We start from the raw sequence: 57,105 nt of genomic DNA on the forward strand, positions 1-57,105 counted from the left end.
AACTTCGTAATGAATTACGCATGTTCACTCAGAGACTTGGTATTCATTTTTCGTCCGAGGACGTTAAGAATCCATGTCACTTTGAGTGCCCACACAGATTGTCTGATAAATTGTTAAAGAGCAGTGCCGCTTCGTTTTCGCTGCGGCGCGGGGTGTGCATATTACGCTTTCCCGCTTCAGAGTCAAGCATTTATTTTCGCTATTCTCTGCTGACCCGGCGGCGTGTGTGCCGTTGTTCCGTGTCAGTGGAGGCGCATTATAGGGAGTAATTCCGAACCTGCAAGGATAAAGTGAAAATTATTTACTGACTGCTCACTTTCCAGGCAAACCTCACTCCAGACCTCAATTTTCGCCTGGTTTTTAAACAAAAACGAGCCGCAAGCGGCTCGTTTTTGCGTTTTGTGACTTACTGCACTGCCACAATGCGATCGTCGTTGGCTTCCAGACGGATAATTTTACCAGGAACCAGTTCCCCGGAGAGGATCTGCTGCGCCAGCGGGTTTTCGATCTGCTGCTGGATAGCACGTTTCAATGGACGCGCACCGTACACCGGATCGTAACCATTCTTACTCAGCAGTTTCAGCGCATCGTCGGAGATGTGAATTTCGTATCCACGCTCTTCCAGACGTTTGTACAGACGCTGCAGCTGAATCTGCGCAATCGACGCGATGTGTTTCTCACCCAGAGGATGGAATACCACCACTTCATCAATACGGTTGATGAACTCCGGACGGAAGTTATGGCTTACCACACCCAGCACCAGATCCTTCATGTGGCTGTAGTCCAGTTCACCGAAACGTTCCTGAATCAAATCGGAACCCAGGTTCGACGTCATAATGACAACCGTATTACGGAAGTCGACCGTTCTCCCCTGCCCGTCGGTCAGACGCCCATCGTCCAGCACCTGAAGCAGAATGTTGAACACATCCGGATGCGCTTTTTCCACCTCATCCAGCAGGATGACGGAATAAGGACGACGACGCACCGCTTCTGTCAGGTACCCACCTTCTTCATAACCCACATATCCAGGGGGCGCCCCGACCAGACGCGAGACGGAGTGTTTCTCCATAAACTCGGACATGTCGATACGCACCATCGCATCGTCGCTGTCGAACATAAAGTTAGCCAGCGCTTTACACAGCTCGGTTTTACCGACACCCGTCGGCCCCAGGAACAGGAATGAACCAATCGGACGGTTCGGATCGGACAGCCCTGCACGACTACGACGAATAGCATTCGAAACCGCTTCAACCGCTTCGTTCTGGCCAATCACACGATTGTGGAGATCGTTCTCCATGCGCAGCAGTTTTTCACGCTCGCCTTCCAGCATGCGCGCCACCGGAATACCGGTCCAGCGGGCAAGCACTTCCGCAATCTCGGCATCCGTCACTTTATTACGTAACAGACGCATCGTTTTTCCTTCTGACTGCGTCGCAATCTCAAGCTGTTTTTCCAGCTCAGGAATTTTGCCGTACTGCAGCTCTGACATTCGCGCCAGGTCGCCCACGCGTCGCGCCTGCTCAATGGCAATTTTTGCCTGTTCGAGTTCAGCTTTGATGGTCTGCGTACCAGAAAGGGAGGCTTTCTCGGCTTTCCACTCTTCTTCCAGCTCAGAATATTGGCGCTCTTTATCGTCCAGCTCTTCATTGAGCATATCGAGGCGTTTCTTACTGGCTTCATCAGACTCTTTCTTCAGCGCCTGCTGTTCCAGCTTGAGCTGAATGATGCGTCGGTCGAGTCGGTCCAGCTCTTCCGGCTTCGAGTCAATCTGCATACGAATGCTCGACGCCGCTTCATCAATCAGGTCGATGGCTTTATCCGGCAGCTGACGGTCAGCAATATAACGATGCGAAAGCGTCGCCGCCGCAACGATGGCCGGGTCAGTGATCTGCACATGGTGGTGCAGTTCATAGCGCTCTTTCAGACCACGCAGGATCGCGATGGTATCTTCAACGCTTGGCTCGGCAACAAACACTTTCTGGAAACGACGTTCCAGCGCAGCATCTTTCTCAATGTACTGACGGTACTCATCCAGTGTAGTGGCACCGACGCAGTGAAGTTCACCGCGCGCCAGCGCAGGTTTCAGCATGTTCCCGGCATCCATTGCGCCGTCTGCCTTACCGGCACCGACCATGGTGTGCAGCTCGTCGATAAACAGGATAACGTTGCCTTCCTGCTTCGCCAGATCGTTCAGCACGCCTTTCAGACGCTCTTCAAACTCACCGCGGTATTTCGCACCGGCCACCAGCGCGCCCATATCCAGCGCCAGTACGCGGCGGCCTTTCAGACCTTCCGGCACTTCACCGTTCACAATACGCTGCGCCAGCCCTTCAACAATCGCGGTTTTACCGACACCCGGTTCACCTATCAGTACCGGGTTGTTCTTGGTACGACGTTGCAGTACCTGAATCGTACGGCGAATTTCTTCATCACGGCCGATCACCGGGTCAAGTTTGCCCTGTTCAGCACGCTCGGTCAGATCGACCGTAAATTTCTTCAAAGCCTGACGTTGGTCTTCGGCTCCCTGATCGTTCACGCTTTCACCTCCGCGCATGTTCTCAATCGCCTGAGTCACATTGGCGGTGGTCGCACCGGCGGATTTCAGCAGGTCGGTCAAGGTACCGCGTGATTCAAGCGCCGCCAGAACAAACAGCTCTGACGAAATAAAATTGTCCCCACGTTTTTGCGCCAGCTTGTCGCAAAGGTTCAGGACGCGCACCAGATCCTGCGACGGCTGAACGTCGCCGCCGGTCCCTTCGACCTGCGGTAAACGGCTCAGCGCCTGATCGATAGCGGTGCGTAACTGGCCAGCATTAATGCCAGCGGACGTTAATAACGGACGTACCGATCCCCCTTCCTGATTCAGCAAGGCGCTCATTAGATGAAGAGGTTCGATAAATTGGTTGTCGTGCCCCAGTGCGAGGGACTGGGCATCGGCGAGAGCAAGCTGGAATTTATTAGTAAGACGATCCAGACGCATAACTCCTCCCATAACAGGTCAAATTTGCTACTGGAGATTAAATGAGGTCATCCCTCAATTATTCAAGGTTAATGACCTGAATTATGTGAAAAGAAAACGGCACGTGCCGGATCGTCTTGATTCTTTAGGTTATATCAGCCAAATGAAACTTGCCATACGCCCCGTCGTCTTGTCGCGGCGATAAGAGAAAAAATCACCCTTTTCGGTGAATGTACAGCGATCGCCGCCGAAGATCTGCGTTATGCCGACGCTGTTCAGGCGCTGACGAGCAAGCTGATAAATATCGGCCAGATATTTATCTCCAGAAGGCAGGAAGGCGTCCACCGCTTGCGGATCTTTATCCATAAAGGCTTCGCGAACCTCCGGCCCCACTTCAAAAGCGCGAGGACCAATGGCCGGGCCAAGCCAGGCCATAATATTGGCGGGCTCATCCTTAAAGCAGGCAACGGTTTCTTCCAGCACGCCTTCACACAGTCCACGCCAGCCCGCGTGCGCTGCAGCCACCTCGGTGCCTGCACGGTTGCAGAACAGCACTGGCAGACAATCGGCGGTCATTACGGCACAAACGGTTCCCGGCGTATTGCTGTAAGAGGCATCAGCGCGTTTGGAAGCATAGGGTTCTCCCGTCAACTTCAGCACCGCCTTGCCATGAACCTGTTCCAGCCAGACTGGTTTTGAAGGCAGGTTCCCCGCTGCAAACAGACGCCTGCGGTTCTCTTCCACGTGTTCCAGGTTATCGCCACAGTGTGCGCCGAGGTTCAACGACGCCCACGCGCCCTGGCTAACACCGCCAGTGCGGGTTGAACTGCAGGCAGCCACGCCGGCAGGCAATGGCCACTCCGGGACAATCAGTTTGGTCATAACCAGTCCACTTGATCCTTATGTTCTTCGAAATCAGCACGCATGGCGTCAATAAGGTCCACCATATCCTGCGGGATAGGCGCATGCCACTCCATCTGAATACCGGTGATAGGGTGATAAAGACGCAGCATGGTCGCGTGCAGCGCCTGACGATCGAATTTACGCAACACGCTGATGAACTCATCCGACGCGCCTTTAGGCGGACGCGGACGACCACCGTAGACCTGATCCCCCACCAGCGGATGGGTAATGTGGGCCATATGCACGCGGATCTGGTGAGTACGTCCGGTCTCCAGACGCAGACGCAGGCGCGTATGAATACGGAAGTGCTCCATAATGCGGTAATGCGTCACCGCCGGTTTACCCATCGGATGCACCGACATATGGGTACGCTTGGTTGGGTGACGGCTAATGGGCTCTTCCACCGTCCCGCCAGAAGTCATATGCCCAATGGCTACCGCTTCATACTCACGGGTGATTTCGCGCAGCTGCAGCGACTCCACCAGACGTGTCTGAGCAGGAACGGTCTTCGCCACCACCATCAGACCGGTAGTGTCTTTATCCAGACGGTGCACGATGCCCGCGCGCGGGACATCCGCGATCGGCGGATAGTAATGGAGAAGTGCGTTAAGTACCGTACCGTCAGGGTTTCCTGCGCCCGGATGAACTACCAGGTCGCGCGGCTTGTTGATCACCAGAATGTCATCATCTTCATAGACGATGTCCAGTGGGATATCCTGCGGCTCGAAGCGGATTTCCTCTTCGATTTCAGCATTGATGGCGACAGCTTCCCCACCTAACACTTTCTCTTTTGGTTTGTCCCAGATCTTGCCGTTTACCATCACGCGCTGGTCAAGGATCCATTCTTTTATGCGTGAACGCGAATAATCAGGGAACAATTCGGCCAAAGCCTGATCTAAGCGTTGACCGAGCTGATTTTCGGAGACTGTTGCGGTGAGTTCTACTCGTTGTGCCATAAACTGCTTCTTCGTTTAACGTTGGGTTTTACGGCTTTGCCGTTTAATATAGTGTGCTATTGTAGCTGGTCTTAATCGGGAGCAGGAACAGAGTTTCTCCCGGACAAACATTTGAGGAAAGTCAAAACGTCATGACGCGCATGAAATATCTGGTGGCAGCGGCCACGTTGAGCCTGGCTTTGGTGGGCTGCTCCGGTTCAAATGAACAGGTCCCTGACAATCCGCCGAATGAAATCTATGCGACTGCACAACAAAAGTTGCAGGACGGTAACTGGAAACAGGCGATAACGCAACTGGAAGCGTTGGATAATCGCTATCCATTTGGTCCGTATTCGCAGCAGGTACAGTTAGATCTCATCTACGCATACTATAAAAATGCCGATCTGCCGCTGGCTCAGGCAACCATCGATCGTTTCATGCGTCTGAACCCGACTCATCCTAACATCGACTACGTGATGTACATGCGCGGCCTCACCAACATGGCGCTGGATGACAGTGCGCTGCAGGGCTTCTTCGGTGTGGATCGTTCCGACCGTGACCCGCAGCATGCGCGTGACGCCTTCAATGACTTCTCTAAACTGGTGCGCGGCTATCCAAACAGCCAGTACGTGACCGACGCCACCAAGCGTCTGGTGTTCCTGAAAGATCGTCTGGCGAAATATGAATACTCCGTTGCGGACTACTATACCCGCCGTGGCGCATGGGTTGCCGTGGTTAACCGCGTAGAAGGTATGCTGCGTGATTACCCGGATACTCAGGCTACGCGCGACGGCCTGAAGCTGATGGAAAATGCTTACCGTCAGATGCAGATGACCGCTCAGGCTGAAAAAGTGGCGAAAATCATCGCCGCGAACAGCAGCAACACCTGATTTTGCCTCAATGCAAAACGGCAGCCCGAAGGCTGCCGTTTTTTTATTCGTTTCTGAGCGTCGCTGAAGCGCGTTAGCCTCAACACATCCAGTCAACTATGGCCTCAATTTTTGCCTTCTACAAGGTAAATCTCACCTCTTCCTGCCCTGCCTCACAAAAAAGATTCCCTGACAAAAACCGACAAAATAACGTGATCTAAATCACACATTTTGACATTAGGTCGGGTATGCTGGAATCACCAAGACGGAAAGACAAGAGGTAAAATTTATGACAATGAACATTACCAGTAAACAAATGGAAATTACTCCGGCAATTCGCCAGCACGTCGCAGACCGTCTCGCCAAACTGGATAAATGGCAAACACATTTGATTAATCCACATATCATCCTGTCCAAGGAGCCGCAGGGTTTCATCGCTGACGCAACTATCAATACTCCAAACGGCCACCTGGTCGCCAGCGCAAAACATGAGGATATGTACACCGCAATTAACGATTTGATCAACAAGCTGGAACGGCAGCTCAATAAAGTGCAACACAAAGGTGAAGCCCGTCGCGCCACAACGTCGGTGAAAGACGCCAGCTTCGCGGAAGAAGTTGAAGAAGAGTAATCCTTTAAATTGAGTGTACCGCCAACGCGCCTTCGGGCGCGTTTTTTGTTTTTTATTGACAGGGTGAAAACAGTACGGGTACTTTAACGGTATCACTCACAGGATGACTTTATGAAACTTACGCCGTTCTTCTTCGCATTCTTTTTTACCTTCCCCTGAACGGGAGGCGTTTCGTCGTGTGATAAAGAATGCGAAGACGAACAACAAGGCCTCCCACACCGGGGGGCCTTTTTTATTGATAACGATAAGATGAGACAGGCAACACTATGACACCGGAAAACCCGTTACTGGATCTGCGCGTAAAAATCAGCGCGCTGGATGAGAAACTGCTGGCGCTGCTGGCCGAACGCCGCGCCCTTGCCGTTGAAGTGGGTAAAGCCAAGCTGGACTCCCATCGTCCGGTCCGTGATATCGACCGCGAGCGGGATCTGCTGGAACGTCTCATTCAGCTCGGCAAAGCGCATCATCTCGATGCCCATTACATCACTCGGTTGTTCCAGCTCATCATCGAAGACTCCGTTCTGACCCAGCAAGCGCTACTCCAGCAGCATCTCAATAAAACCAATCCGCACTCTGCGCGTATCGCTTTCCTCGGGCCAAAGGGCTCCTATTCTCACCTGGCCGCACGTCAGTATGCCGCTCGCCATTTCGAAGAATTTATTGAAAGCGGCTGCGCGAAGTTTGCCGACATTTTTAACCAGGTCGAGACCGGCCAGGCGGATTACGCCGTGGTGCCGATTGAAAACACCAGCTCCGGCGCCATCAACGACGTCTACGATTTGCTGCAGCACACCAGCCTGTCGCTGGTCGGCGAGCTGACGATCCCTATCGATCACTGCGTGCTGGTCTCCGGTTCAACGGACCTGAACACGATCGAAACGGTCTACAGCCACCCGCAGCCGTTCCAGCAGTGCAGCCAGTTCCTGAACCGCTATCCGAACTGGAAAATTGAGTACACCGAAAGCACCTCGGCGGCGATGGAAAAAGTCGCCCAGGCGAACTCCCCCACCGTTGCGGCGCTGGGCAGCGAAGCGGGCGGCGCGCTGTATGGTTTACAGGTGCTGGAACGCAACCTGGCGAACCAGACGCAAAATATTACCCGCTTCGTGGTGCTGGCCCGCAAGGCAATCAATGTGTCTGACCAGGTACCGGCCAAGACCACGCTGCTGATGGCCACCGGCCAACAGGCCGGTGCGCTGGTTGAAGCTCTGCTGGTACTGCGTAATCACAACCTGATCATGACCCGGCTGGAATCGCGCCCAATCCACGGTAACCCGTGGGAAGAGATGTTCTACCTTGATATCCAGGCCAACCTGGAGTCTGCTTCCATGCAGAAAGCCCTGCGCGAGCTGGGCGAGATCACGCGTTCCATGAAGGTGCTGGGCTGTTACCCGAGCGAAAACGTCGTCCCGGTCGATCCAATCTAACGTTCGATAAAACGGCTTTTCTTCATCCCTGCCACGCTCATCGGCAGGGTGAAGATGGCGCCGGAGAGCGGATATTTCGCCACTTCCTCCGCATCCATATTTTCCCGCGTGGTGGTAATAAAAAGCGTTTTCATATCATCGCCGCCAAAGCAGACCATCGTCGGGCAACGCACCGGCATGCGATACTCTTCCAGCTGCTCCCCTTGCGGTGAAAAACGCGCGATGCGCCAGCCGTCAAACAGCGCGCTCCAGTAACAGCCTTCCACATCCATCGCCGCGCCGTCCGGTATCCCCTCGCCCTCTTTAAACTGACGAAACACCTCTCGCTTACCCGGTTCGCCCTGCTCATCAAGCGGGGTACGGTAGATCACACCGTTTGGCGTATCTGAGGTAAACATCCATTGCTTATCCGGGCTAAACGCTAAGCCGTTGTGCCCGTGGATATCGCACTGGATCACCTTCGGCGTCAGGTCGTTGTCGATGCGCATCAGCAGGGCGCCGTTGTAATCTCCCGGCCCCCAGAACGTGCCCGCATAGAAGCGACCCAGGTGATCGGTGCCTCCATCGTTAAAACGCGCCAGCTGCGGGTTAGAGGGGTTATCACACACCTTGCGGCGCAGCAGGCCGTGTTTATCGGTCAGCCAGATACCCGTTCGCATCGCAACGATAAAACCACCCTGCTCACGCAGCGCGAAACACCCCACGTCCTCGTGGAAAGAGAGTACGGTGTGTTCCGCCGTCGGCAGATGGTAGCGGTGGATCTCGCCTTCCAGAATATCGGCCCAGTAGAGCGCCTGCTCTTCGGCGCTCCACGTCGGGCATTCAGGCAAATGCCCGGTGTAATTCAACAGCAGCTGCGGTTCAGCCATGACAGTTCCCCAAAATGAAAAAAGCCAGCATTGCTGGCTTTCAGTATATACATCATCGCATTACTGGCGACTGTCATTTGCCTGGCGCAACAACGTCCGGCTCTCATTCTGGAAACGCTGCGCATAATCGCCAAACCAGTGCTCGACCTTGCGGAAGCTGTCGATAAACGCCTGCTTGTCTCCGTGCTCAAGCAGCGTAATGGCTTCTCCAAAGCGCTGATAGTAGCGCTTGATCAGTGCCAGGTTGTTTTCGGAGGACATAATAATGTCCGCGTACAGCTGCGGATCCTGCGCGAACAGACGCCCAACCATCGCCAGCTCCAGACGATAGATAGGTGAAGAGAGCGCCAGCAGCTGTTCAAGCTGCACGTTCTCTTCCGCCAGATGCAGGCCGTAGGCAAACGTGGCAAAGTGGCGCAGCGCCTGAATGAACGCCATGTTCTGGTCGTGCTCAACCGCGCTGATGCGGTGCAGTCGCGCGCCCCATACCTGAATCTGTTCCAGGAACCACTGATAGGCTTCCGGCTGACGACCGTCGCAGTAAACCACCACCTGCTTAGCCAGGCTGCCGCTGTCCGGACCAAACATCGGGTGCAGGCCCAGCACCGGCCCGGTATGCGCAGCCAGCATTGCCTGCAGCGGACCATTTTTGACGGAGGCCAGATCCACCAGGATACAGTCTTTCGGTAAAGGAGGAAGCTTCCCGACGATCTGCTCCGTCACGTGGATCGGCACGCTGACGATAACCATCCCGGCATCTTTCATGAGTTCCGGCGCCTGCGCCCAGTCCTCTTTTTCCAGAATGCGCACCTGATAGCCAGAAAGCGTCAGCATTTTTTCAAACAGACGCCCCATCTGTCCTGCCCCGCCGACAATCACCACCGGACGCAGGGTCGGGCAAAGGGTTTTGAAGCCCTTGTCGTTTTCGCTGGAATAGGATTCCCGCATCACGCGACGCAGAACATCCTCAATCAAATCCGGCGAAACGCCCAGCGCCTGCGCCTCTTTGCGACGGGAGGCCAGCATTGAGGCTTCGCGCTCCGGGACGTAAATCGGCAGGCCGTATTTGCTTTTCACCTCACCGACTTCGGCAACCAGCGCCATGCGGCGCGCCAGCAGATCCAGCAGCGCCTTATCCACTTCATCAATTTGATCGCGCAGTGCGGTCAATTCAGCAACCATAACTACCCTCTTAAGCCAGACGCGTCGCCAGCTGGCCGCTTAAATCTTTATGGATCTCACGCAGCAGTGCATCGGTGGTTTCCCAGCTGATGCAGGCATCCGTCACGGAGACACCGTGCTTCATGGCACTGCGCGGTTGTTCAGATGATTGATTGCCTTCATGAATATTGCTCTCAATCATTAGACCGATAATCGAACGGTTGCCATCTTTGATCTGGGCGACCACGGATTCCGCAACCGCAGGCTGACGACGGTAATCTTTATTCGAATTACCATGACTGCAATCTACCATCAGTGCCGGGCGCAGTCCCGCCTGCTCCATCTCTTTTTCACACTGCGCCACGTCCGCCGGACTGTAGTTCGGGGCTTTCCCGCCGCGCAGGATCACGTGCCCGTCCGGGTTACCCTGCGTTTGCAGGAGGCAGACCTGGCCCGCCTGGTTGATACCGACGAAACGGTGCGGCATGGCGGCCGCGCGCATGGCGTTGATCGCCGTCGCCAGGCTGCCATCGGTACCGTTTTTAAAACCAACCGGCATCGACAGGCCAGACGCCATCTCGCGGTGGGTTTGTGATTCCGTGGTACGCGCGCCAATCGCGGACCAGCTGAACAGATCGCCAAGGTATTGCGGGCTGTTCGGATCCAGCGCTTCGGTTGCCAGCGGCAGGCCCATGCTGACCAGCTCCACCAGCAGGCGACGCGCAATTTTCAGGCCTGCTTCCACATCAAACGAGCCATCCATGTGCGGATCGTTAATCAACCCTTTCCAGCCAACGGTAGTACGTGGCTTCTCAAAATAGACGCGCATCACGAGGTAGAGGCTATCGCTGACCTCCTCCGCTAATGCTTTAAATCGACGAGCGTACTCAATGGCGGTTTCAGGATCGTGAATAGAGCAAGGACCACACACCACCAGCAGGCGCGGATCGCGGCCGGCGATGATGTCAGAAATGGTCTGGCGCGAGTGCTCAATCTGAGCCTCCTGCGCGACGCTCAGCGGAAATTCTGCTTTCAGCTGATCCGGAGTAATTAAAACCTGTTCGTCAGTGATATGTACGTTGTTCAGCGCGTCTTTTTGCATGATGGCGATCCTGTAAAGCTCGTTTGCGATAGTTGTTTTCCTCAATGAGGTGAAACCACGATACCATAAAAAGTAAACATTTCAATCCAAAATACGTACACATTTCTTTACAGTTGCCAGTTTATTGCAAAAATCAGCCGTCAAAAACGTAAAGTTTAAATTACAGACATACTTTCTTAAGCCAGGCTATGCTGAAGTAAAAAGGAGAATGGCTATGCGTTCAATTGCTCTCACGCTGTTGTCGCTGTTTTTAACGGGCTGCCAGATCAATCCTTATACCTTCCAGCCCGACTGGACCAGTCCATCCTGGTTTGATGCAGGTAAAGAAGACGCCATGAATGGCCTGCCGGTTAAAGATAACCAGATCCTGGCCGATAGTTTTAACGACACCCACGTTGATCGTAGTGAATATCTTCGCGGCTATGCCGATGGTCAGAAGAGAGTCTGCGAAGAAGGGTTTATTCACGCCTGGGGATTAGCGGGCAAATCTTTCCCTGCCAGTTGCGATACTGTCGAAAACGCGACAAAACTGCGTGCGTCATGGCAAAAAGGGATGGATGAAAGTATGCGCTCCAGCAGACTCAATTAAGTCTGTTTTTAATCACCGGAAAATAAACAACAGTAGGATTTAGCTTAGGTTGACCTGAGGCTATTTCTGACATAATGACGGCTCTGACAAACAATGGTATTCTGCCCGCAACTCTTAAGGACATCTATTTCCAGAGCGATGTGGCGGATTCTGGTGAGAAATTTATTCTTGATCTCTTTTTTCCGACTCACTCTGGTGTTAATGCTGTTCATTATGGTGGGCCCAGCGACGGCAGGCATGCTCACGGAAACGGATAAATCGGTACGCTCGATAGTCTCAGGCATTGTGAGCTATACGCGATGGCCGTCACTATCCGGGCAACCTAAACTCTGCATCTATGCCACTTCTCACTATACGCACGCGCTTAGCGGCGACGAAGGGCACAACGAGTTACCCTATACTCCCGCTATTGTACATAACGATCGGGAAGCCCTGGCCGCGACGTGCGATGCGATTTATTTCGGGTCTGAATCACCGGCAAAACAACTTGAATTAATAAGCCAATATCAGGGCAGAGCATTGCTATTAATCTCAGAGCAAAATCCGGAATGTGTAATTGGCAGTGCCTTTTGCCTGATGATCGATCGCGGCCAGGTCCGGTTCTCCGTCAACCTGGATGCATTGACGCGCAGTGGCGTAAGAGTCAATCCGGATGTATTAATGCTGGCACGGAATAAGCAGCATGGATAAAGATTTCACTTCAACGCCACGTCCGACGTTTAAAAGAACGTTGAGGCGAAACAGCATGATAAGCGTCATTATCACGATGACGTTAATATGGCTGTTGCTCTGTTTTGCTTCCGTTGTGACGTTAAAACAATACGCGCAAAAGAATCTCGAATTAACCGGCGCCACAATGAGCCACAGCCTGGAAGCCTCGCTGGTTTTCAACGACTCGCTGGCGGCCAACGAAACGCTTGCAGCCCTGGGCAAACAGGGGCAGTTTGCCGCGGCGGAGGTGATTAATGCGCATGAAAAGCGGTTCGCCTACTGGTCCTGGAACCCGGAAGATAACAACGACACGCTGGGCGCGCTGGTCAGCCGCTGGCTTTTCCCCGTACCGGTTGCGCAGCCCATCATGCATAACGGCTTAACGATCGGCGAAATTCGCCTTACCGCGCGTGACAGTTTGATCAGCCATTTCATCTGGACGTCGTTTGCCGTACTGACCGGCTGCATTCTCTTTGCCGCCGTCGTCGCGCTCGTCATTACCCAGTCTTTGCATCGTGGAATGGTCACGGCGCTGCAGAACATTACCGACGTCGTGCATGACGTGCGCACGAACCGAAATTTCTCCCGCCGGGTGAAAGACGGCCGTATCGAAGAATTTCACCAGTTTGGCGAAGACTTCAATAGTCTTCTGGATGAAATGGAAGAGTGGCAGCTGAAGCTTCAGGCGAAAAATGCCCAGCTGTTGCGGACCGCCATGCACGACCCGCTTACCGGTCTTGCCAACCGCGCGGCGTTTCGTAACAGCATTGCGGCATTAATGAATGACCCTTCAGCCAGAACAAACTCGGCCCTGCTCTTCCTCGACGGTGATAATTTTAAGTTTATTAACGACACCTGGGGACACGCGGCAGGAGACTGCGTGCTGATCGAAGTCGCCAGCAGAATGATGGAGTTTGGCGACAAACGTCATCAGTCCTACCGCCTTGGCGGTGACGAATTTGCCATGGTGCTGTACGGCGTGCACTCTGAGCTTGAGGTTCAACATATTTGTGCTGCGCTTTCGCAGCAGTTTATCCGTCCGTTTGATCTTCATAACGGACAAAAAGCATCGATGTCACTCAGCATTGGCTTTGCTCTGGCGTGGGAAAATACTTCCGTGGAAGCATTACTGGAGAGGGCTGACCGCAACATGTACCAGGTTAAAAACCAGCGTACGAAAACAATAAGTTAGAAAGGATACACTATGTTAAAACGTTACTTCGCGCCCTTAGTCCTGGCCTCACTGGTTCTGGCAGGCTGCCAGTCGCCGCCGGAAGGCAAATTCACTCCTGAGCAAATTGCGGCGATGAAGTCTTACGGTTTTAACGAACTGAACGGTGACTGGTCGCTTGGGATGTCGGACACCATCCTGTTTGATAAAAATGACGCCAGGCTGCGATCGGAGAGTGAAACGCAGATCCAGTCCATGGCCTCTCGCCTGGCGGAAACCGGCCTGACCCACGCGCGAATGGACGGTCACACGGATAACTACGGGGAAGAGAGCTACAACGAAGCGCTCTCGTTAAAACGCGCCAACGCCGTGGCCGATGCCTGGGCGAAGGGGGCAAATATCCCGCGCAGCAATCTCACCACGCGGGGATTAGGTCAAAAATATCCGGTTGCGAGCAACAGTACCTCACAAGGGCGCGCTGAAAACCGCCGCGTCGCAGTGGTGATCAGCACGCCATAAGGCTATTTAGCGGAGGATTCGGCGAGCGTCACCCTGGTTGCCGCTCGCCAGCGCAGCCAGTCCACCAGAACAAACAGCGCCAGACTCACGCCCATGACCGGCAATCCCAGTCCCAACAGTACGCTGATTAACACCGTAACGCCTCTTCCCCACACTGACAAGGCAAGCCAGCTCTGGCAAAGCGTCTGTACCGGACTCACAGCCGATTGCGCCGGACGACGCATCCACCACATCCGGTATCCCCAGATAATGAGCACGCAAAGGGCGAGGCCGAACGCAACCAGCAGCAGCTGATTTGCGAGGCCGAATAAGATCCCCATATGGAAATCCACGCCCCAGCGGGTCAGTTTTGCCATTAGCGGAAAATCCTCGAATCGGGTCCTGTCCAGTACCTGCATCGTATGAGGATCAACCGCCACGGCGTCCACCTGAGTTGGCCAGCTGCGATCGATTTCCGTCACGGTCCAGGCGCGATCCCTCGTTTTCGCCGGGCGGATCTCCAGCTTGCCGGCATCGATACCCGCGTTACGCGCCGCGCTTAACACGCCGTCAAACTGCGTCAAATCCATCGCCATTTCCGGCATCACCATTCCACCGTGATGACCGCGGTGTTCGGCATGTTCATCCACGACCTCATGTTGGCCGGATAGCGTCGTGTTCACCTGCGGGGTGAGCCAGTTCATCTCTGCCCGCAGCTTATCCACGTTCCCGCCAGCCCACTGGGACCAGGTCAGGCCGGTTGCGGAGAACAGCAGCATTCCACCCAACAGGCTCCAGCCCAGCGTCACGTGCACCCGACGCCGGTTCTGGAAGCGATTGTTGATCCGCCGTTTGGGCCGGGTATAACACCACAGGGCAATACCGCCCAGCGCGGCGACCCACATCCACGAGGCCGCAAGCTCGCTGTAAAGGCGCCCAATGTCGCCCAGCATCAGGGACGTATGCAGGTAATCAATGGTCTGACGCAGGGGTAAAATCCCGCTGGTGCCGTATACCGTCAGATCTCCCAGCACCGTCAGGCTTACCGGATCGATAAAGATAGCCCGGTTCTCCGATGGCCCAAGTTTCGGGTCAGCGAACATCACGCGGGTGGTTTCGCCCTCAACCAGCCCCGGACGAACGCCGTGCAAACGTAAATCTGATCCAACGGTTTTTTCCGCCACGGCGATTTGTTCCGCCAGAGGCAGTGGCTCGCCTATAGAATCCGTGTGGAGCGCGTGCCGGTAGAGTGCGTTTTCCAGCTGTGGGGTCGCCACATACAGCGTCCCGGTTAGCGCGGCGAAGAAGATAAACGGGCCGACAAATAGCCCAACGTAGAAATGAAGGCGACGCAGCAGGTTTCCCCATGCCGCGCGCGAGGTGCAGGTAGTCATACTTTTCCTTTTTAAGGCAAAAAGTTATCGATATTTTTTTATTGGGAAAAAGCAGACTGCCGCGGCGGCGCGCGGGTATCAGGGTAAAGCCAGGGGAAGAAGTGCCAGTGCTTGACCGCCTGACGCGGCGGCTTAACGCGAAGCCTCTGTAGCACCACGCTGAGCAGGACGATGAGCGCCAGCATCACGCCAGGGACATGCGCTAACAGCACGCAGTAGCCGCACGCTTCCGCATGGTCGACGGGCATCGTGTGCGGCATATCGCCGTGATGCTCGTCCATCAACATCATGCTCATGTCATGATGCATGCCCGGCATGGCGCTCATGGGATCTTTCTGCAATGAGACGGAGATAAGGGGTGCTACCACGATCAGCAGGATCGCGAACAGCGCGGTCAATGCCGCTGCGCGTTTCCGGTCAGGCTGATGCAGTACGTTATCCACTTCCCCTCCATACAAGAGGCAAGCATTGTAAATGATTTATGACAAAAGGGTTAACGCGAGAGGTGCGATGGGATAAAAAAAGGGCCAGCCTTTCGGCCAGCCCTTTCTAACAGGATGTCGCTTAAGCGAATCTTAGTTCAGACGCTCTTTAATACGAGCAGACTTACCAGTACGCTCACGCAGGTAGTACAGTTTAGCTTTACGTACAGCACCACGACGTTTAACAGCAATGCTGTCAACTACCGGAGAGTGAGTCTGGAAGACACGCTCAACGCCTTCGCCGTTGGAAATTTTACGAACAGTGAATGCAGAGTGCAGACCGCGGTTACGAATAGCGATAACCACGCCCTCGAATGCCTGCAGACGTTTTTTGGAACCTTCAACAACCCATACTTTCACTTCCACGGTGTCACCTGGACGGAAGGAAGGTACGTCCTGCTTCATCTGCTCTTGTTCAAGTTGCTTAATAATGTTGCTCATAATTTAATCTCTTATCCTGGGTAAACTGATATTCGGGAGCGTATTACGCATTCCCATCATGTTCATGCTGCTGTTGCGCGTGTTCAGTTTTGAACTCGGCCAGCAACTTTGCTTGCTCTTCAGTCAGAGCCAGGTTTTCCAGAAGTTCAGGTCTTCTAAGCCAGGTTCGGCCCAGCGACTGCTTCAAACGCCAGCGACGTATCTCGGCATGGTTTCCTGACAGTAACACTGCCGGGACTTCCATCCCTTCTAACACTTCAGGACGGGTATAGTGTGGACAGTCCAGCAACCCATCGGCAAAGGAATCTTCCGTTGCCGAAGCTTCATGGCCCAGAACTCCCGGAATGAACCGGGCGACGGAGTCAATCAGCGTCATTGCCGGTAACTCACCACCGCTGAGAACGTAATCGCCGATAGACCATTCTTCGTCAATCTCGGTTTGAATTACGCGCTCATCTATCCCTTCGTAGCGACCACAGACCAGAATCAGTTTTTGATTCGTCGCCAGTTCGCTGACGCCCGCTTGATCAAGCTTGCGTCCCTGAGGTGACAGATAAATCACCTTTGCGCCTTCACCTGCCGCGGCTTTTGCTGTGTGAATGGCGTCCCGTAAGGGTTGCACCATCATTAGCATCCCCGGTCCGCCGCCGTAAGGACGATCGTCCACGGTACGGTGCCGGTCATGAGTAAAGTCACGCGGACTCCAGCTCTGGATGCTCAGCAGGCCATTCTTTACTGCCCGGCCAGTTACCCCGTAATCGGTAATCGCGCGGAACATTTCAGGAAACAGGCTAATTATGCCAATCCACATAGCGCCGTCTTTTACCGTTTATCCGGAGAATTTAAAAACCAGGATCCCAATCTACTTCAATGGTTTGAGTAGTGAGATCGACTTTCTTGATAACCTGTCCATCGAGGAACGGGACCAACCGCTCCTTGATGCCAAATGCATCTTTCAGGTTTGCCTTAATGACGAGAACGTCATTTGACCCGGTTTCCATCATATCGATGACTTTCCCCAGGCTGTAGCCTTCAGTAGTGACTACCTGGCAACCCATAAGGTCTTTCCAGTAGTAGTCGCCCTCTTCCAGCTGTGGCAACTGCGACGAATCCACGACAATTTCACAATTAGTCAGCGCATTCGCGGCATCACGATCGTCAACGCCTTTCAGCTTGATGATGATGTCCTGATTGTGGTGACGCCAGCTTTCCAGCTCGACCTCTTCCCACTTACCGCCTTTCTGGATAAACCAGGGCTGGTAATTAAAAATGCTATCAGCGTCTTCAGTGGAGGAAAACACTCTGAGCCAACCACGGATACCGTAGCAAGAACCCATTTTTCCCAATACGATCGGTTCAACAGGTGCTTTATTGCTCATCATGACCACCGTGACAGATTAAGCTGCTTTGTTTGCTGCTTTGATCAGCGTAGCAACGCGATCGGAAACAGTAGCGCCCTGGCCAACCCAGTGAGCGATACGATCCAGATCCAGACGAGTTTCTTCTTCTGCGCCAGCGGCCAGTGGGTTGAAGAAACCAACGCGCTCGATGAAGCGACCGTTGCGTGCATTACGGCTGTCAGTCACAACAACCTGGTAGAACGGACGCTTTTTAGCGCCGTGACGTGCTAAACGAATAGTTACCATAACATCCTCTTGTGTGAATAAAACAACCGGGCCCCATCGAGGAACGGAGCCCGGGTGTCATATTAAAAGCCCGAAAATTTTACTCATTTTCGGGCAAAAAGCAATCTCAAAAGCGATTAACGCCCTGGAAAACCGGGAGGCATCATCCCTTTCATGCCGCGCATCATCTTCGCCATGCCGCCTTTCTTCATTTTCTTCATCATGCGCTGCATGTCGTCGAACTGTTTCAGAAGGCGGTTAACGTCCTGCACCTGCATGCCGCAACCGGCTGCGATACGGCGTTTACGGGAACCTTTGATGATGTCCGGGTTAGCGCGTTCTTTAAGGGTCATCGAGTTGATGATCGCCTCCATACGCACCAGCACCTTGTCATCCATCTGCGCTTTCACGTTGTCTGGGATCTGGCCCATGCCCGGCAGTTTGCCCATCAGGCTGGCCATGCCGCCCATGTTTTTCATCTGACGCAGCTGCTCAAGGAAGTCAGTCAGATCGAAACCGTCCCCTTTTTTCAGCTTGCTGGCCAGCTTCTCGGCCTGCGCGCGGTCAACCTTGCTCTCGATATCTTCGATCAGCGACAGCACGTCGCCCATGCCGAGAATACGGGAGGCAATACGATCCGGGTGGAACGGCTCCAGCGCTTCGGTTTTCTCACCCACGCCGAGGAATTTGATCGGCTTACCGGTGATGTGACGAATGGAGAGGGCCGCACCGCCGCGGGCGTCACCGTCCACTTTGGTCAGCACCACGCCGGTTAACGGCAGCGCTTCGTTAAACGCTTTCGCGGTATTCGCCGCATCCTGACCGGTCATGGCGTCGACGACAAACAGGGTCTCTACCGGGTTGATAGAGGCATGCACCTGCTTGATCTCGTCCATCATCGCTTCGTCAACGTGCAGACGACCGGCGGTATCCACCAGCAGCACGTCGTAGAATTTCAGCTTCGCCTCTTTCAGCGCGGCGTTAACGATGTCGACAGGCTTCTGCGCCACGTCGGACGGGAAGAAATCCACGCCGACCTGCTCTGCCAGGGTCTCCAGCTGCTTGATCGCCGCCGGGCGATAGACGTCCGCAGAGACCACCAGCACTTTCTTCTTGTGCTTTTCGCGCAGGAACTTACCCAGCTTACCGACGCTGGTGGTTTTACCCGCACCCTGCAGACCCGCCATCAACACGACGGCCGGAGGCTGAGCCGCCAGGTTCAGAACCTGGTTCTCTTCGCCCATCGCCGAAACCAGTTCGTTACGAACGATTTTGACGAACTCCTGACCCGGGGTCAGGCTCTTGTTAACTTCATGACCAACCGCCTTCTCTTTCACGCGGTTGATAAAATCACGAACAACCGGCAACGCGACGTCTGCTTCCAGCAGCGCCATGCGCACTTCGCGCAGCGTTTCCTTGATGTTGTCTTCAGTAAGGCGTCCGCGGCCGCTGATGTTGCGCAGCGTGCGCGACAAACGATCGGTTAAATTATCAAACATTGTCTCTCGCCTGAGTAGAAACGTTGGGCCGCCATGAGCGACACATACACAGAATTTTGCCGGAGTATAACATGAAGGCGCCTTTGTTGTTATGCAACGGTTGGAGCAGGCGTCACGTAACGTTATACTGCTTCTCTTTCTTATTAAGACAACTGTCGATGCCTATATGCCTGTTTTCGCACTGATCGCCCTTGTTGCCTACTCTGTCAGCCTCGCGCTGATTATTCCCGGACTGCTGCAAAAAAACAGCGGCTGGCGGCGCATGGCTATTCTTTCGGCGGTGATCGCACTGATTAGCCACGCCTTTGCGCTGGAATCACGCATTATCCCCGGCGACGGCAGCGTGCAAAACCTGAGCGTCCTCAACGTCGGCTCGCTGGTCAGCCTGATGATCTGTACGGTAATGACCATCGTCGCGTCTAAAAATCGCGGCTGGCTGCTGCTGCCGATTGTCTATACCTTCGCGCTGATCAATCTGGCCCTCGCCACCTTTATGCCTAATGAGTTCATTACGCATCTGGAGGCGACGCCGGGGATGCTGGTGCATATCGGCCTGTCGCTCTTTGCCTACGCGACGCTGATCATCGCCGCGCTTTATGCCATGCAGCTCGCCTGGATTGACTACCAGCTGAAAAACAAAAAACTGGCGTTTAACCATGAAATGCCGCCGCTGATGGTGATTGAGCGTAAGATGTTTCACATCACCCAGGTGGGCGTGGTGCTGCTGACGCTCACGCTCTGCACCGGGCTGTTTTACATGAAGAACCTGTTCAGCGTGGAGAATATCGATAAAGCGGTGCTCTCCATCATCGCGTGGTTTGTCTATATTGTCCTGTTATGGGGCCATTATCATGAAGGCTGGCGCGGTCGTCGCGTGGTCTGGTTCAACGTCGCGGGTGCGGGCATTCTCACCCTTGCCTATTTTGGCAGCCGCTTCATACAGCAATTTGCTGGCTAAGAAACAAAGGAGTTCCCCCTGGAACACATCTCAACCACCACGCTGATCGTTATCCTGATCGTCATGGTGGTCATCTCCGCCTATTTCTCCGGCTCGGAAACCGGCATGATGACCCTGAACCGCTACCGGTTACGTCATCGTGCTAAACAGGGTAACCGCGCCGCCCGTCGCGTTGAAAAACTGCTCCGCAAGCCGGATCGCCTGATTAGCCTGGTGCTCATCGGCAACAACCTCGTCAACATTCTGGCCTCTGCGCTCGGCACCATCGTCGGGATGCGCCTGTACGGCAACGCCGGGGTCGCAATTGCCACCGGCGTGCTGACGTTCGTGGTGCTGGTGTTTGCCGAAGTGCTGCCAAAAACCATCGCCGCGCTTTACCCTGAAAAGGTCGCCTATCCGAGCAGCTTCCTGCTGGCACCGCTGCAGATCCTGATGATGCCGCTGGTCTGGCTGCTGAACATGGTGACGCGCGTCCTGATGCGGATGGTGGGAATCAAAGCCGACGTCACCATCAGCAGCGCGCTCAGCAAAGAGGAGCTGCGCACCATCGTGAACGAATCCCGCTCGCAGATCTCCCGACGTAATCAGGACATGCTCCTGTCGGTGCTCGATCTGGAAAAGGTGAGCGTGAACGACATCATGGTGCCGCGTAACGAAATCGTCGGTATCGACATCAACGACGACTGGAAAGCCATCGTCCGCCAGCTGACGCACTCCCCGCACGGGCGCATCGTGCTCTATCGCGACTCGCTGGATGACGCCATCAGCATGCTGCGCGTGCGCGAAGCCTATCGTCTGATGACCGAGAAAAAAGAGTTCACCAAAGAGGTGATGCTGCGCGCCGCCGACGAAATTTATTACGTGCCAGAAGGAACACCGCTCAGCACGCAGCTGGTGAAATTCCAGCGCAACAAGAAGAAGGTCGGCCTGGTGGTCAACGAGTACGGCGATATCCAGGGCCTGGTAACGGTCGAAGATATTCTGGAAGAGATTGTCGGGGACTTTACCACCTCAATGTCGCCTTCCCTCGCGGAAGAGGTCACCCCGCAAAACGACGGCTCAGTGCTGATTGACGGAAGCGCGAACATTCGTGAACTCAACAAAGCCTTTAACTGGCATTTGCCGGAAGATGAGGCTCGCACCATTAACGGGATGATTCTGGAAGCGCTGGAAGAGATCCCGGCGGCGGGCACGCGGGTGCGCATTGAGCAGTACGATATTGATATCCTGGACGTGCAGGACAATATGATCAAGCAGGTGAAAGTCCTGCCCGTTAAACCCCTGCGCGAAAGTATCGCGGAGTAAGGTTGCAGGCCGGGTAAGGCGAACGTCGCTACCCGGCACTACGGATAGCGAATTACGCTTTCGCTTTCGCCACGGTCACCATCGCAGCGCGGATGGTACGGCCGTTCAGGGTGTAACCTTTCTGCATCACGCCCAGCACTTTACCAGCTTCAATCTCTTCAGATTCAACCATCGCAATCGCCTGGTGAACGTTTGGATCCAGCGGAACGTCGGTATCGGCAATCACTTCCACACCAAACTTACGCACCACGTCGAGCATGGATTTCAGCGTCAGTTCGATACCTTCGATCATCGCCGCGTTGTCCGGATTCGCTTTGTCAGCCACTTCCAGCGCACGATCGAGGCTATCGATCACCGGCAGCAGTTCGTTGACGAATTTCTCCAGCGCAAATTTATGCGCCTTCTCAACGTCCTGCTCGGTACGACGACGCAGGTTTTCCATTTCCGCCTTGATGCGCAGAACACTGTCGCGTTCGCGATTCTGTGCTTCTACCAGCTGGGCTTCCAGATTCGCAATTTTTTCATCGCGCGGGTCCACCTGCTCAGCAGATGCGTCTGGCTCTACAGCCTCAACTTCATCGTGCTGTTCCGTGATAATTTCTTCAGGGGCTTGCCCCTCAGGCGTTTTCTGTTCTTTACTACTCATGAATTTCTCCGCGTTTTTCTGCATTCATCTCGCTAACTTCGCTTATTATGGGGATCAGTTTCCGGGATTCAAGGGAACAAGACAGATTGTCATCATTCATCAGGCACAAGGACCTCCAGAAAATGAATAATCATTTCAGGTGTATTGGGATCGTCGGGCATCCGCGTCACCCTACCGCACTAACGACACATGAAATGTTGTATCGCTGGTTGTGTAGCAAAGGCTATGAAGTGATGGTCGAGCAGCAGATTGCTCAGGAGCTGCAGCTGAAGAGCGTTAAAACCGGCACGCTGGCAGAGATTGGCCAACAGGCCGATCTCGCCGTGGTGGTGGGCGGCGACGGCAACATGCTCGGCGCGGCCCGCACGCTGGCGCGCTATGACATTAAGGTCATCGGCATCAACCGTGGCAATCTCGGCTTTTTAACCGACCTGGACCCGGACAATGCACAGCAGCAGCTGGCCGACGTGCTGGAAGGCCACTATATCAGTGAAAAACGCTTTTTACTGGAAGCGCAGGTGTGCCAGCAGGACTGCCAGAAGCGCATCAGCACCGCGATTAACGAGGTGGTCCTTCACCCCGGTAAAGTGGCGCACATGATCGAGTTCGAAGTCTATATCGACGAAATCTTTGCCTTCTCCCAGCGTTCTGACGGGCTGATTATCTCCACCCCGACCGGCTCAACCGCCTACTCGCTTTCTGCCGGCGGCCCGATCCTGACGCCCTCGCTGGATGCCATTACCCTGGTGCCGATGTTCCCGCACACGCTCTCCGCACGCCCGCTGGTGATCAACGGCGACAGCACGATCCGTCTGCGCTTCTCGCACCGCCGTAACGACCTGGAGATCAGCTGCGACAGCCAGATAGCGCTGCCTATCCAGGAAGGTGAAGATGTGCTTATTCGCCGGTGTGATTACCACCTGAATTTGATACATCCAAAAGATTACAGCTATTTCAACACATTAAGCTCGAAGCTTGGCTGGTCAAAAAAATTGTTCTGATTTTGCATCCAGGACTTTACTGTATATAAAACCAGTTTATACTGTATGAAAACACAGTTATGGTTTTTCATACAGGAAAACAATTATGCTGGCACAACTGACCATCAGCAACTTTGCCATTGTTCGTGAGCTTGAGATCGATTTCCACAGCGGCATGACGGCGATCACCGGGGAAACCGGTGCGGGTAAATCCATTGCCATTGATGCCCTCGGCTTGTGCCTTGGCGGCCGCGCTGAGGGCGACATGGTGCGCATGGGCGCAAACCGTGCCGACCTGTGCGCCCGTTTCTCCCTGAAAGACACCCCTGCCGCCCAGCGCTGGCTGGAGCAGAATCAGCTTGAAGATGGACGTGAGTGTTTACTTCGCCGCGTTATTAGCAGCGACGGTCGCTCACGCGGCTTTATCAACGGCACAGCGGTCCCGCTCTCCCAGCTCCGTGAACTCGGCCAGTTGCTTATCCAGATCCACGGTCAGCACGCGCATCAGCAACTCGTTAAACCCGAACAGCAGAAAGCGCTGCTGGATGGCTATGCGGGTGAATACGCGCTTACTCATCTTATGGCAGAGCACTATCGCCAGTGGCATCAGAGCTGCCGTGAACTTGCCCAGCACCAGCAGCAAAGCCAGGAGCGCGCCGCCCGTGCGGAGCTGCTGGAATACCAGCTTAAAGAGCTGAACGAATTCAACCCGCAGCCGGGTGAGTTTGAGCAAATCGACGAAGAGTACAAGCGCCTGGCGAACAGCGGTCACTTGCTCTCAACCAGCCAGAATGCGCTCAACCTGCTGGCGGATGGCGAAGACGTGAACCTGCAGAGCCAGCTTTATAACGTCCGTCAGCTGCTTACCGAACTGGTCGGCATGGACAGCAAACTGTCTGGCGTCCTGGATATGCTGGAAGAGGCGGCCATTCAGATCTCTGAAGCCGGTGACGAACTTCGCCACTACTGTGAGCGTCTGGATCTCGACCCGAACCGTCTTTTTGAGCTGGAGCAGCGTATCTCCCGTCAGATCTCGCTGGCGCGCAAGCACCACGTTACGCCGGAAGAGCTGCCGGGCTACTATCAGTCTCTGCTGGACGAGCAGCAGCAGCTTGACGATCAGGCTGACTCGCAGGAGACCCTCTCTCTGGCGGTGAGCCTGCACCATGAACAGGCGCTGGCGACAGCGCAAAAGCTGCATGAAATTCGTCAGCACTATGCTCAGGAGTTAAGCCAGCACATTACCGACAGCATGCACACGCTGGCGATGCCGCACGGCGTCTTCACCATTGACGTTCGCTTTGAAGAGAACCACCTGACGGCGGAAGGTGCGGATCGCATCGAATTCCGCGTCACCACCAACCCGGGGCAGCCGCTGCAGGCGATCTCCAAAGTGGCCTCAGGCGGTGAACTGTCGCGTATTGCGCTGGCGATTCAGGTGATCACCGCGCGTAAAATGGACACCCCAGCGCTGATTTTCGATGAAGTGGATGTCGGCATCAGCGGCCCGACGGCGGCGGTGGTGGGTAAACTGCTGCGCCAGCTCGGCGAATCCACGCAGGTGATGTGTGTCACCCACCTGCCACAGGTCGCGGGCTGCGGTCATCATCACTTTATTGTCAGCAAAGAAACCGACGGCGAAATGACCGAAACGCACATGAAGCCGCTGGATAAACGTGCGCGTCTGCAGGAGCTGGCACGCCTGCTCGGCGGCAGCGAAGTCACGCGCAACACGCTCGCGAACGCGAAAGAACTGCTGGCGGCATAAACTTTTTCGGGATCTCAGGGTCATACAGAACAACAAAAACGCCGCCAGACCGGTTTCAAAGTGGGGCAAGGTCTATTATCATCGGCATATTACATATGAGCCGCGTTCTGCTCGGGCCCGAAAAGGAATCAAATCACTATGCGTTGTAAAATGCTGACCGCTGCCGCAGCGGTTCTTCTGATGTTGACCGCAGGCTGTTCCACTCTGGAGAAAGTGGTTTACCGTCCTGACATCAACCAGGGGAACTACCTTACCCCTAACGATGTGTCCAAAATCCGCGTGGGGATGACACAACAGCAGGTCGCTTATGCACTGGGAACCCCGATGATGTCCGATCCGTTCGGCACTAACACCTGGTTCTATGTATTCCGCCAGAAGCCGGGCCATGAAGATGCGACCCAGCAGACCCTGACGCTGACCTTCAGCAGCGCCGGTGTGTTGACCAACATCGACAACAAGCCTGCCCTGACTAAATAATCCGGTGTCAGAAATGCAAAAAGGTGCTCATTGAGCACCTTTTTTGTATCTGAGTTCTTACGAAGAATCGTAGCCCCGCTAAGCGCTGCGCCACCGGAGAAGAAAGCGCTACTTACTGGCCTTCTCCGCGCGCTGACGACGCAGCTCTTTCGGGTCGGCAATCAGCGGACGATAAATCTCCACCCGTTCGCCCTCTTTCAGCACATCGCCCAGCTTCACCGGACGGCTAAAAATCCCGACCTTGTTCTTCGCCAGGTCGATATCGCTGCGAAGCTCGAGGATGCCGGAAGCACGGATGGCCTCCTCAACGGTCGCCCCCTCCTCCAGCGTCACGCGCTGCAGATACTGCTTCTCCGGCAACGCATAAACCACTTCTACAGCAATCTTATGCGACACTGTAAACCTCTTTGGCGCGGGTGGTGAACGCCTGAACCATATTCGATGCCAGCTCTTTAAAGATGCGGCCAAACGCCAGCTCAATCAGCTTATTGGTGAACTCGAAGTCCAGATGGAACTCAATGCGGCAGGCGTCAGCGCTCAGCGGCGTAAACTTCCAGCCCCCCATCAGGGTCTTAAAGGGACCATCCACCAGATGCATCAAAATACTCTGATTGCTCGTCAGCGTATTACGGGTGGTGAACGTCTTGCTGATCCCCGCTTTGGAGACATCCACCGCCGCGGTCATCTGCGTCGGGCCGGACTCCAGAACGCGGCTCCCGGTGCATCCCGGAATAAATTCTGGATAAGACTGAACATCGTTCACTAACTGATACATTTGTTCCGCGCTGTAAGGCACAAGCGCAGTACGGCTAATCTGAGGCATAGCATTTCCCATGGTCACACAACGGACAAATAATAACATTTATCACCTGTTAAAAAAACGCTAAGCCTCATCTCGTGCTAAGATAGCGCGTTAGACCTCACAGGACGCAATGAGGTGACTTTTTGAAATCAGATTACCGACGGCTTTACGACACTTATGACGAAGAAAAAAGCACATAAACCAGGCTCGGCGACCATTGCGCTCAACAAGCGTGCTCGCCACGAGTATTTCATTGAAGAAGAATTCGAAGCTGGCCTTGCGTTGCAGGGCTGGGAAGTAAAATCGCTGCGCGCCGGGAAAGCCAACATCGGCGATAGCTACGTGATCCTGAAAGATGGCGAAGCCTTCCTGTTCGGCGCGAACTTTACGCCGCTGACCGTCGCCTCTTCACACTATGTGTGTGACCCAACGCGCACGCGTAAATTGCTGCTGAACAAGCGTGAGCTGGAATCCCTCTACGGACGCATCAACCGCGAAGGTTTCACCGTGGTCGCCCTGTCGCTGTACTGGAAAAACGCCTGGTGTAAAGTGAAAATTGGCGTCGCGAAGGGTAAAAAACAGCACGACAAGCGTACTGACCTGAAAGAGCGCGAGTGGCAGCTGGACAAAGCGCGCATTATGAAAAACGCAGGACGTTGATTCTGCACACTTATTGTACTATTCAATAAGTTAGCGTTCCGGGCTGGTATCCAGGAAGTGAAATCTGGTATACTCAGTTCAACACTATTGGGGCTGATTCTGGATTCGACGGGATTTGCGAAACCCAAGGTGCATGCCGAGGGGCGGTTTGCCTCGTTAAAAGCCGCAAAAAAATAGTCGCAAACGACGAAAACTACGCTTTAGCAGCTTAATAACCTGCTCTGAGCCCTCTCTCCCTAGCTTCCGCTCTTAAGACGGGGATCAAAGAGAGGTCAAACCCAAAAGAGATCGCGTGGAAGCCCTGCCTGGGGTTGAAGCGTTAAAACTAATCAGGCTAGTTCGTTAGTGGCGTGTCTGTCCGCAGCTGGCGTGCGAATGTAAAGACAAACTAAGCATGTAGTACCGAGGATGTAGAAATTTCGGACGCGGGTTCAACTCCCGCCAGCTCCACCAAATATAACGGCCTGATTCTCTTAGAGTTTCAGGCCGTTTTTCTTTTGGCGTGTGGCACAACTGTGACTCAGGAGTGTACCATATGCCATCAAACAGCATCCCTCATTACCTCTACAAGCGTAACCACGTCTGGTGGTTCAGGAAGCGTTTCGTCGCTCAGGGCAATGCAATCGAATACAGACTGAGCCTGCAAACAGCAAGCTTTCAGCGTGCTCGTCTTCTTGCCCTGCGTTTACAAACACTTTGCAACCAGATGGTTGCTTCTTTGGGGGCCCCAAAAAAACTGAAGAATGGCGTGATGGAAAAATCAGCACAAGAGCAAATCAGAGCAAAACTTCGAGCAAAAATTGCCGAATGGACAGCCGAGGAAACAGAACATTGGTTCTGCGGCTCTAAACGTAATGAAGGCGATCTTAACGATTATCTTGAGACACTAGATATGGTTGTCTCTGATTTGAAAGAACGCATCGCTTACGATGATAAACCATCTCTGCACCGAGCCGAAGCAAGTACCGTTCTGGACGAACTGCCACACCTTAAAGCTACTCTCAGTGATTACGATTACCAGGTCATTACTCGTATGGTGGCACAAGCCAAGGTCAAATCCTTGCAGAATACGCGAGCAATCATTCTTGGTGGTGATGCTGATTGGCTTACAACTAGCCCTGTTTCCTCTAGAGAGACTTCTCGCTCTGATGTTCATTTTCTCTTAGATATGATCAACAAGTACCAAACCGAGAACGCAAGCAAAGAGCACTCGCAGAAAAGTCAGGACAAATATGCTCACTCGCTCGCTCTGACCTTCAGTTTCTTCGGAAATGTGCCTATTTCGGAGATCTCATAATCCAGCGGTAGAGAGTTACGTGAGTTACTTGCCTCATTATCTGAAAAACTCAAAGCAAAAGAAGTGCTCGAAACTCCACTTCTTGAGCTCATTTCTAAGAAAAAAGCTTCCAAAACTATCGCAACAGCTACTGTAAGCACACCCGTTTTAGTTCCACGCACTTTTTGAGATTTCCGGGGTTTCAGCCATCAGCCGGTACTCTTCCGGTGTCAGGTTATTCAGAGATTCGTGGGGGCGCTCGCCGTTATATTCAGCCAGCCAGCGCTCTGTAATTTCCCGTGCTTCATTCAGTGTTCTGAACAGATAAAAATCCAGTATTTCTGTTCTGTATGTCCGGTTGAACCGTTCGATAAAGGCATTCTCTGTTGGCTTGCCGGGACTGATAAACTCCAGCATCACACCATGCTCTTCTGCCCATTGTGCCAGCGTCAGCGAGACCAGTTCCGGACCGTTATCCCTCCGCATCTTCAGCGGATATCCGCGGTTTGCCACGATCCTGTCCAGCACTCTCACGACCCGCTGCACCGGGATATTCAGGTCAATTTCGATCGCCAGTGCTTCGCGGTTAAAATCATCCACCACGTTGAAGGTCCGGAAGCATCTGCCGCACACCAGCGCATCGTGCATAAAATCGATGGACCAGCTCTGGTTCATCGCCTCTGGCGTCGCCAGCGGAGCCGGATTGCGCACCGGCAGGCGCTGTTTTCCCTTACGGCGAAAATTCAGTTTCAGCAGGCAGTAAATCCGGTGAACGCGCTTATGGTTCCAGCTGTTACCCTGCCTGCACAGCACCTGAAAAAGCTTTTTAAATCCGTATCGCGGATAGCGTTCAGCCGCCACGCTCAGCGCCATAATGACCGGCTCATCACGTCGCGTATCCGACTGATAACGAAATACCGTCCTGCTCAGCGATAATATCCTGCATGCCTGACGTAAGCTCATGGCAAACTGCGCGGTCAGATAGCTGACCAGCTCACGCTTTATCGCTGGTTTTAAAGCTTTTTTTCAATAACGTCTTTCAGTGCGCGGCACTCGAGACTCAGGTCCGCAAACATCTGTTTCAGCCGGCGGTTTTCATCTTCGAGGTCTTTCATCTTTTTGATATCAGAGGCTTCCATACCGCCGAACTTCGCTTTCCAGTTGTAGTACGAGGCCTCAGAAATCCCAGCTTCGCGGCAGACATCTTTGACGGTGCGTCCGGCTTCGACGGACTTCAGAACGGCAATGATCTGGTGTTCGGTGAATCGGGCTTTGCGCATGGCGCTCTCCTCCAGGAACATAATCAGTATGCCGGAAGATCTCTAATGTGAATGGTCCGCTTTACCGGGATGCTTACAATGCCACAGGGTTGTTTTGGCGTTTTGGCAGGTCTTTGCAGCATAGCATGGCCTATTGGCAGGGTAAGGAGCTCATATGGCTACAGTTGGCTACGCCCGTGTGTCTACTACCGGGCAAAGTCTGGATACACAGCTCGAAGCGCTATCCGGCTGCGAAAAGATATTCAGGGAGAAAATCAGCGGGGCAAAAGATGACCGTCCAGAACTACAGGCAATGCTGGAGTTTGTTCGTGAGGGCGATGTGGTACAGGTAACAAAACTGGATCGCCTTGCCCGTAATACCCGCCATCTACTGGAAGTCTCCGAATACCTTCAGGGTAAAGGAGTGGCCCTGAATATCCTCAATATTGGCATCAACACAGCCACACCTACAGGAAAGCTGATGCTGACGATGATCGGGGCTATTGCCACATTCGAGCGTGAAATGATGCTGGAACGGCAGGCCGAGGGTATCGCACTAGCAAAACTCAAAGGCAAGTATAAAGCTCGCAAACCAACAGCTCGCAGCAAGGCTAAAGAAGTTATAGTATTGGTCGAAAATGGAACTAGTAAAGCAGAGATTTCTCATCTGTTGAAAATTGGTATCACTAGCATTTATCGAATCATCCGCACTGAACGCCCAGACCTACTAGACAATCAACAAGGAGTGAAACTATGAAATGGCTACTGGCGGCAGGCTGTTTAGCAGCATTCCCCGCTATGGCTGTGTATCAGCCCACTGAAGACGAGTTGCAGTTAATTCAGGTGAATCGAGAAGGGCTTGAGAAGAACATGAAAAATGCCCTCCCACTGCAATCTAAGGTAGATATCTGCATTGGCTACCTGAAAGGTTCGGGGAAACTCAGGGATGAAGCAGGCCATACGACTGAAACTTTCAAGACTCTCGAATACTGGGAAAAAGTTAAACACTATGTTGACTTGTCAGTTAGATACGCAAATGATCGGTATCCGCGACTTTATTACTATGATCAGAAACTGTACGAGAAATTTGGGCCTTTTCCAAAAGACAATGCAAGCATCAGTAAGCTTCTGGATGTAGCCATTGATAGAAATTATCTTAACGTTAAAAATTATGCCGCAGTTAGTCAGCAATATACCGAATCTTTACGAAAGAAAGACCTAAACAAGATTTGTGTAGACTCAGTGACTAAGAAAATGCGTGGACAACTTTTCCCAGCAACAGCCAGCATGGATAAGCTGTTCTATCCGGGCCTTACAACAGATGATACAGGGGCCAAGTTTAACGAGTATCGTAATCAATTCTATGAACATCTCAGATTCACTCAGCTATTGAACAAAATCGAAGGTTCATACTACTGACACCTGCTTGATTAGTAGTACAAAAGAGTGAGACAACCGGAATCGAAGAGTAAAAGTAACTTACTGTTATTCTTTGATTTCATTGTCGTATCAATGGAACCTTGGTTCGCTTCTATCCCAATTGGCAATCTCTACGAATCAATCCCCAGTCTCATATAAGAATTCAGCTCGGTGAGGGGAGTTGAATTCGCGTCCAGTCTTCCTTCTTATATGATTATGAAAACGAATGCGGAATCATTAGCACATGCTGAAGCAAGCCTTTACTTCATTGCAAAGGCTCGTTTAGATAAATTGGCTACTGCTTATTGTTCGTTGTTTTAGTCGGTGAAGGAACTGTACCTGATGATTGACTGGGGACTGGCTGCATTTTCGGCATCGTTGCACCATGTTTCTCAATATTAGAGTTAGATACTTTAATCATCTTAGGTGATATGGCACCATCGCCAATACGAACTGTTTTGTAATTATTAGAACTCATCATCAAACTCCTTATTTTTTATTTTGGCTGCTAGATGAAGTTGCGGAAGGTTGTTTTGCAGCCCCTTCAGATGATTGTTGCGTAGCTTGAGTGGTAGGAATTGCCTGCATCTGAGGAACATTTGCACCATTTCCTACAAATACACGCTGCATAGAAGGCATCATTGCTCCATCCATTCCCATGCCTGTATGTATTACCTGAGATTTATCGTTCAAATTAGCTCCTAACGTTACCTTAGTTTTTAGCAGGATCAGTTGGTGTTGCAGGCGAAGATGTACCATCAGTAGCTGGTGGAACCGTCTGATTTGTTTGCGTTACCGGTTGCATTAATGGGACCGTAGCACCTTTATCAATAGGCACTCTTTGCATCATTGGTGGCGGCAACCCATCGTTGTTAATTTGCTGCGTTTTTTTAACCATATCGCTTTTGCTAACCTCTATTTTTCTATCAAAGGTGATCACTCCAAATGTTATGACCGAGATTATAGCTAAAACAAAAAAACCACCTGAAAATCTGTTCACCCAGTTCAATATCTTTGATTCTAGGCTTACCTTCCCAAAGACACTTTCATCTTCTTCGATGTAGTATTTATGAGCAATTTCTAACTCAGCCCTCAATGCTGCGTTACTAATCGAGAAACTAAATATTGTTGCTAATATTGCACAACCAAATAATATCCATGCAGAGTAAAGCAGCCACATATATGCAGTTTGGTCATGAGGTGCTATATCTTTAAAGACAGTTAATGAGATAGCAAGGCCAGCAGATGACAATGTAAGAATGTTCTTATCATAGTTGTCAGTATTAGAGAGCTCACGCTTATCAACTTCTGCTTTGTAAGTTGCGAAAATTGATGTTGCCTGAGCTCGCTGCTCTTCAGTCCTTGCCACTTATCGATTCCTTAGTGGTGCTTAACGAGGTTTATTCGATTGCGACAACAGTGAGGCTGCAAAACTTTTGGTTTCCTCGCTGTACTTCGAACTCTTCATAACATCGGAAGCTATCGTCTCCATTTCTGCACCAGTTTGCTTACCTGTACGGGCTTGAGCAACTACAGAAGCAGCAAGCTTCTTCTTAATTTCAGAGGAACTGTCATTTTGTAGGGCCTTCGCGGCTTGAGAAGCAAGCTTAGGTGAGGATTGTTTTTTGTTAATAGCCATAGAACATCTCCAATAGCAATACAATATATTGACAACTGAGAAACAACTACAACTACATATAGTATTGCAGAAAAATTTCATTAACAACATCATTGCAAGAACTATTCGTGATGCAGATCATAGAAAGCACTGTTTTTATAAACAGCACTTTGAGACTTGAAGCAGCGCTAACTTTTGTGACATACTCCTTTGACATTGATTCCCGCTATATTGCTTAAAGAATCAGACAGTTAGTATTTAGTTAGTGTCGCTTTCAGCCAGCTCCACCAAAATTCTCCATCAGCGATCACCAGAGTCGACTGATGAAGTCCTGAAAGCCCGCACGGCACAAGCCCTGCGGGCTTTTTTGTACCCTCAACATGTCCCGCGAAGTCCATAAAATTTCCCGGCGACACAGCAACATCAAGCCATTAAACATTATTTCTCTCATGCTCAATAAGCCATTCTTTGCGTGAAATCCCCCCTCCGTAACCTGTCATCGCACCATCTTTTCCAATTATCCTGTGACAGGGGATCACAATCGCAATCCGGTTGGCACCATTAGCTGCAGCGACGGCGCGCACAGCATTGGGCTTATTAAGCCGTAGTGAAATGGCCTGATAGTGTGAGGTCAGTCCATAGGGAACCGCACGCAACGCATGCCAGACGGATTGTTGAAAATCACTGCCCGGAGCATCTAAAGCCAGATCAAACTGTCGGCGCGTTCCGGCAAAATACTCGCCGATTTCTTTTACTGTCTGCCGGGTATGGCTGTTTTCGCCGGTGACGATTCTGGCGTTAAATAAACGCTGGATATCGCGAAATTCAGTTTCTAACATCCGGCGATCGGTAAACTCCAGCAGACAGACTCCCCGCTCTGTCGCGCAGACAAACATCGGTCCAAGCGTCGTGGTAAACCGGTGAATGACTATCACCTGGGTTGCCTGAGTCGGCGCTGCGCCAGTAAGACGCTTGTAGGTATAACCAAAGCCGCTCAGCGATTCATAGCCATTATCCAGCGCAACGTCAGTCGCCGCTCGTCCACTTTTCAGCTCCTGCAGGGCAACGTTCACCCGCTGCATTCGCTGGAAAGCCTGAAAAGTGATGCCGTGATGTTGCAGGAACCAGCGCCTTACCCGCTCCGGGCTGATGCCATGCTGACGAAGCTCCGCGTCTGCTACACGGGATTTAATATCGCGCCTGACAAGCGCAAGCGCCTGCTCAACGAATAATGGCGCGCTGTGCGCATTTTCCGCAGGTCTGCAGACCTTACAGGGACGAAAGCCGTCCGCCAGGGCAGATTTGGCATCTTTATAAAATTCGACATTTTCGCGCTTGGGCTTTCGCGCCCGGCATACCGAAATGCAGAATACGCCCGTGGTTTTGACGCCAACAAAAAACACGCCAGTGTAGTCTGAAGCACGTTCAAGTAATGCCTGATACCAGATATCACACAGATTTTTATCGGTTATTTTCATCGCCAAAAAGTCCTTCAAACGTCTGACGAGATCGGATCGCATGCATGACATCAGTCAGCGTTGACTGCATCGCTGAATGAACAAAATTGCCCATTGAAATGCGGCTTACCCCTGCCCGTTTCAGACTGTCGAATGACGGAAGATCGGGCATACACATGACATTCAAAGGTAACCCCGTTGCCTCTGCAATGAGGCTGATGTCTTTCTCTGACGTCAGGCAGGGAACAAAAAAGCCGTCAGCACCTGCAGCTTTATAGCGTTGACCCCGTAATATCGTCTCCTGCAACGCGTCTTCATGCCCGAGCAGGTACGTGTCAGTCCGGATGTTCAGAAACAGGCTGTAATTTTCGCTTCTCAGCGTATCGCATACTGTTCTCAGGTTACGGGAAAAATCAGAGGCATCGTCAAGCTGACGAACCCCGTTTATGACTCGGCTGTCTTCGAGGTTAACGCCTGCGACGCCTGTCTGAGCAAGGCGCCGCAGATTGTCTGCTATCTCTTCGGCTGAATCACCATACCCTGCTTCCATGTCAACGCTCAATGGCAGGCTGCTGGCAGCCCGGATCCGGGTGACCATATAAAATAACTCATCAAACGGCACTCCCTGCCCGTCGTCATATCCCAGTGTGGACGCTATAGCTGCACTGGACGTTCCCAGAACCTGGTAGCCTGCTTTTTGCGCTGCGACAGCACTGGCGGCATCCCAGACGTTGGCGATAAGAAGAGGCTCATGCTGATAGTGGCGTTCTGCAAAGTTCATATTCATATCCTCTCGATAGATTGAAAATGAATCTAAGCACTCAGGAAGAACCTCACAACCGAAATTCAGACGACCATTTTTTAGCAAACGTCGTCTGAACATGGGGGGCGGAACAGACCAAAACCTTTCAGGCCCGGGCTCCGGCTTTCAGCATGGCTAAGCAGACGAGGCTCTCCCACATGTTCCCCGGTGAAAGCATGGAGCAGGTGACCCAGTGTTCCGGCGAACACAATACGCTGAGCCATGATTTCGTCATAGTAGAGAGGGTCTACCACAACGACATAATCGAGAACGGAGTATTTATCAAACCCGCCATGAACAAGCGAGCCGCCAGCGAGAAGGGAGTGAATCTGCGATCATTCCACCACAATCACTACGTCCAGCCCTGACAGAGCTCATTCATCTTCTCGCTTGAGAAGCTATCCTCTCCCTTTGACCAACATCAACGACACCGCCCCTCCCCCTATGGAGAATAAAAAAACACCCCCACCCAGCGCTACGGAATAGCCGTTCAACCCGAAAGGAACTCCACCATGTACAGACCCATAACCGTCATAATATTCATTCTCCTGACGCTCGCCGCCCTCGCGGAAATAGGCGTTTTATCCTTTGGATAATCCTCAGGCTAAATACCTCTCATCAGGGCATGTTGATCTCATTACAGTTTTTTCCTAAATCCATCCCGTTTCGCCTGTGCCATGCTGAACCACGCTCATAACCGATAACGTTAAATGAGGATATTATGAAAAAAACAATTATCGCATTATCTGCCGTTCTGCTGGCTTCCCCAGTATTTGCTGCGACCACACATGCAACTGACGATACCGTCGCGGCGGCGAACGCAAACGCCAACGAGGCGAAGCAAAAACTGCACGAAGAGCAGAACAAAGGTGAAGAGCTGAAGCTGAAACAGAAGCATGCTGCGGAAGGTAAAAGCGAAAGCTTTGGCAGCAAGGTCAGCGAAGATTCCCAGAAAGCCTGGCATAAAACCAAAGAAGGCACCGAGAAAGGGTGGGATGCCACCAAAGAAGGCGCGGAGAAAGGCTGGAACAAAACCAAAGAAGGTGCCAGCGAGCTGGAAAAGAAAGTCACTGAGTAATTAATTATCCTCACGAAAAGGTCGCGCTTGCGGCCTTTTTTATTTCTTCGAATATAATTAGCACCTCAGGCGTTTACGCAGTGCGCACTTATCGGAGAAACCACTATGTATCGCCTTTTGGCCTTTCTGACCGTTCTGCTGTTATGCCCTTCCCTGCATGCTGCCCCGAAAAGCTACCTTATCGACACCAAAAACACCGCCATTCGGCTCTCGTGGCACGCCTTCGGCGGCATCCTCTCCTGGGCGACGTTCAGCGGCGTGACGGGTGCCGTAACGCTCAATCCGGATAACGACGTTGACGACCACATCCACGTCACCATTCCTGTGGCCACCCTGGTGGCCTCAAACACGCTGCTCACCTGGCAATTAAAAAGCGACATGTTTTTTGATGCGGAGCACTACCCGACCATCGAGTTCATCAGCTCTCGCGTGGTCGACCAGGGCGCCGGACGGTTCAGGGTGTTCGGCACGTTGACCGTTCGAAACATTGCCCGGCCGGTGATCCTGGAGGCCGCGGTGAAAGACCCGCATGCGCAGGCCCTCACGCTGGATGCCACCACCGCGATATCACGCGCGTCCTACGGGATGGATAAGTTTGCCCTGGTCGTGGACGATCGTATTGCCATCGCCATTGCGATACAGACTAACAAGGTGCCGTCATCCTGAAATCACGCGCTGCAGCCGCTCAGCGTTTCCCCGCAGGTGAGACGGCGGGTTGCGGCCAATCAGGACAAACTGGTAGCCCGCCTCCAGCCACCACGCCAGGTTCATGCTGTGCCGCTGCTCCTGCTGGAGCGAGGCCGTCGTCTTCTCATCAACAGGCGAAATACAGAGGGCCATCGGGCCGTAGTCGGGGTTGATCCAGGCAATCTGCGCGATAGAGGTGGTTTCATAGCGCAGCATGCGCACCATTTTAAGCTCAGCCCCCTGCAGGGTAAGCTGCGACAGGTTTAGCGTCATGCCGATGTCCTGCGCGGCCCGTTCCAGCCCGCGCTGCAGAACCGGCGTTGCGCTGTCCATATCCAGCAGCGTCTCGACGCTGTACAGGGACATATATTGCGCTTCGAGGTCGCGGATATGGGCGTTCTCATCCGCAGGCGCAGCTGAGGGACGCAGCAGATACCCCAGCCCGGAACCCACCAGCAAAAAGCTGGCCGAGGCGGCGATCAGCGCCCGTCGGCTGACGCCAGCCGCCGTCGAGACCTGCGGGTCGGGAAGTGCCGCGAGACGCGCCTGCATCCTCTCAAGAGGCGCATCATCCAGCAGGGAGGCAAACGCCCCGGCGTAATCCTGGCTGCTTTTCATCAGTTCGTCGGTTCGCCCGGCGAGGCGTTCGTCACATTTTAACTGTTCTTCAAATAACTGCGCGTCGGCGCGGCACATCTCGCCATCTATCCAGGCCACGATGGCGTCGTCGTTATAGGGCGGTGCAAAACGGTGCGCGTTCAAGAGCGTTTCTCCTTTACCGGAGGCAGTGCGTCAGCGGATTTGGCAAGCCGAGCCCTCGCCGTCGCCAGCCGGCTCATCACGGTACCGATCGGCACCGCCAGGGTCTCCGCCGCCTCCTGGTAGGTAAAGCCTTCGATATAAACCAAAAATACCGCGTTGCGCTGGGCTTCGGGCAGCGCGTTCACGCGCTGCATCACCTTCAGGTAATGCAGGCGCGTCTCATCCTGTTCGCGGGTGTCGGGCGCCAGCAGCTCGTCGCTGGGGACAAATCCCTGCCCCTGGCGAACGTGTCGTGCCCGAAGCTCAGAGATCCAGATGGAGTGCAGGATCGCGAACAGCCACCTGTCGATGCGCGTGCCAGGCGTATACTGGCTGCTTCTTTCAAGCGCACGCACGCAGGTGGACTGAACCAGCTCTTCGGCGATATCCCTGTTTCGCGACAGCACCAGCCCATAGCGCCAGAGGCGCGGCAGGTGTGCGGCGAGCTGTTGACGAACCTCACGGGTTGCGATGGGTTTTCCCTCCACGAGAAGATCAGGATTCCGGGTGTCCATTGATGGCGGCCTGCAGGTCACGGTACTCCTCGCAGGACTGGCCACAGATTCCGGCAATGACCTTCAGCTGTTCTTTCGCGAGGTCGGGACGTCCTTTCACCATCCACGCTTCACCGAGATACTCCCGGGCTTTGGCGTAATCCGGGGCGATAGCCAGCGCACGCTGGTAATAACCAATCCCTTCGTCCGTTCGGCCCAGTTTGCGCGTGGCGAACCCGCGATAGTTCCACGCTTCAGCCGTGTTGCCATTTTTCAGCGAATCCAGCAGGTTCAGCGCCGCCTGGTACTCGCCTTTCTTCGCGAGATGGTACGCATAGTTGGTTTTGTCCTGGTCGCTGAGGCTGCTGCTCTTGTCCGGCACGCATTTCTGCGTGGCGCTGTCATACACCTGTCCGGAAGGACAATCAGGCGTTTTGCTCTCGGTACTATTATTGCCCATGGCCAGCGCCAGTGGAGATAGCAGAGAAAAAATCAGCACCGGGATCAAACGAAACGAGGTTGTGCGCATATAAAACTCCAGGGTGAGTGGGGAGTGACGTCAGTAAACGTCCGGGTGAGGATTTTTATTCATTCTTCGGTGAATTTTTTTCTGTCCTAAAACCCTGCCTGCACTTCAGTTGTAAAGGTAATAAACCAGGTTATTTTTTGTTTTCTCGTTATTATTCCTTGCGCCTATTAGCAGAGTTTTAACCCTGTACAAGAATATATTTCATTACCTAAGTGACATAATATATCTTACATCAAAAACGTTACCCTAACTTAAACACACATTAAGCGCACTTAAATAATAACGTTTGGCATGATATTTAAAATGCTCCCTACCAATTATCATACTGGGTCGTAAACGTTAAATAACAGAACCACAAAAGAAAACAAAAAGACAATAAAAACAACGATATAAAAAACAACAATTATAAAAAAGAGCAATCCATTAATGCCCCACTCATTGTTTCCATCTTTATTTACCAAAGCTTAATTTGCACAACCCTCATTTTCTGTCTATATCATTTTTATATTCCAGAAACCAATTCCTCTATTAATTACAGGGTTTTATAAAATACAAAACACCCATTAAACGGTTTTTTCATAAGTCATTAGATTCGCTCTGATGTTGCCACTCTGACGCATGGCGGGCATCGTGCGCGCTGAAATCTACGGTGAGCGCTGTTTTATAACAGCAACTGCGCCGGGGGCGCCCTTTACCTTCAGCAGAGATGGCTCGTCTTGCTCGCCGTTCATGACACTTCTGCTGGAGTAATAACAAAATGAGCCAAATCTCTGTTATTTCAAAACTTACTGGCGTAGAAACGACCCTAGAAGGTACACAGGTTACGCTGAACCATTCCTCTGTCGTTGAGCTTCACGTCGAGCGAGCGAGCGTCTCACACTTCGCGCGAAGTGGTAACGACCTGCTGGTGACATTGCACTCCGGCGAGGTGATCACCCTTAAAAACTTCTATGTGGCGGACGCGCAGGGCGTGAGTCAGCTGGTTCTGCAGGACAGCAACGGTGCGTTATGGTGGATTGAAGATCCGACCGGGGCCGCCACGTACGAATCTATCGCGTCCACGGACGTGCTGCTTGCGGCGTCAGGAAGTGACGCCGGTGGCGCCGCCATCTGGCCATGGGCCCTGGGTGGTATTGCCGCTGCAGGGGGCATCGCGGCCGCGGCAAGTAGCGGCGGTGGCGGCGGTGGCAGCAGTAACAATTCGGCCGATCCGGATACGACTGCACCAAATGCACCTTCCGGCCTTAAGTTCTCCTCAGACGGTAAAACCGTCACCGGTTCCGCCGAACCCGGGAGCACCATCACGCTGAAAGACGCAAACGGCAACGTCATTGGCACAGGAAAAACGGGCAGCGACGGCAACTTTAGCGTCTCCCTCGGGACACCGTTGACCAACGGCGAGCAGGTAACCGCCACCGCAACGGATAACGCCGGGAATACCAGCCAGGGTTCAAGCGTCACCGCACCGGATCTCACCGCACCCGATGCACCCACGATTGGCAGCGTAATCGACGATATCGCCCCTCAGACGGGGACGGTGACCAACGGCGGCAGCACTAACGATCAGCGGCCGCAGCTCTCCGGCACCGCCGAAGCGGGCTCCACCGTGACGATTTATGACGGCGGAATAGCCATTGGCACCGCGGTCGTCGCCAGCAATGGCACATGGACATTCACCCCGTCCGTCGACCTGAATGAAAGCACCCACCAGATTACCGTACGGGCAACCGACGCCGCCGGCAACACCGGGCCAGCCTCACCGGTATTCACCCTCACCGTCGATCTTACCCCTCCGACAGCGCCCACCGCGATTGTGCTGCTCGACGATACGGGCCTTATCCGAGGAACAATCACGTCGGGCGTGCCTACCGATGCCTCGCAGCCGATCCTGGCGGGAACGGGCGAACCCGGTGGAACCATCACCATTTACGATAACGGCGTGGCGATTGGCACAACGACGGTGCTGCCTAACGGTACCTGGAGCGTTACCCCAGGGGGCCCGCTCCCGGACGGAACGCACTCGATCACCGTCACTGAAACCGATGCCGCCGGAAACCAGAGTACGGCCTCTGAGCCTATCATCTTTACCGTGGACACCACGCCGCCGTCAGCCCCAGGAAACCTCGTGGTGTCGAATGATGGCGGCACCATCAGCGGCATCGGAGAAGCAGGCAGCACGGTGACCATTCGTGAAGGCGATTTCACCCTTGGCACAGTGGTTGTTGATAGCCAGGGGAACTTCAGCCTGACGCTGAGCCCGCCGAGGATCAACGGCGAAATCCTGACCGCTGACGCCACCGACACGGCGGGCAACACCAGTCCAACCACCTCCGCGGCGGCACCGGACATTACCCCGCCGCAGACCCCGGTCATCCTGTCGGTGATTGATGACGTGCAGGCCACCACCGGCCCCGTGGCCCAGAATGGGCTGACCAACGACCGGGCACCGACCCTGAACGGCACAGGCGAGGCAGGCTCGACCATCACGATTTATAACGGCAGCGATGCCCTCGGTACGGTGGTTGTTCCCTCCTCCGGCCAGTGGAGCTTTACGCCGCCCACACCGCTGACCGACGGCACCTGGGTGCTGACCGCGAAGGCGACGGATCCCGCCGGTAACCCGAGCGGGATATCAAATGCGTGGACAATTAACGTTGACGGGACGGCACCTGGCGCCCCGGTGATTTTACAGGTTGTAAACGATATTCCAGGGCAGACCGGCGCGATCGACGTGAACGGGACCACCAACGACGCCACCCCGACGCTCAGCGGTACCGCTGAAGCAAACGCGACGATCAGCCTGCGCGTGGACGGTGTTGAAATCGGTACAACCGTTGCCAATGGCCTCGGCGTATGGAGCTTTACCCCTTCCTCCTCAATCGGTGAAGGCCCCCACGCTCTGACCGCCGTCGCGACCGATGTGGCAGGCAACCCCGGCCCCGTCTCCAACACCTGGACTCTGACGGTTGACAGCGTCGCGCCTGCGGCGCCGGTCATTACCCAGGTGCTGGATGATGTGCCGGAGCGCCTCGGCGCCCTCAATTCTGGCGACAGCACCAACGACACCACGCCAACGCTCAGCGGCACGGCTGAACCGGGCTCAACCGTTACCATTCGCCTGGATGGTGCCAATCTTATTACGATCCCGATCGACGGCAGCGGCACCTGGACCTATACCCTTCCCACGCCGCTTGACGAAGGTCCTCATACCTTTAGCGTCGTCGCCACCGACGCGGCGGGTAACACCAGCCAGCCGTCAGACGACTTCACCCTGAACGTCGATATCACTGCGCCAGCGGCGGCCACCATCACCACCGTGACCGACGACGTCGGCGGCGTACTGGGTTCGCTCAACAGCGGCGATACCACGGATGACACTCGCCCCCTGCTGCAGGGCACTGCCCCTGCAGACACGGTGATCACCGTCTATGACGGCACGACTCTGCTTGGCACCGCCATCCTCAACGGCAGCGGCGGCTGGAGCTTCACGCCCGTTACCCCGCTCACCGACGGTCCGCATTCCCTGACGGTGCACGCCACGGATGCCGCGGGCAATACCACCCTCTCAACGCCATTTGAACTGACGGTGGATACCGTTGCGCCTGCCACGCCGGATATCCCGGCCATTACCGTCAATCCTGACGGCACAACAACGCCGCTGAATCCGGGCGAAACCACCCGCGACACCACGCCGACCCTGAGCGGTACCGGCAATCCGGGTGATACCGTGACGATCTACGACAGCGGCGTCAAAATCGGCGACGCTGTCGTGGACAATACCGGCAACTGGACCTGGACGCCGCCATCCCCCCTGGCTGGCGGCACCTATGACATCACCCTGACCGTCACCAACGTGGACGGCACGGGCAACGAAAGCGCCCCGTCGCAGCCGGTCACCATCACCATTGATACCGAGGCGCCGGCTACGCCTGCAGCACCGGTCATTACTGACAGCGTCACCCAGATCACCGGTCCCGTCCCCAATGGCGGCACCACCAACGATCCGCGCCCGGTGCTGAGCGGCACCGGTACGCCAAACGACGTAATCAACATCACTGACACGGTTAACGGCGGCACGCCAACTATCGTTGGTACCGTCACGGTAGACAGCAACGGCAACTGGAGCTGGCGCCCTGACAGTAATATTGCGGAGGGCAGCCACGTCTATACCGCCACCGCCACCGATGAAGCGGGCAACGTCTCTGACGCTTCCCCGGCGATCGCGATCACCGTGGATACCGTGGCACCGGCTACGCCAGCGATCAGCGCCGTGGGCGGTGAACCGAACGGAGGCTACATCACGGATACCACGCCGACAGTGGGCGGAACCGGCGTTAACGGTGAGACGGTGATCGTCTACAACAACGGCGTCGAGCTGGGCCGTGTCGTGGTGGTGAACGGAGAATGGAGCCTGACGCTTCCAGCGCAAACGGACGGTCCGCTGAACATTACCGTAGCGGGCGTGGACGCAGCGGGCAACCTCAGCGCGCCGAGTTCAGTCTTTACCGTCACGCTCGATACCGTTGCGCCCGGGATACCGCAAATTAATGCCGTCTCAGACAGCCAGCTCACCAACAACGTGCTCTACACCCGCGACGGCACGCCGACCCTAACCGGGACCGGCGAGCCCGGCACTACCGTTATCGTCTCCGTCGACGGTACCGCGTCAGGTGTGCCGATCACGATCCAGCCGGACGGCAGCTGGAGCTGGACCGCAGGCACAACGCTCCTGGATGGTTCGCATACCTTTACTGTCTCGTCAGTCGATCAGGCAGGCAATCCGTCAAACGGTTCAGCGTCACTGAGCGTGACGGTGGATACCCAGGACCCAACCGCACCGGGCAATCTTAGCCTTGCTCCAGAAGGTACACCGCTGACCGGTACCGCCGAAGCAGGCGCACTCATCACCGTTAAGGATAGTGGCGGTAACGTCATTGGTACCGGGGTGGCGACCGGCGGCAGTTTCTCCATTGCGGTCAGCCCGGCCCCGCAGGATGGCGCGACCCTGACCGTGACCGCGACCGATGCTTCCGGACGTACCAGCGTTGATGCAACTTATAATGTCACCGGTACGCTTCCGAATCTTCCTGACGTACCCGTGATCGTGGCCATCAACGATGACGTCGACCCAATCATTGGCGACGTGAAAGGCAAAACGACCAACGACACCACCCCAACCCTCACCGGTACGGCTCAGGCGGGAAGCCAGATCGCTATCTACCTGGACGGTGGCGTGACGCCCGTCTCGACGGTCACGGCCGACGGCAGCGGCAACTGGAGCTATACCCCAGCCGCGCTTGGCGAGGGGCTGCACACCTTTGAGGTGACCGCGACCCTTAACGGCCAGACCAGCGGCCGCTCTCCGGCGGCCAGCGTCACCGTTGACCTCACCGCGCCGGGCACGCCGACCATCGGCGCCGTGATTGACGACGTCGGCCCGGGCACCGGCCCGCTGACCAGCGGCCAGACCACCAACGACAACCAGCCGACGCTCACCGGCACCGGCGCGGTGGGCGATACCATCTCCATCTACAACAACGGCGTGCTGCTGGACAGTGTGGTAATCGGCAATACCGGCACCTGGAGCTACACCACGCCTGTCCTGGCAGAGGGCAATCACGTCCTGACCATCCGCGAGACCGATCCGGCGGGGAACCAGAGCGGTCCTTCGGCGGGCTTCACCGTCGTGGTGGATTCCGTTTCCGCCACGCCGGTCATCACCAACGTCACGGATAATGTGGGCAATGCCGCCACCACGGTGGTCAGCGGCGAGCTCACCAACGACGCCACGCCAACCCTTACAGGGACAGCGGACGCAAACAGCGTGGTGACTATTTTCGACGGCGGCACCCAGATTGCCGTGGTCACGGCTGACAACACGGGTACCTGGACGTTTACTCCTGATACCGCCCTCGGCGAAGGCTCGCACAGCTTCACCGTCCGGGCGACCGACCCGCAGGGCAACCTCAGCGCGGTCTCCGCCCCCTGGAGCGTGGTGGTTGACCTGACTGCTCCGACGGTTCCGACGCTGGATAATGTGAACGACGACGTCCCTGGCGGCGTCCAGGGTAACCTCACCAGCGGCCAGGTAACCAACGACAGCACCCCAACCATCAGCGGCACCGGGCTGGCGGGCAGCACTATCCACATCATGAATAACGGCACGCAGATTGGTACAACGACCGTTGACGGAAGCGGGAACTGGTCCTTTACGCCGACCGCGCCGCTGGGCGACGGCAGCTACGCCCTGCGCGCGTATGCAACGGATACTGCAGGCAACGCCTCGGCGAACTCATCGGTCTTCGCTTTTACCATTGATACCGCAGCCCCCGGCGTGCCGGTGGTGACCAGCGTGGTTGATGATATCGGTCCGGTCACCGGAACGCTCACGTTGGGCAACAGCACCAACGACGCGCGTCCGACCTTCAGCGGCACGGGCGAAGTGGGTTCTACCGTGCACGTGCTCGTTGATGGCAACGAAATTGGCACGGCGGTGGTCAATGCCCAGGGCAACTGGAGCTTCACCCCGGGCAGCGATCTGGCCGAAGGTCCACACGCCATCACCTTTAACGCGACCGATGCGGCAGGCAACACCGGCGCCACAACGGCACCGTTTAACCTGACGGTCGATACGGGCGTGCCGTTAGCGCCGGTCATCTCGACCGCGGGTGACAACGTGGGCAGTATTCAAACCCCGCTCTCTTCCGGGCAGAGCACCGACGACACCACGCCGACGCTGAACGGCACCGCGACCGCCAACGCCACGGTTACCGTGTATGAAAACGGACAGCCGGTCGGTACCGTGCAGGCGGACGGCACCGGCGCATGGAGCTTTACGCCATCAGCGCCGCTGGGCAACGGCAGCCATACCTGGACCGCCACGGTCACCGATGCAGCGGGCAACGTCAGCCCGACCTCGCCGGGCTTTACCCTGATTGTTGATACCGCGGCACCGAACGCGCCGGTTATCAGCCAGGCAATCGACGTCGTGGGCAGTATCACCGGCCCGCTCACGTCCGGACTGACGACCGACGACACCCAGCCGCAGCTTGTTGGGACCAGCGAACCGTTTGCCACCGTGAAGATCTATGAGGGCACCACCCTGGTCGGCACGGGCACCGCGGACGGCAGCGGCAGCTGGAGCATCGTGCTCACCCCTCCGCTGACCGCGGGCGCGCACAGCTTTACCGCGCAGGCCACGGATGCGGCAGGCAATACCAGCGTGTCGTCCACCAGCTTCAGCCTCACCGTCGACACCACGCCGCCTGCGCTGCCGGTGCTGACCAGCATTCTGGATGACGTGGGCAATGCGGCGACGCCAGTTGCCAACGGTGGGTTCACCAACGACGCGCAGCCGACCCTCAGCGGTACGGCGGAAGCGGGAGCCACGGTGAAAATCTTTGATAACGGCGTACAGATCGGCAGCGTGACGGCGACCGGCGGCGCGTGGAGCTTTACGCCTTCTCCGGCGCTGAGCAACGGCGCGCACACGTTGACCTTCACCGCCACCGATGCGGTGGGCAACGCCAGCGCCCCCACCGCCGGATATGTCATTAACGTCGATACCCTTCCGCCAGCCGCGCCGGTCATCAGTTCGGTCATTGATGATGTCGGCAGCGTCACCGGGCCTGTGACCGGTACGAACCCGACTAACGACACCCGTCCAACGCTGAGCGGGACTGCCGAAGCGAATGCCACGGTCCGGATCTACGACGGCATCACGCTGGTGGGCACGGTCACCGCCGATGGCAGCGGCAACTGGACCCTGCCACAAACCACCACCACGTTGACGCAGGGCACGCATAACTTTACCGCTACGGCCACCGATGCGGCGGGCAACACCAGCGTGGCGTCAGCCGTGACGACGATTATCGTCGATACGACCGCGCCAACGGCGCCGACCGGCACCTTCAACGCCGACGGTAGCATCCTGACCGGGAGCGCGGAGGCGGGCAGCACCGTCACTATCCGCCTTGCGGACGGTTCAACGGTGACCGCCATTGCGGGCAGTAACGGCACCTACAGCTACACCTTCATTAACAAACAGATCGAAGGTCAGACACTGCAGATCACCGCGACCGACGTCGCGGGCAACACCTCCCTGCCGGGCTCCGCCCTTGCGCCGGTGGTGCCGCTCTCCGCCAGCAATAACGTTGAGGAGCTGAACCTCAGCACCACGGCGCCCGTCACCAACAGCCAGTACAGCGACTACGGCTTCCTGCTGGTCGGCGCCGTGGGCAACGTCCTGACGCTGATCGGTAATGACACCGCGCAGGTGAACTTCACGGTGGGCAACGGCGGCAGCGCGGACATCGTGGTAAACGCCAATGCCACGGGGGCGGTGCTCTCTCTGCTCAATACCCTTGAGCTGGTGGTGCAGCACTACGTTAACGGTGTCTGGACAACCGTGGTGGATACCGGCCAGCCGCAGTTTGCCGATCTCCTGACCCTCGGCGCCACCGGCGTCTCGCTGAACCTGACCGGGCTGGCCGACGGCAACTACCGCGTGCTGAGCTACAACACCAACCTGCTGGCGACAGGCTCCTACACCAGCCTCGACGTGGCGGTGAAAGAGACCGGTCCGGGTACGGTCACGGGCGATACCAGCCTCAACGGCAACGTGATCCTCGATACGGACCCGACCGCCGGCAGCGACAACGCGCCGGCCGGCACCACTATCTCCACGGTCACTAACGCGCAGGGCGTGACCACCAGCGTGAACGCCGACGGCACGGTGATCCAGGGCAAATACGGTACGCTGACCATCAACCGCGACGGCAGCTATACCTACAACCTGACCGACACCAGCGCCGCGGTCGTTGGCCGGACGGAGAGCTTCACCTACACCATCACCCATAACGGCGTCAGCGCGTCGGCAAACCTGGTGCTGTCTCTGGGTGCCGGTACGGTCATCAACGGCATTGTGGCAGTGGACGACACGGCCTCCCTGACCTTTGACACCACCGTGAGTGAGGTGAATAACGGCGCCTCGTCTCAGAACGGTTTTACCCTGGTGGGCATTAATCTCGGCAGCACGCTGGGGCTTAACCTGCTGGACGACCTGACCAACCCGATTATCTACAACGTGGAGGAAGGGACGACCCGCACCATGACCATCCAGGCCTCCGTGGGCGGCGTGGCGCTGGCATCGGTGTTCGATCTGTACGTCTATAAGTTCAACAATGCGACCCAGACCTTCGAGCAGGTTCGCGTCGAGTCGGGCTGGCTGCGCGCGCCGCTGCTGGGGGGCACGTCACCGCAGCTGACGCTGAACCTGCCTGCCGGGGAGTACCTGTTCCTGCTGAATACCGCGTCCGGGATCACCGCCCTGACGGCCTACACGCTGAGCGTCCTGCAGGACCATGTCTACAGCGTGGCGAGTATCAGCGAAACGACCACCGGCGACGTGCTGGCGAATGACCCGGTTCCAGCGGGCACGCTGGTTACCGAAGTGAACGGCGTGACGGTCAACAGCAGCGGCACCACCACCATTCAGGGGGAATACGGCACGCTGACCATCAATGCGTCCGGTCAGTACACCTATACCCTGAGGAGCGGCGTAGGCGCGGACCATATCAGCACGCCGGATACGTTCGTCTACACCGTTACCGCGCCTGACGGCTCGAAGGATACGGCATCGCTCAACATCACCCCAACCGCGCAGGCAATGAATGCGGTCAACGATGTCAGCGCCACGATGGACCTTACCTCGGTGCACCACACGTCGGTCTACTCGGATACCACCGTGGGCGTCGCCAGCTGGACCACGGCCCTGTTCTCATCAACCCAGGGCAGCGGCAGCGGAACCTTCGTGGTCGACCCGAACACCGCGCTGCACAACGCGTCGCTGCACTTTAGCGTGGCCTCGCTGCTGGCGCTGGGCGGGCTGACGGTGAACTGGACGATTAGCGATGCCAACGGCGCGATCCGCAGCGGCTCCTTCAGCGGCGCCTCGCTGCTGGGCGGCAGTATCGACGTCCCGCTGACCGGGCTGGATCTCAACGCCGGGACCTATACGCTGAGCTTTACCGGTAGCGTACCGGGGCTCAGCGTCGGGACCATCACCATCACGCCAAGCGTAAACGGCACCACCTACTCGCTGAGTAATTTCGACGTCACCGGCAGCCACACCGTCAACGGCAATATCTTTGACGGCACCGACTCTGGCGGCGTGCTGGATCAGCTCCACTCGGTGGATACCCGTCTGAACGTGACCGGCTACAACGGCGTGACCACCACGCTGGATCCGTATACCGGCAGCGCAACGGTGAACATTGTCGGCCACTACGGCACGCTGGCGATCGGCGCTGACGGCCATTACACCTACACCCTGAACAGCGGGGTATCGCTCTCAACCATGACGTCGAAGGAGACCTTCAACTACACCCTGACCGACTCTGCCGGAAGAACGGATACCGCTACGCTGACCATCAATATGGCGCCGCAGTTCATCAGCTCGGAACATAACGACGCCATCACCGGTACGGCCTACGGCGATACGCTGATTTACCAGGTGCTGAACAGTACGGTGGGGAATGCCACGGCGGGTAACGTCAGCAGCGCCGGAGGCGATCACTGGACCGGGTTCTCGCTGGCGCAGGGAGACAAGATCGACATTGGCGATCTGCTGGTGGGCTGGGACGGTAATACCGCCTCGTTGGGGAATTATATCCATGTCACACAAAGCGGTAGCAACACTGTGATCTCCATCGACCGTGATGGTGCAGGGTCCACCTACACTAATACTGCACTCGTTACGCTTGATAACGTTCAGACCACGTACGACGAGCTTGTTAACCAGCAACACATCATTACCTGATAGCACCTGCAACAGATGACCCGGGCGCACAGCGCCCGGGCATTCATAATAAAGCTGTACTTTTTTATTAGGGACATGACATGGGAATGAAGATGCCTTACTGGTGGCTCTCGTGCTGCCTGATATCTGTGCCCGCTTTCTGCGCAAATCCGGCGGCAACGATCAATACCGGACAGCTTCGCGAAACGCAGGAACTCCCCTCACTCAACGGTCGCGTAGCCCCGGTGGCGGGCAACGCCGCGCCCGGTTCATTACAGCTTGGCGAGGCCGTCAACCGTGCCGTCACCTGGCATCCGGCCATCAGCGAAGCCGTGGGCAAACTCTACCAGCAGAGCGAAGAGGTGGACGTCGCAAAATCAAAATACTATCCGCAGATTAATGCCGGCGTGGACAACGGATATTCCCACGACGGCGACCAGAACGGCTTTACGCCGTCGCTGGTGCTTTCCCTCTCACAAATGCTCTACGACTTCGGCAAGGTGGCCAGCCAGGTGCGCGCCGAAAGCGCCGGCGTGGCCCAGCAGCAGGCTAACGTGCTGGTGAGTATCGACACCATCGCCCACGATACCGCCGTCGCCATGGTACAGGTGCAAACCTGGCAGCAGATGGTCGACACCGCCAAAGAGCAACTCGACGCCCTCTCCTCTATCGGCACGCTGACCCGCCAGCGTAACGACGAGGGGGCTACGTCGCTCTCTGACGTGGTACAGACCGATGCCCGTATCGAAGGCGCGCGCGCCCAGCTGATGCAATACCAGGCCAGCCTGGACAGCGCCCGCGCGACGCTGATGAGCTTTCTCGGCTGGAACAGCCTGAACGCGATCAGCAATGATTTTCCGCAAAAGCTGGCCCGCAGCTGCGATGTCGCCGAGCCGGACGACCGACTGGTTCCCGCGGTACTCGCCGCCTGGGCGCAGGCTAACGTCGCCCAGGCTAACCTCGACTACGCCGACGCGCAGATGACGCCCACCGTCTCGCTGGAGCCGGAGGTGCGCCACTACCTGAACGATCGCTACGCGGGCAGCGACACGCGGGATCGCACCCAGTATTCCGCCTGGGTGAAAGTGCAGATGCCGCTCTATCAGGGCGGCGGCCTCACCGCCCGGCGTAACGCCGCCGGACATGCGGTGGAGGCGGCACAGTCCACCATTCAGCGCACGCGCCTTGACGTTCGCCAGAAACTGCTGGAAGCCCGCAGCCAGGTGATGAGCCTGCAAAGCACGCTGCAAATTCAGGGTCGCCAGGAGGCGCTCAGCGCACGCACCCGCGAACTGTACCAGCAGCAGTATCTGGACCTCGGCTCGCGCCCCCTGCTCGACGTGCTCAACGCCGAACAGGAGGTTTATCAGGCGCGCTTCACCCAGCAGCAGACCGTTGGTCAGCTGCACCAGCTACAGCTCAACTGCCTGTATAACACCGGGCAATTGCGTCATGCGTTCGACCTTGATAACCGCACCATCCAGACCGTGGAGATCCAGCCATGAAGCAGCGTGATATCCCGCAAGGTGAAAACATGACGGATGCGGCCCTGGCCCAGTGGGCGCAGGCCTTTGGCTTTATCGCCACCCGCTACCGCGTCGCCTGCTCGCCCGGCGCGCTGATCGCAGGCGCACCGTGGCTGAAAGGCAAACCGATGGTGCCCGCCCTCACCCAGCTGGCGCGTGAGGCGGGGCTGTCGTTTCAGCTGCTCACCGCTGACCAGCAGTCAATCAACAGTTGGCGTCTGCCGGTTGTAGTGGCGCTGAATGACGGCCGGGTCGGGGCGATCGAGCACTTCGACGGCGACGACACGCTGGAAGTCAGCTTCTTCGACGATGAGACCTACACCAACCGGCTGTCGATGACGGCCATGCTGCCCGCTATCCGCCACGTCATTGCCCTGCGGCCACTCGCCGCGCTGAAGGACAGCCGCGTGGATGCCTATATCTCAAAATACCGTCCGGACTGGCTCTACCGGCTGGTGATGCGCGATCTCCGCCCCTACAGTTGGGTGATGCTGGCCGCGCTGTTTATCAACGTGCTGTCGCTTTCCGGGATCGTCTTTTCCATGCAGGTCTATGACCGGGTGATCCCCGCCCAGTCCTACCCGACGCTGTACGTCCTGACCATCGGGGTGCTGATCGCCACCCTGTTTGGCTTCGTGCTGCGCGTGGCGCGCGGCCACATTATGGATCTGCTCGGCAAGCGCTCGGATATGCGCGTCTCGGATCGCGTCTTCGGCCACGCGCTGCGGCTGCGCAACAGCGCGATTCCCCGATCCACCGGGAGCTTTATCTCACAGCTGCGCGAGCTGGAGCAGATCCGCGAGATGGTCACCTCGTCCACCATCTCGACGATTGTCGACCTGCCCTTCTTTCTCCTGTTCGTGGTGGTACTGGCGATCATCGCCCCGCAGCTGGCGTGGATCGCCCCGGTCGCGGCGGTGATCATGGTCCTGCCCGGCCTGCTGCTGCAGAAAAAGCTGGCGGAGCTGGCAAAGCAGTCGGCCCATGAATCGACCCTGCGCAACGCGGTGCTGGTGGAGAGCGTGCAGGGGCTGGAGGACATCAAGCTGATGCAGGCGGAAAACCGCTTTTTGCAGCAGTGGAACAGCTATATCCAGATCACCGCCGAATCCGGCCTGCGCACCCGCGAGCTGACGCAGAACCTCATCAGCTGGGGGATGACCATCCAGAGCCTGGTTTACGCCGCCGTGATTGTGGTCGGCGCGCCGATGGTGATCGACGGCACCCTGACCACCGGCTCGGTGGTCGCCGCCTCGATGCTGGCCTCCCGCATGATCGCCCCGATGGCGACGCTGTGCGGCGTGCTGGCCCGCTGGCAGCAGGTCAAAGCGGCAAAAGAGGGGCTGGACAGCATCATGCAGCTTCCCACCGAAAACCAGCGCGAGGAGACGCCGATCCGCCAGGACGTGCTGCGCGGCCACTACCTCTTCGAGCAGGCGCAGTTCCGCTATCAGCCGGACGATCCGCGCATGGCGCTGCGCATTAACCGCCTGGAGATCGGGCCGGGTGAGAAAGTGGCGCTCCTCGGGCGCAACGGCGCGGGCAAATCGACCCTGCTGCAGGCGATGGCGGGCGGGATGGATCTGGCGGCGGGCGAGCTGCGGCTCGACGGCTTCAGCCTGCCGCATCTCGACGTGGCGGACGTGCGGCGCAACGTCGGCTTTATGACCCAGAACGCGCGGCTGTTTTACGGCACCCTGCGCGAGAACATCACCCTCGGCATGCCGCGCGCCACCGACGAAGAGATCTTCGAGGCGCTGGAGCTGACCGGCGCGGCGGGCTTCGTGCAGAAGCTGCCCAAGGGGCTGGACTACCCGATCATGGAAAACGGCGTGGGACTCTCCGGCGGGCAGCGCCAGTCGATTCTGCTGGCGCGAATGCTGCTGCGCGATCCGAATATTGTGCTGATGGATGAACCCACCGCCTCGCTGGACGAGCACACCGAGCGGGAATTCATCCAGCGTCTGGGCGACTGGCTCGGGCACCGCACCCTGATCGTCGCCACCCATCGCGTACCGGTGCTGGAGCTGGTGGAGCGCGTGGTCGTGTTGAAAGAGGGCATGCTGGTGATGGATGCGCCAAAAGCCCAGGCGCTGAGCAACAGCCGCATGCAGCAGCAACAGCAGCAGGCAGCAACCGGACGGGAGTGGAAAAATGAAAATCAGTCAGCGTGACGTGGCGGCAATGGACGATCTGGATAACGCCCTCGACTCCGAAAGCGGCTACACCGGCGCGCGTCGGATCGTGATCTTCTCGCTGCTGATGTTTGTGGTGCTGGGCGTCTGGGCGTGGTTTGGCGTGCTGGATGAGGTGTCAACCGGATCGGGGAAAGTGATCCCCAGCTCGCGCGAGCAGGTCTTACAGTCTCTCGACGGCGGGATCCTCACCGAGCTGAACGTCCACGAGGGCGATCAGGTGCAGGCCGGGCAGGTGCTGGCGCGGCTTGATCCGACCCGTTCCGAGTCAAACGTCGGCGAAAGCGCGGCGCGCTACCGCGCCTCGCTGGCCTCCAGCGCCCGCCTGTACGCCGAGGTAAACGATCTGCCGCTGAAATTCCCGCCTTCGCTGGCGAAATGGCCGGATCTGATTGCCGACGAAACCCGGCTGTACAACTCGCGCCGCGCGCAGCTGGAGGATACCCAGCGGGAGCTTCGCGCCGCGTTAGATCTGGCTAACAAAGAGCTGGCCATTACCCAGCGGCTGGTAAAGACAGGGGCCGCCAGCCACGTGGAGGTGCTGCGCCTGCAGCGGCAGAAAAGCGATCTGGAGCTGAAGCTCACCGACGTGCGTTCGCAGTATTACGTCCAGGCCCGCGAGGCGCTCTCGAAAGCCAACGCGGAGGTGGATATGGTCTCGGCGATCCTGAAAGGCCGTCAGGATTCCGTCACGCGCCTGACGGTGAAATCGCCGGTGCGCGGGATCGTGAAAAACATCAAGGTCACCACCATCGGCGGGGTGATCCCGCCCAACGGCGAGCTGATGGAGATCGTGCCGGTGGACGATCACCTGCTGATCGAAACCCGCCTCTCGCCGCGTGATATCGCTTTTATCCACCCGAACCAGGAGGCGCTGGTCAAAATCACCGCCTACGACTACGCCATTTACGGCGGGCTGCACGGCGTGGTCGAGACCATTTCCCCGGATACCATTCAGGACGAGGCCAAGCCGGAGGTGTTTTACTACCGGGTATTTATCCGCACCAGCCAGGATTACCTGGTCAATAAGGCGGGCAGGCATTTCTCGATTGTGCCGGGGATGATTGCGACAGTGGATATTAAAACCGGCGAGAAAACGGTGCTGGATTACATGATTAAACCGTTCAACCGGGCGAAAGAGGCGCTGAGGGAGCGGTAGTCAATCGCCGGGTGGCGGCTGCGCCTTACCCGGCCTACATGGTTTTCTCCCTCTCCCTGTGGGAGAGGGTTGGGGTGAGGGCATCAGACCGGAACCCTGGCGACATACACTCCAACATAGCGCGCAAATTTCCCGATAAAGACGCCGGCAAACATGCCGCCTGAGACGATCGCCAGCGCGCTCATGGCGGGCTGCTGCATCGTCTGGGGAGAGACTGCGCTCATCACGCCCAGCACATACTTCACCCCGAACGCCAGCATCATAAACGGCAGCGCGGTGTAGTCGGCCTGGCGGTAAAGGCTGCGCGGCGCCTCTGCGCGGGTAATCACAGCCTGCTTAATCAGGACATACCCCAGCGCGGCACCGGCAAGGATCCCCGCCGTCCACAATGCAACAGTCCCGGGAGTCAGCGTGCGATAGACTATCAGATCGTAAATATCCCAGATAAGAAAGATGCCCGGAATAATGGCAAGCCGCTCCAGCGTCACGGTGGCGGGCCGTCGGGCTTTAAGGCCGCGGGAGATAAGGAAGATAAACAGCACCCACACCCAGACGGGCGTGTGCGTCACAACACCGATCAGAAATTCAAACATGGAGATCTCCATGGACGATTGCGGCCCGTGCCGCCCTGAACGCGTATTGCGCATAACGGCAAAACCACCGTTATGCGCAGGTCTTTTACAGCGATTTTTTCAGGCGTCGAACCGCTTCTATCAGCTGCTCATCCGTTGGGGTGACGAATGACATGCGCAGCGTTGTCTGGTCCGGCTCGTTGCAGTAGAAAAATTCGCCCGGTACAAAGACTACGCCGTTACTTAAGGTTTTTTCCAGCCAGCGGGTAGTGTTCATGCCGTTGTTCATTTTCGCCCACAGGAACATGCCCCCCTTCGGCTTGTGGAACGACATCACGTCGCCCAGCTCGGCTTCCAGCTCCGTGGCGAACGTCCGGTATTTCTGGCGATAGGCCTCGCGGATCGTTTTAATCTGATCGGCCAGACGGCCGGTCTTCAGGTACTCGTACGTCATCAGCTGCGACAGCGTGCTGGTGTGCAGATCGGTGGTTTGCTTAAGGTTCACCACCGCGCGCTTCAGCCACTCCGGTACCACCACCCAGCCCACGCGGGTACCCGGCGCGAGGATTTTAGAGAAGGTGGAGGTATACACCACGTTCTCTTCGTTGCCGATATCTTTGGCATGGGCAATTAACGGGCGGAAGACGTCATCGGTATAGTTAATTTCGCTGTACGGATCGTCTTCGATAATCACGAAGTCATAGCGCTTCGAGAGTGCCACCAGCTGTTTGCGGCGCGCCTCAGACAGCGTAACGCCACCTGGGTTACCAAAGGTTGGAACGATATAGACCGCTTTGATGGTTTTCTTTGCCACCAACGCCTCAAGTTCATCGACCTTCATGCCGTCACCGTCGGTGCCGACGGATTCAAAGTTGGCCTGCGCCAGGCCAAAGACCTGCAGCGCAGCAAGATAGGTTGGACGCTCAACGACAACCGTATCGCCCGGATTCATTAACGCGCGCGCCAGCACGTCCAGAGATTGTTGAGAGCCAGAGGTAATGACGACATCATCGGCCTTACAGGTGATGCCGCGCCCCTCGCAGATGCGTTTAATTTCCTCGCGCAGCCCCGGCACGCCTTCCGTCAGGCCATACTGGAATGCTTCCCCAAAATGCTGCGATAAGACGGCATCAGAGGCAATTTTCAGCCCTTCGCGATCGAACAGGTCCGGGTTTGGGATACCCCCACCCAGCGAAATCACGCCCGCCATTTTGCTATGTTTTAATAATTCACGGATGGCAGAGGATTGCAGGCCCTGCGCGCTGCGGGCGAGTTTGTTTGCAGACATTCTTTGATTACCTTCTTTTTTTATATTGTGCCCAATCTTAGCAGAATATGGGCAATAAATTCCGTCAGCTTAGGCAGCGGCCGCAAATCCTGACGCCACAGTAAATGCACCGACCTCGGCGCGGGCGTGAACGGTTCCATTACCCGAACCAGCCTGCCGCTTGCCAGCTCTTCCGCCACCAGCACCTCCGGCTGCAGCAACAGCCCCGCCCCCGCGCGCGCCGCCATGCGTAAGCCATAGCCGTCATTGCATCGTAAAACGGCATCGCGCTTCCAGCGCACCTCCCCTTCCACGCCCGGCAGCCGCCACTCGTTGCGCGCGGTCCACACCGTGTGCGAAAGACAGAGGTGATCCACCAGATCGTCTGGCGTTTGCGGCGTGCCGTGTTGCGCTAAATAGTCCGGCGCGGCACAGATCACCATGTTGTAGGGGCACAGGTATTTCGCCACCAGATCGTCATTACGAATGTCGCCAATGCGAATGGCCAGATCGACGCCCTCTTCCACCAGATCGACCATCCGGTTAGTCAGATCCAGCTCGATGCGTACCTCCGGGTAGCGCTGCAAAAAGGATGCCGTCAGCGGGGCGATCGCGCAGCCGCCAAACGACGTAGGCGCCGTGACGCGCAGGGTGCCTGACGGCGTGGCACGCAGCCGTTCAACCGCGCTTTCGGCAATCGACACCTGCTCCAGAACCCGTCGGGCCTCTTCAAAATAGACGCGTCCGGCATCCGTCAGGCTCTGACGGCGCGTATTACGCTCCAGCAGGCGGGTGCCCAGCTGTGCTTCCAGCAGCGCAACGTATTTGCCCACCATCACCGCCGACATCTCCAGCCGTGCCGCCGCGCCGGTGAAGCTGCCGCTTTCCACCACGGCAATAAACGTCTCCATGCTGCGAAGCTTATCCATATTCCAAACCTCTGGTTAGCAATCTTCTAACTTTAGCCCAGTTTATCCGCATTTTAATTTATTAAAGAATGAAGGCTCACAACATAAGGAGTCGGCTATGAAAATCGTCATTATTGGTGCCAGCGGTACGGTCGGTCGTGCGGTAACGGATGAGCTGAGTCGTCGCCACGAGGTCATCCGCGTGGGCCGCACGCAGGGCGACGAGCAGGTGGATATCACCTCGCAGGCGAGCGTTCAGGCGCTGTTTGAGAAAATCGGCCCGGTGGATGCCATTGTGTCCGCCAGCGGCGGCCTCTACTTCGGCCCGCTCGCGACCATGAAGGACAGTGACTTCAACCAGGGCCTGCAGGATAAGCTGCTCGGGCAGGTGCGTCTGG

Annotated in this window: 53 protein-coding genes, 1 other RNA gene, 1 pseudogene and 1 other annotated feature (1 of these 56 only partly in view); of the genes and pseudogenes, 25 read left to right on the plus strand and 30 right to left on the minus strand. The window is 55.9% G+C overall.

From position 1 onward, the window contains the following. Positions 1-406: 406 nt before the first annotated feature. The 3 genes from clpB to rluD all read right to left on the minus strand — a co-directional run bounded on the left by clpB (position 407) and on the right by rluD (position 4,818). Positions 407-2,980, minus strand: coding sequence for an ATP-dependent chaperone ClpB (clpB, locus tag ACOTXT_RS01540; protein ID WP_008502466.1), 2,574 nt, complete (start codon positions 2,978-2,980; stop codon positions 407-409). Between the two features lie 129 nt (positions 2,981-3,109). Further along, on the minus strand, positions 3,110-3,841 hold the full coding sequence (yfiH, locus tag ACOTXT_RS01545) for a purine nucleoside phosphorylase YfiH (RefSeq protein WP_333164048.1): 732 nt from the start codon (positions 3,839-3,841) through the stop codon (positions 3,110-3,112). After that, positions 3,838-4,818 (minus strand): 23S rRNA pseudouridine(1911/1915/1917) synthase RluD, encoded by a 981-nt coding sequence (rluD, locus tag ACOTXT_RS01550; protein WP_008502468.1) that lies wholly within the window; start codon positions 4,816-4,818, stop codon positions 3,838-3,840. Before rluD ends, yfiH begins: the two co-directional genes overlap by 4 nt. Before the next feature lie 131 nt (positions 4,819-4,949). On the opposite strand from rluD, the gene bamD reads away from it, so the two are divergent. The 4 genes from bamD to pheA all read left to right on the plus strand — a co-directional run bounded on the left by bamD (position 4,950) and on the right by pheA (position 7,724). Continuing rightward, a complete protein-coding gene (gene bamD / locus ACOTXT_RS01555) occupies positions 4,950-5,687 on the plus strand; it encodes an outer membrane protein assembly factor BamD (RefSeq protein WP_008502469.1) in 738 nt (245 codons plus the stop codon). 268 nt (positions 5,688-5,955) lie between these two features. Next, on the plus strand, positions 5,956-6,297 hold the full coding sequence (gene raiA / locus ACOTXT_RS01560; RefSeq protein WP_008502470.1) for a ribosome-associated translation inhibitor RaiA: 342 nt from the start codon (positions 5,956-5,958) through the stop codon (positions 6,295-6,297). Between the two features lie 110 nt (positions 6,298-6,407). Next, positions 6,408-6,533: a sequence feature (Phe leader region), on the plus strand. Further along, complete coding sequence (pheL, locus tag ACOTXT_RS01565; RefSeq protein WP_100249759.1) at positions 6,409-6,456, plus strand: pheA operon leader peptide PheL; 48 nt, start codon at positions 6,409-6,411, stop codon at positions 6,454-6,456. It overlaps the preceding feature by 48 nt. A gap of 30 nt (positions 6,534-6,563) precedes the next feature. Further along, the gene (gene pheA, locus ACOTXT_RS01570) at positions 6,564-7,724 is read left to right on the plus strand and encodes a bifunctional chorismate mutase/prephenate dehydratase (RefSeq protein WP_021242003.1); all 1,161 of its coding nucleotides are present in this window, start codon (positions 6,564-6,566) and stop codon (positions 7,722-7,724) included. Here pheA and ACOTXT_RS01575 read toward each other — a convergent pair. From ACOTXT_RS01575 to aroF, 3 genes are read right to left on the minus strand one after another with little or no spacing between them, the layout of a single operon-like run. After that, positions 7,721-8,593: an SMP-30/gluconolactonase/LRE family protein gene (locus ACOTXT_RS01575; RefSeq protein WP_047747218.1), complete on the minus strand. Its 873-nt coding sequence runs from the start codon at positions 8,591-8,593 to the stop codon at positions 7,721-7,723. The genes pheA and ACOTXT_RS01575 overlap by 4 nt on opposite strands. Before the next feature lie 60 nt (positions 8,594-8,653). After that, positions 8,654-9,775 carry a bifunctional chorismate mutase/prephenate dehydrogenase gene (gene tyrA / locus ACOTXT_RS01580; RefSeq protein WP_008502473.1) on the minus strand — a complete coding sequence of 374 codons (1,122 nt, stop codon included), beginning with the start codon at positions 9,773-9,775 and terminating at the stop codon, positions 8,654-8,656. Between the two features lie 10 nt (positions 9,776-9,785). Beyond that, positions 9,786-10,856, minus strand: a complete 1,071-nt coding sequence (gene aroF / locus ACOTXT_RS01585) for a 3-deoxy-7-phosphoheptulonate synthase AroF (protein ID WP_008502474.1) — start codon at positions 10,854-10,856, stop codon at positions 9,786-9,788. A gap of 214 nt (positions 10,857-11,070) precedes the next feature. On the opposite strand from aroF, the gene ACOTXT_RS01590 reads away from it, so the two are divergent. The 4 genes from ACOTXT_RS01590 to ACOTXT_RS01605 all read left to right on the plus strand — a co-directional run bounded on the left by ACOTXT_RS01590 (position 11,071) and on the right by ACOTXT_RS01605 (position 13,846). Continuing rightward, positions 11,071-11,445, plus strand: a complete 375-nt coding sequence (locus ACOTXT_RS01590) for a DUF2799 domain-containing protein (RefSeq protein WP_047747221.1) — start codon at positions 11,071-11,073, stop codon at positions 11,443-11,445. Between the two features lie 138 nt (positions 11,446-11,583). Then, positions 11,584-12,135 (plus strand): YfiR family protein, encoded by a 552-nt coding sequence (locus ACOTXT_RS01595; RefSeq protein WP_169809168.1) that lies wholly within the window; start codon positions 11,584-11,586, stop codon positions 12,133-12,135. Beyond that, complete coding sequence (gene dgcN, locus ACOTXT_RS01600; protein ID WP_063930166.1) at positions 12,128-13,348, plus strand: diguanylate cyclase DgcN; 1,221 nt, start codon at positions 12,128-12,130, stop codon at positions 13,346-13,348. The genes ACOTXT_RS01595 and dgcN overlap by 8 nt, the downstream gene beginning before the upstream one ends. 12 nt (positions 13,349-13,360) lie before the next feature. Then, positions 13,361-13,846, plus strand: coding sequence for an OmpA family protein (locus tag ACOTXT_RS01605; RefSeq protein WP_008502478.1), 486 nt, complete (start codon positions 13,361-13,363; stop codon positions 13,844-13,846). Between the two features lie 2 nt (positions 13,847-13,848). Here ACOTXT_RS01605 and ACOTXT_RS01610 read toward each other — a convergent pair whose 3' ends face one another. The 7 genes from ACOTXT_RS01610 to ffh all read right to left on the minus strand — a co-directional run bounded on the left by ACOTXT_RS01610 (position 13,849) and on the right by ffh (position 19,266). Next, positions 13,849-15,219, minus strand: coding sequence for a PepSY-associated TM helix domain-containing protein (locus ACOTXT_RS01610; RefSeq protein WP_333164044.1), 1,371 nt, complete (start codon positions 15,217-15,219; stop codon positions 13,849-13,851). Between the two features lie 38 nt (positions 15,220-15,257). After that, positions 15,258-15,662 (minus strand): DUF2946 domain-containing protein, encoded by a 405-nt coding sequence (locus tag ACOTXT_RS01615; RefSeq protein WP_025912346.1) that lies wholly within the window; start codon positions 15,660-15,662, stop codon positions 15,258-15,260. A 132-nt stretch (positions 15,663-15,794) separates the two neighbouring features. Further along, the gene (rplS, locus tag ACOTXT_RS01620) at positions 15,795-16,142 is read right to left on the minus strand and encodes a 50S ribosomal protein L19 (protein ID WP_002914145.1); all 348 of its coding nucleotides are present in this window, start codon (positions 16,140-16,142) and stop codon (positions 15,795-15,797) included. A 43-nt stretch (positions 16,143-16,185) separates the two neighbouring features. Then, a complete protein-coding gene (gene trmD, locus ACOTXT_RS01625; RefSeq protein ID WP_008502493.1) occupies positions 16,186-16,953 on the minus strand; it encodes a tRNA (guanosine(37)-N1)-methyltransferase TrmD in 768 nt (255 codons plus the stop codon). 31 nt (positions 16,954-16,984) lie between these two features. Continuing rightward, positions 16,985-17,524 carry a ribosome maturation factor RimM gene (rimM, locus tag ACOTXT_RS01630; protein WP_021241995.1) on the minus strand — a complete coding sequence of 180 codons (540 nt, stop codon included), beginning with the start codon at positions 17,522-17,524 and terminating at the stop codon, positions 16,985-16,987. 15 nt (positions 17,525-17,539) lie between these two features. Beyond that, positions 17,540-17,788 (minus strand): 30S ribosomal protein S16, encoded by a 249-nt coding sequence (gene rpsP / locus ACOTXT_RS01635; RefSeq protein WP_003863133.1) that lies wholly within the window; start codon positions 17,786-17,788, stop codon positions 17,540-17,542. Positions 17,789-17,904: 116 nt separating this feature from the next. Continuing rightward, a complete protein-coding gene (ffh, locus tag ACOTXT_RS01640; protein WP_008502496.1) occupies positions 17,905-19,266 on the minus strand; it encodes a signal recognition particle protein in 1,362 nt (453 codons plus the stop codon). Positions 19,267-19,432: 166 nt separating this feature from the next. On the opposite strand from ffh, the gene ACOTXT_RS01645 reads away from it, so the two are divergent. Next, entirely contained in the window at positions 19,433-20,224 is a 792-nt protein-coding gene (locus ACOTXT_RS01645; RefSeq protein WP_032623031.1) for a cytochrome C assembly family protein, read from the plus strand. A gap of 18 nt (positions 20,225-20,242) precedes the next feature. After that, positions 20,243-21,529, plus strand: a complete 1,287-nt coding sequence (locus tag ACOTXT_RS01650) for an HlyC/CorC family transporter (protein ID WP_025759264.1) — start codon at positions 20,243-20,245, stop codon at positions 21,527-21,529. Between the two features lie 52 nt (positions 21,530-21,581). On the opposite strand, the gene grpE is transcribed toward ACOTXT_RS01650, so the two are convergent. Then, the gene (grpE, locus tag ACOTXT_RS01655; protein ID WP_008502499.1) at positions 21,582-22,175 is read right to left on the minus strand and encodes a nucleotide exchange factor GrpE; all 594 of its coding nucleotides are present in this window, start codon (positions 22,173-22,175) and stop codon (positions 21,582-21,584) included. A 122-nt stretch (positions 22,176-22,297) separates the two neighbouring features. Between grpE and nadK the strand changes: the two genes are divergently transcribed. The 3 genes from nadK to bamE all read left to right on the plus strand — a co-directional run bounded on the left by nadK (position 22,298) and on the right by bamE (position 25,400). Continuing rightward, a complete protein-coding gene (nadK, locus tag ACOTXT_RS01660) occupies positions 22,298-23,176 on the plus strand; it encodes an NAD(+) kinase (protein WP_008502500.1) in 879 nt (292 codons plus the stop codon). An 85-nt stretch (positions 23,177-23,261) separates the two neighbouring features. Continuing rightward, positions 23,262-24,923, plus strand: coding sequence for a DNA repair protein RecN (gene recN / locus ACOTXT_RS01665; RefSeq protein WP_333164042.1), 1,662 nt, complete (start codon positions 23,262-23,264; stop codon positions 24,921-24,923). A 138-nt stretch (positions 24,924-25,061) separates the two neighbouring features. Continuing rightward, positions 25,062-25,400 (plus strand): outer membrane protein assembly factor BamE, encoded by a 339-nt coding sequence (gene bamE / locus ACOTXT_RS01670; protein ID WP_008502502.1) that lies wholly within the window; start codon positions 25,062-25,064, stop codon positions 25,398-25,400. Positions 25,401-25,508: 108 nt separating this feature from the next. Here bamE and ACOTXT_RS01675 read toward each other — a convergent pair whose 3' ends face one another. Both ACOTXT_RS01675 and ACOTXT_RS01680 read right to left on the minus strand, forming a co-directional pair. Further along, positions 25,509-25,796 carry an RnfH family protein gene (locus ACOTXT_RS01675; RefSeq protein WP_333164039.1) on the minus strand — a complete coding sequence of 96 codons (288 nt, stop codon included), beginning with the start codon at positions 25,794-25,796 and terminating at the stop codon, positions 25,509-25,511. After that, positions 25,786-26,223 carry a type II toxin-antitoxin system RatA family toxin gene (locus ACOTXT_RS01680; RefSeq protein WP_014832955.1) on the minus strand — a complete coding sequence of 146 codons (438 nt, stop codon included), beginning with the start codon at positions 26,221-26,223 and terminating at the stop codon, positions 25,786-25,788. The genes ACOTXT_RS01675 and ACOTXT_RS01680 overlap by 11 nt, the downstream gene beginning before the upstream one ends. Before the next feature lie 156 nt (positions 26,224-26,379). Between ACOTXT_RS01680 and smpB the strand changes: the two genes are divergently transcribed. From smpB to ACOTXT_RS01695, 3 genes are all read left to right on the plus strand, one after another. Continuing rightward, a complete protein-coding gene (gene smpB, locus ACOTXT_RS01685; RefSeq protein ID WP_024908331.1) occupies positions 26,380-26,862 on the plus strand; it encodes an SsrA-binding protein SmpB in 483 nt (160 codons plus the stop codon). A gap of 89 nt (positions 26,863-26,951) precedes the next feature. After that, positions 26,952-27,315: a transfer-messenger RNA gene (gene ssrA / locus ACOTXT_RS01690) on the plus strand. Between the two features lie 82 nt (positions 27,316-27,397). Further along, on the plus strand, positions 27,398-28,159 hold the full coding sequence (locus ACOTXT_RS01695) for a hypothetical protein (protein WP_021241992.1): 762 nt from the start codon (positions 27,398-27,400) through the stop codon (positions 28,157-28,159). A gap of 147 nt (positions 28,160-28,306) precedes the next feature. Here ACOTXT_RS01695 and ACOTXT_RS01700 read toward each other — a convergent pair. Beyond that, positions 28,307-29,418 (minus strand): IS3 family transposase gene (locus ACOTXT_RS01700; RefSeq protein ID WP_115509563.1). Its coding sequence is split into 2 segments (ribosomal slippage): positions 28,307-29,157 and positions 29,157-29,418, totalling 1,113 coding nucleotides; the frame shifts between segments, so codons are not numbered across the junction. A gap of 154 nt (positions 29,419-29,572) precedes the next feature. On the opposite strand from ACOTXT_RS01700, the gene ACOTXT_RS01705 reads away from it, so the two are divergent. Together ACOTXT_RS01705 and ACOTXT_RS01710 are read left to right on the plus strand one after the other, a co-directional pair. Further along, on the plus strand, positions 29,573-30,154 hold the full coding sequence (locus ACOTXT_RS01705; protein WP_333164033.1) for a recombinase family protein: 582 nt from the start codon (positions 29,573-29,575) through the stop codon (positions 30,152-30,154). After that, positions 30,151-30,816: a hypothetical protein gene (locus tag ACOTXT_RS01710; protein ID WP_021241989.1), complete on the plus strand. Its 666-nt coding sequence runs from the start codon at positions 30,151-30,153 to the stop codon at positions 30,814-30,816. Before ACOTXT_RS01705 ends, ACOTXT_RS01710 begins: the two co-directional genes overlap by 4 nt. A gap of 295 nt (positions 30,817-31,111) precedes the next feature. Here the strand turns inward: ACOTXT_RS01710 and ACOTXT_RS01715 are convergent, their stop codons facing one another. The 7 genes and pseudogenes from ACOTXT_RS01715 to ACOTXT_RS01745 all read right to left on the minus strand — a co-directional run. Continuing rightward, on the minus strand, positions 31,112-31,297 hold the full coding sequence (locus tag ACOTXT_RS01715; protein WP_127341472.1) for a hypothetical protein: 186 nt from the start codon (positions 31,295-31,297) through the stop codon (positions 31,112-31,114). Positions 31,298-31,305: 8 nt separating this feature from the next. Further along, positions 31,306-31,509 carry a hypothetical protein gene (locus ACOTXT_RS01720; protein WP_127341473.1) on the minus strand — a complete coding sequence of 68 codons (204 nt, stop codon included), beginning with the start codon at positions 31,507-31,509 and terminating at the stop codon, positions 31,306-31,308. 19 nt (positions 31,510-31,528) lie between these two features. Beyond that, entirely contained in the window at positions 31,529-32,185 is a 657-nt protein-coding gene (locus tag ACOTXT_RS01725) for a hypothetical protein (protein WP_021241987.1), read from the minus strand. 21 nt (positions 32,186-32,206) lie between these two features. Further along, a complete protein-coding gene (locus ACOTXT_RS01730) occupies positions 32,207-32,455 on the minus strand; it encodes a hypothetical protein (RefSeq protein ID WP_021241986.1) in 249 nt (82 codons plus the stop codon). A gap of 410 nt (positions 32,456-32,865) precedes the next feature. Then, positions 32,866-33,912, minus strand: coding sequence for a bifunctional transcriptional activator/DNA repair enzyme AdaA (locus ACOTXT_RS01735; RefSeq protein ID WP_055322342.1), 1,047 nt, complete (start codon positions 33,910-33,912; stop codon positions 32,866-32,868). Next, positions 33,896-34,672: an isocitrate lyase/PEP mutase family protein gene (locus ACOTXT_RS01740; RefSeq protein ID WP_055322343.1), complete on the minus strand. Its 777-nt coding sequence runs from the start codon at positions 34,670-34,672 to the stop codon at positions 33,896-33,898. Before ACOTXT_RS01740 ends, ACOTXT_RS01735 begins: the two co-directional genes overlap by 17 nt. Before the next feature lie 158 nt (positions 34,673-34,830). Then, a pseudogene (locus ACOTXT_RS01745) lies at positions 34,831-35,028 on the minus strand (nucleotidyltransferase domain-containing protein); the annotation flags it as partial. Between the two features lie 386 nt (positions 35,029-35,414). Here ACOTXT_RS01745 and ACOTXT_RS01750 point away from each other — a divergent pair. Both ACOTXT_RS01750 and ACOTXT_RS01755 read left to right on the plus strand, forming a co-directional pair. Further along, entirely contained in the window at positions 35,415-35,771 is a 357-nt protein-coding gene (locus ACOTXT_RS01750) for a hypothetical protein (protein WP_008502540.1), read from the plus strand. Between the two features lie 105 nt (positions 35,772-35,876). After that, the gene (locus tag ACOTXT_RS01755) at positions 35,877-36,437 is read left to right on the plus strand and encodes a YceI family protein (RefSeq protein WP_023294379.1); all 561 of its coding nucleotides are present in this window, start codon (positions 35,877-35,879) and stop codon (positions 36,435-36,437) included. Here the strand turns inward: ACOTXT_RS01755 and ACOTXT_RS01760 are convergent. From ACOTXT_RS01760 to ACOTXT_RS01770, 3 genes are read right to left on the minus strand one after another with little or no spacing between them, the layout of a single operon-like run. Next, the gene (locus ACOTXT_RS01760) at positions 36,429-37,220 is read right to left on the minus strand and encodes an anti-sigma factor family protein (protein WP_055322359.1); all 792 of its coding nucleotides are present in this window, start codon (positions 37,218-37,220) and stop codon (positions 36,429-36,431) included. The genes ACOTXT_RS01755 and ACOTXT_RS01760 overlap by 9 nt on opposite strands. After that, complete coding sequence (locus ACOTXT_RS01765; protein ID WP_055322358.1) at positions 37,217-37,774, minus strand: RNA polymerase sigma factor; 558 nt, start codon at positions 37,772-37,774, stop codon at positions 37,217-37,219. Before ACOTXT_RS01765 ends, ACOTXT_RS01760 begins: the two co-directional genes overlap by 4 nt. Continuing rightward, positions 37,755-38,282, minus strand: a complete 528-nt coding sequence (locus ACOTXT_RS01770; RefSeq protein WP_008502544.1) for a tetratricopeptide repeat protein — start codon at positions 38,280-38,282, stop codon at positions 37,755-37,757. Before ACOTXT_RS01770 ends, ACOTXT_RS01765 begins: the two co-directional genes overlap by 20 nt. Positions 38,283-39,039: 757 nt before the next feature. On the opposite strand from ACOTXT_RS01770, the gene ACOTXT_RS01775 reads away from it, so the two are divergent. The 4 genes from ACOTXT_RS01775 (at position 39,040) to ACOTXT_RS01790 (ending at position 53,960) form a co-directional block, all read left to right on the plus strand. Beyond that, complete coding sequence (locus tag ACOTXT_RS01775) at positions 39,040-49,101, plus strand: BapA/Bap/LapF family large adhesin (protein WP_333164018.1); 10,062 nt, start codon at positions 39,040-39,042, stop codon at positions 49,099-49,101. An 80-nt stretch (positions 49,102-49,181) separates the two neighbouring features. Then, a complete protein-coding gene (locus ACOTXT_RS01780; protein WP_023294384.1) occupies positions 49,182-50,585 on the plus strand; it encodes a TolC family outer membrane protein in 1,404 nt (467 codons plus the stop codon). After that, complete coding sequence (locus tag ACOTXT_RS01785) at positions 50,582-52,780, plus strand: type I secretion system permease/ATPase (protein ID WP_333164015.1); 2,199 nt, start codon at positions 50,582-50,584, stop codon at positions 52,778-52,780. Before ACOTXT_RS01780 ends, ACOTXT_RS01785 begins: the two co-directional genes overlap by 4 nt. Before the next feature lie 10 nt (positions 52,781-52,790). Further along, entirely contained in the window at positions 52,791-53,960 is a 1,170-nt protein-coding gene (locus ACOTXT_RS01790; RefSeq protein ID WP_085930317.1) for an HlyD family efflux transporter periplasmic adaptor subunit, read from the plus strand. An 83-nt stretch (positions 53,961-54,043) separates the two neighbouring features. On the opposite strand, the gene ACOTXT_RS01795 is transcribed toward ACOTXT_RS01790, so the two are convergent. From ACOTXT_RS01795 to ACOTXT_RS01805, 3 genes are all read right to left on the minus strand, one after another. After that, entirely contained in the window at positions 54,044-54,553 is a 510-nt protein-coding gene (locus ACOTXT_RS01795) for a DUF6622 family protein (RefSeq protein ID WP_021241976.1), read from the minus strand. A gap of 85 nt (positions 54,554-54,638) precedes the next feature. Further along, positions 54,639-55,820, minus strand: a complete 1,182-nt coding sequence (locus ACOTXT_RS01800; RefSeq protein ID WP_008502551.1) for a PLP-dependent aminotransferase family protein — start codon at positions 55,818-55,820, stop codon at positions 54,639-54,641. Between the two features lie 20 nt (positions 55,821-55,840). Continuing rightward, the gene (locus tag ACOTXT_RS01805; RefSeq protein ID WP_333164012.1) at positions 55,841-56,728 is read right to left on the minus strand and encodes a LysR family transcriptional regulator; all 888 of its coding nucleotides are present in this window, start codon (positions 56,726-56,728) and stop codon (positions 55,841-55,843) included. Between the two features lie 97 nt (positions 56,729-56,825). Here ACOTXT_RS01805 and ACOTXT_RS01810 point away from each other — a divergent pair, with 97 nt between their 5' ends. Continuing rightward, positions 56,826-57,105 carry the 5' end (the start) of a short chain dehydrogenase gene (locus ACOTXT_RS01810; protein ID WP_008502553.1) on the plus strand. 323 nt of this gene lie beyond the right edge of the window, so 280 of the gene's 603 nt are visible here — the first part of the coding sequence; it begins with the start codon at positions 56,826-56,828; the stop codon falls past the right edge of the window.

Source organism: Enterobacter cloacae complex sp. IR5422 (assembly GCF_049238165.1).
Lineage (GTDB): Bacteria > Pseudomonadota > Gammaproteobacteria > Enterobacterales > Enterobacteriaceae > Enterobacter > Enterobacter roggenkampii.

What these genes read in the sequence shown, in the direction of transcription:
- clpB (WP_008502466.1), bottom strand. Translation starts at nt 2,980, where the DNA reads ATGCGTCTGGATCGTCTTACTAATAAATTCCAGCTTGCTCTCGCCGAT.
- yfiH (WP_333164048.1), bottom strand. Translation starts at nt 3,841, where the DNA reads ATGACCAAACTGATTGTCCCGGAGTGGCCATTGCCTGCCGGCGTGGCT.
- rluD (WP_008502468.1), bottom strand. Translation starts at nt 4,818, where the DNA reads ATGGCACAACGAGTAGAACTCACCGCAACAGTCTCCGAAAATCAGCTC.
- bamD (WP_008502469.1), top strand. Translation starts at nt 4,950, where the DNA reads ATGACGCGCATGAAATATCTGGTGGCAGCGGCCACGTTGAGCCTGGCT.
- raiA (WP_008502470.1), top strand. Translation starts at nt 5,956, where the DNA reads ATGACAATGAACATTACCAGTAAACAAATGGAAATTACTCCGGCAATT.
- pheA (WP_021242003.1), top strand. Translation starts at nt 6,564, where the DNA reads ATGACACCGGAAAACCCGTTACTGGATCTGCGCGTAAAAATCAGCGCG.
- ACOTXT_RS01575 (WP_047747218.1), bottom strand. Translation starts at nt 8,593, where the DNA reads ATGGCTGAACCGCAGCTGCTGTTGAATTACACCGGGCATTTGCCTGAA.
- tyrA (WP_008502473.1), bottom strand. Translation starts at nt 9,775, where the DNA reads ATGGTTGCTGAATTGACCGCACTGCGCGATCAAATTGATGAAGTGGAT.
- aroF (WP_008502474.1), bottom strand. Translation starts at nt 10,856, where the DNA reads ATGCAAAAAGACGCGCTGAACAACGTACATATCACTGACGAACAGGTT.
- ACOTXT_RS01590 (WP_047747221.1), top strand. Translation starts at nt 11,071, where the DNA reads ATGCGTTCAATTGCTCTCACGCTGTTGTCGCTGTTTTTAACGGGCTGC.
- ACOTXT_RS01595 (WP_169809168.1), top strand. Translation starts at nt 11,584, where the DNA reads ATGTGGCGGATTCTGGTGAGAAATTTATTCTTGATCTCTTTTTTCCGA.
- dgcN (WP_063930166.1), top strand. Translation starts at nt 12,128, where the DNA reads ATGGATAAAGATTTCACTTCAACGCCACGTCCGACGTTTAAAAGAACG.
- ACOTXT_RS01605 (WP_008502478.1), top strand. Translation starts at nt 13,361, where the DNA reads ATGTTAAAACGTTACTTCGCGCCCTTAGTCCTGGCCTCACTGGTTCTG.
- ACOTXT_RS01610 (WP_333164044.1), bottom strand. Translation starts at nt 15,219, where the DNA reads ATGACTACCTGCACCTCGCGCGCGGCATGGGGAAACCTGCTGCGTCGC.
- rplS (WP_002914145.1), bottom strand. Translation starts at nt 16,142, where the DNA reads ATGAGCAACATTATTAAGCAACTTGAACAAGAGCAGATGAAGCAGGAC.
- trmD (WP_008502493.1), bottom strand. Translation starts at nt 16,953, where the DNA reads ATGTGGATTGGCATAATTAGCCTGTTTCCTGAAATGTTCCGCGCGATT.
- rimM (WP_021241995.1), bottom strand. Translation starts at nt 17,524, where the DNA reads ATGATGAGCAATAAAGCACCTGTTGAACCGATCGTATTGGGAAAAATG.
- rpsP (WP_003863133.1), bottom strand. Translation starts at nt 17,788, where the DNA reads ATGGTAACTATTCGTTTAGCACGTCACGGCGCTAAAAAGCGTCCGTTC.
- ffh (WP_008502496.1), bottom strand. Translation starts at nt 19,266, where the DNA reads ATGTTTGATAATTTAACCGATCGTTTGTCGCGCACGCTGCGCAACATC.
- ACOTXT_RS01645 (WP_032623031.1), top strand. Translation starts at nt 19,433, where the DNA reads ATGCCTGTTTTCGCACTGATCGCCCTTGTTGCCTACTCTGTCAGCCTC.
- grpE (WP_008502499.1), bottom strand. Translation starts at nt 22,175, where the DNA reads ATGAGTAGTAAAGAACAGAAAACGCCTGAGGGGCAAGCCCCTGAAGAA.
- nadK (WP_008502500.1), top strand. Translation starts at nt 22,298, where the DNA reads ATGAATAATCATTTCAGGTGTATTGGGATCGTCGGGCATCCGCGTCAC.
- recN (WP_333164042.1), top strand. Translation starts at nt 23,262, where the DNA reads ATGCTGGCACAACTGACCATCAGCAACTTTGCCATTGTTCGTGAGCTT.
- bamE (WP_008502502.1), top strand. Translation starts at nt 25,062, where the DNA reads ATGCGTTGTAAAATGCTGACCGCTGCCGCAGCGGTTCTTCTGATGTTG.
- ACOTXT_RS01680 (WP_014832955.1), bottom strand. Translation starts at nt 26,223, where the DNA reads ATGCCTCAGATTAGCCGTACTGCGCTTGTGCCTTACAGCGCGGAACAA.
- smpB (WP_024908331.1), top strand. Translation starts at nt 26,380, where the DNA reads ATGACGAAGAAAAAAGCACATAAACCAGGCTCGGCGACCATTGCGCTC.
- ACOTXT_RS01695 (WP_021241992.1), top strand. Translation starts at nt 27,398, where the DNA reads ATGCCATCAAACAGCATCCCTCATTACCTCTACAAGCGTAACCACGTC.
- ACOTXT_RS01705 (WP_333164033.1), top strand. Translation starts at nt 29,573, where the DNA reads ATGGCTACAGTTGGCTACGCCCGTGTGTCTACTACCGGGCAAAGTCTG.
- ACOTXT_RS01710 (WP_021241989.1), top strand. Translation starts at nt 30,151, where the DNA reads ATGAAATGGCTACTGGCGGCAGGCTGTTTAGCAGCATTCCCCGCTATG.
- ACOTXT_RS01715 (WP_127341472.1), bottom strand. Translation starts at nt 31,297, where the DNA reads ATGATGAGTTCTAATAATTACAAAACAGTTCGTATTGGCGATGGTGCC.
- ACOTXT_RS01730 (WP_021241986.1), bottom strand. Translation starts at nt 32,455, where the DNA reads ATGGCTATTAACAAAAAACAATCCTCACCTAAGCTTGCTTCTCAAGCC.
- ACOTXT_RS01735 (WP_055322342.1), bottom strand. Translation starts at nt 33,912, where the DNA reads ATGAAAATAACCGATAAAAATCTGTGTGATATCTGGTATCAGGCATTA.
- ACOTXT_RS01740 (WP_055322343.1), bottom strand. Translation starts at nt 34,672, where the DNA reads ATGAACTTTGCAGAACGCCACTATCAGCATGAGCCTCTTCTTATCGCC.
- ACOTXT_RS01750 (WP_008502540.1), top strand. Translation starts at nt 35,415, where the DNA reads ATGAAAAAAACAATTATCGCATTATCTGCCGTTCTGCTGGCTTCCCCA.
- ACOTXT_RS01755 (WP_023294379.1), top strand. Translation starts at nt 35,877, where the DNA reads ATGTATCGCCTTTTGGCCTTTCTGACCGTTCTGCTGTTATGCCCTTCC.
- ACOTXT_RS01765 (WP_055322358.1), bottom strand. Translation starts at nt 37,774, where the DNA reads ATGGACACCCGGAATCCTGATCTTCTCGTGGAGGGAAAACCCATCGCA.
- ACOTXT_RS01770 (WP_008502544.1), bottom strand. Translation starts at nt 38,282, where the DNA reads ATGCGCACAACCTCGTTTCGTTTGATCCCGGTGCTGATTTTTTCTCTG.
- ACOTXT_RS01775 (WP_333164018.1), top strand. Translation starts at nt 39,040, where the DNA reads ATGAGCCAAATCTCTGTTATTTCAAAACTTACTGGCGTAGAAACGACC.
- ACOTXT_RS01780 (WP_023294384.1), top strand. Translation starts at nt 49,182, where the DNA reads ATGGGAATGAAGATGCCTTACTGGTGGCTCTCGTGCTGCCTGATATCT.
- ACOTXT_RS01785 (WP_333164015.1), top strand. Translation starts at nt 50,582, where the DNA reads ATGAAGCAGCGTGATATCCCGCAAGGTGAAAACATGACGGATGCGGCC.
- ACOTXT_RS01790 (WP_085930317.1), top strand. Translation starts at nt 52,791, where the DNA reads ATGGACGATCTGGATAACGCCCTCGACTCCGAAAGCGGCTACACCGGC.
- ACOTXT_RS01795 (WP_021241976.1), bottom strand. Translation starts at nt 54,553, where the DNA reads ATGTTTGAATTTCTGATCGGTGTTGTGACGCACACGCCCGTCTGGGTG.
- ACOTXT_RS01800 (WP_008502551.1), bottom strand. Translation starts at nt 55,820, where the DNA reads ATGTCTGCAAACAAACTCGCCCGCAGCGCGCAGGGCCTGCAATCCTCT.
- ACOTXT_RS01805 (WP_333164012.1), bottom strand. Translation starts at nt 56,728, where the DNA reads ATGGATAAGCTTCGCAGCATGGAGACGTTTATTGCCGTGGTGGAAAGC.